Annotated in this window: 50 protein-coding genes, 4 tRNA genes and 1 other RNA gene; 25 read left to right on the top strand and 30 right to left on the bottom strand. The window is 70.5% G+C overall.

Annotated elements, in window-relative coordinates; genetic code table 11:
• Positions 1-143: 143 nt before the first annotated feature.
• Positions 144-1,391, bottom strand: a complete 1,248-nt coding sequence (locus tag IEY30_RS19145; protein ID WP_043417064.1) for an MFS transporter — start codon at positions 1,389-1,391, stop codon at positions 144-146.
• A gap of 156 nt (positions 1,392-1,547) precedes the next feature.
• Between IEY30_RS19145 and IEY30_RS19150 the strand changes: the two genes are divergently transcribed.
• A complete protein-coding gene (locus tag IEY30_RS19150; RefSeq protein ID WP_030201045.1) occupies positions 1,548-2,621 on the top strand; it encodes a LacI family DNA-binding transcriptional regulator in 1,074 nt (357 codons plus the stop codon).
• 81 nt (positions 2,622-2,702) lie between these two features.
• On the opposite strand, the gene ffs is transcribed toward IEY30_RS19150, so the two are convergent.
• Together ffs and IEY30_RS19160 are read right to left on the bottom strand one after the other, a co-directional pair.
• An RNA gene (ffs, locus tag IEY30_RS19155) (signal recognition particle sRNA small type) lies at positions 2,703-2,799 on the bottom strand.
• A gap of 24 nt (positions 2,800-2,823) precedes the next feature.
• A complete protein-coding gene (locus IEY30_RS19160; RefSeq protein ID WP_030201042.1) occupies positions 2,824-4,161 on the bottom strand; it encodes an MFS transporter in 1,338 nt (445 codons plus the stop codon).
• Positions 4,162-4,270: 109 nt separating this feature from the next.
• Between IEY30_RS19160 and IEY30_RS19165 the strand changes: the two genes are divergently transcribed.
• Positions 4,271-4,753: a hypothetical protein gene (locus IEY30_RS19165; protein WP_156035430.1), complete on the top strand. Its 483-nt coding sequence runs from the start codon at positions 4,271-4,273 to the stop codon at positions 4,751-4,753.
• 238 nt (positions 4,754-4,991) lie between these two features.
• Here the strand turns inward: IEY30_RS19165 and IEY30_RS19170 are convergent.
• Positions 4,992-5,079: transfer RNA gene (locus IEY30_RS19170), tRNA-Ser, on the bottom strand.
• 79 nt (positions 5,080-5,158) lie between these two features.
• Here IEY30_RS19170 and IEY30_RS19175 point away from each other — a divergent pair.
• Genes IEY30_RS19175 through IEY30_RS19185 form a run of 3 tightly spaced genes read left to right on the top strand, consistent with a single transcriptional unit; the run spans position 5,159 to position 8,240 of the window.
• Entirely contained in the window at positions 5,159-6,094 is a 936-nt protein-coding gene (locus IEY30_RS19175; protein WP_081920586.1) for an MBL fold metallo-hydrolase, read from the top strand.
• 43 nt (positions 6,095-6,137) lie between these two features.
• Positions 6,138-7,151, top strand: a complete 1,014-nt coding sequence (gene argF, locus IEY30_RS19180) for an ornithine carbamoyltransferase (RefSeq protein WP_030201034.1) — start codon at positions 6,138-6,140, stop codon at positions 7,149-7,151.
• Positions 7,152-7,205: 54 nt separating this feature from the next.
• The gene (locus IEY30_RS19185; RefSeq protein WP_030201031.1) at positions 7,206-8,240 is read left to right on the top strand and encodes a metallophosphoesterase; all 1,035 of its coding nucleotides are present in this window, start codon (positions 7,206-7,208) and stop codon (positions 8,238-8,240) included.
• A 104-nt stretch (positions 8,241-8,344) separates the two neighbouring features.
• Here IEY30_RS19185 and IEY30_RS19190 read toward each other — a convergent pair whose 3' ends face one another.
• On the bottom strand, positions 8,345-8,881 hold the full coding sequence (locus IEY30_RS19190) for a LytR C-terminal domain-containing protein (protein ID WP_030201029.1): 537 nt from the start codon (positions 8,879-8,881) through the stop codon (positions 8,345-8,347).
• A 45-nt stretch (positions 8,882-8,926) separates the two neighbouring features.
• Positions 8,927-9,223: a type II toxin-antitoxin system VapB family antitoxin gene (locus IEY30_RS19195; protein WP_020145941.1), complete on the bottom strand. Its 297-nt coding sequence runs from the start codon at positions 9,221-9,223 to the stop codon at positions 8,927-8,929.
• 51 nt (positions 9,224-9,274) lie between these two features.
• Here IEY30_RS19195 and IEY30_RS19200 point away from each other — a divergent pair, with 51 nt between their 5' ends.
• Positions 9,275-10,873, top strand: a complete 1,599-nt coding sequence (locus IEY30_RS19200) for a helicase HerA-like domain-containing protein (RefSeq protein WP_030201023.1) — start codon at positions 9,275-9,277, stop codon at positions 10,871-10,873.
• A gap of 132 nt (positions 10,874-11,005) precedes the next feature.
• Positions 11,006-12,598: an RNA polymerase sigma factor gene (locus IEY30_RS19210; protein WP_052358780.1), complete on the top strand. Its 1,593-nt coding sequence runs from the start codon at positions 11,006-11,008 to the stop codon at positions 12,596-12,598.
• Between the two features lie 73 nt (positions 12,599-12,671).
• Here the strand turns inward: IEY30_RS19210 and IEY30_RS19215 are convergent, their stop codons facing one another.
• Positions 12,672-13,508 (bottom strand): helix-turn-helix transcriptional regulator, encoded by an 837-nt coding sequence (locus IEY30_RS19215; RefSeq protein WP_052358778.1) that lies wholly within the window; start codon positions 13,506-13,508, stop codon positions 12,672-12,674.
• Between the two features lie 144 nt (positions 13,509-13,652).
• On the bottom strand, positions 13,653-14,696 hold the full coding sequence (locus IEY30_RS19220) for a hypothetical protein (protein WP_229675102.1): 1,044 nt from the start codon (positions 14,694-14,696) through the stop codon (positions 13,653-13,655).
• 116 nt (positions 14,697-14,812) lie between these two features.
• Between IEY30_RS19220 and IEY30_RS19225 the strand changes: the two genes are divergently transcribed.
• The 3 genes from IEY30_RS19225 (at position 14,813) to IEY30_RS19235 (ending at position 17,710) form a co-directional block, all read left to right on the top strand.
• Positions 14,813-16,012: a sensor histidine kinase gene (locus IEY30_RS19225; protein ID WP_030201008.1), complete on the top strand. Its 1,200-nt coding sequence runs from the start codon at positions 14,813-14,815 to the stop codon at positions 16,010-16,012.
• On the top strand, positions 16,009-16,656 hold the full coding sequence (locus IEY30_RS19230) for a response regulator transcription factor (protein WP_030201005.1): 648 nt from the start codon (positions 16,009-16,011) through the stop codon (positions 16,654-16,656). The genes IEY30_RS19225 and IEY30_RS19230 overlap by 4 nt, the downstream gene beginning before the upstream one ends.
• A 160-nt stretch (positions 16,657-16,816) precedes the next feature.
• Complete coding sequence (locus IEY30_RS19235) at positions 16,817-17,710, top strand: phosphotransferase (RefSeq protein WP_030201002.1); 894 nt, start codon at positions 16,817-16,819, stop codon at positions 17,708-17,710.
• A 68-nt stretch (positions 17,711-17,778) separates the two neighbouring features.
• On the opposite strand, the gene IEY30_RS19240 is transcribed toward IEY30_RS19235, so the two are convergent.
• From IEY30_RS19240 to IEY30_RS22285, 3 genes are all read right to left on the bottom strand, one after another.
• The gene (locus IEY30_RS19240; protein WP_156035428.1) at positions 17,779-18,273 is read right to left on the bottom strand and encodes a protein-tyrosine phosphatase family protein; all 495 of its coding nucleotides are present in this window, start codon (positions 18,271-18,273) and stop codon (positions 17,779-17,781) included.
• 113 nt (positions 18,274-18,386) lie between these two features.
• A complete protein-coding gene (locus tag IEY30_RS22280; RefSeq protein WP_373286741.1) occupies positions 18,387-18,755 on the bottom strand; it encodes an SDR family oxidoreductase in 369 nt (122 codons plus the stop codon).
• Complete coding sequence (locus IEY30_RS22285; protein ID WP_373286742.1) at positions 18,752-19,159, bottom strand: SDR family NAD(P)-dependent oxidoreductase; 408 nt, start codon at positions 19,157-19,159, stop codon at positions 18,752-18,754. The genes IEY30_RS22280 and IEY30_RS22285 overlap by 4 nt, the downstream gene beginning before the upstream one ends.
• Positions 19,160-19,329: 170 nt before the next feature.
• On the opposite strand from IEY30_RS22285, the gene IEY30_RS19250 reads away from it, so the two are divergent.
• Positions 19,330-19,497, top strand: coding sequence for a hypothetical protein (locus tag IEY30_RS19250; RefSeq protein ID WP_156035426.1), 168 nt, complete (start codon positions 19,330-19,332; stop codon positions 19,495-19,497).
• Between the two features lie 179 nt (positions 19,498-19,676).
• On the opposite strand, the gene IEY30_RS19255 is transcribed toward IEY30_RS19250, so the two are convergent.
• The 3 genes from IEY30_RS19255 to IEY30_RS19265 form a co-directional block, all read right to left on the bottom strand.
• A complete protein-coding gene (locus tag IEY30_RS19255) occupies positions 19,677-19,871 on the bottom strand; it encodes a hypothetical protein (RefSeq protein WP_030200997.1) in 195 nt (64 codons plus the stop codon).
• Positions 19,872-20,043: 172 nt separating this feature from the next.
• Positions 20,044-20,133, bottom strand: a tRNA-Ser gene (locus tag IEY30_RS19260).
• A 10-nt stretch (positions 20,134-20,143) separates the two neighbouring features.
• Entirely contained in the window at positions 20,144-20,647 is a 504-nt protein-coding gene (locus IEY30_RS19265; protein ID WP_030200994.1) for a nucleoside deaminase, read from the bottom strand.
• Positions 20,648-20,664: 17 nt separating this feature from the next.
• Between IEY30_RS19265 and upp the strand changes: the two genes are divergently transcribed.
• Positions 20,665-21,303, top strand: a complete 639-nt coding sequence (upp, locus tag IEY30_RS19270; RefSeq protein WP_030200991.1) for a uracil phosphoribosyltransferase — start codon at positions 20,665-20,667, stop codon at positions 21,301-21,303.
• 27 nt (positions 21,304-21,330) lie between these two features.
• Here the strand turns inward: upp and IEY30_RS19275 are convergent, their stop codons facing one another.
• Positions 21,331-22,320 carry a small ribosomal subunit Rsm22 family protein gene (locus IEY30_RS19275; RefSeq protein ID WP_030200987.1) on the bottom strand — a complete coding sequence of 330 codons (990 nt, stop codon included), beginning with the start codon at positions 22,318-22,320 and terminating at the stop codon, positions 21,331-21,333.
• Positions 22,321-22,483: 163 nt separating this feature from the next.
• Here IEY30_RS19275 and IEY30_RS19280 point away from each other — a divergent pair, with 163 nt between their 5' ends.
• The 4 genes from IEY30_RS19280 (at position 22,484) to IEY30_RS19295 (ending at position 26,243) form a co-directional block, all read left to right on the top strand.
• A complete protein-coding gene (locus tag IEY30_RS19280; protein WP_188960175.1) occupies positions 22,484-22,654 on the top strand; it encodes a hypothetical protein in 171 nt (56 codons plus the stop codon).
• An 18-nt stretch (positions 22,655-22,672) separates the two neighbouring features.
• Positions 22,673-23,470 carry a PH domain-containing protein gene (locus IEY30_RS19285; RefSeq protein ID WP_030200984.1) on the top strand — a complete coding sequence of 266 codons (798 nt, stop codon included), beginning with the start codon at positions 22,673-22,675 and terminating at the stop codon, positions 23,468-23,470.
• Positions 23,471-23,669: 199 nt separating this feature from the next.
• Positions 23,670-25,169, top strand: a complete 1,500-nt coding sequence (locus IEY30_RS19290) for an APC family permease (protein ID WP_030200982.1) — start codon at positions 23,670-23,672, stop codon at positions 25,167-25,169.
• A 153-nt stretch (positions 25,170-25,322) separates the two neighbouring features.
• A complete protein-coding gene (locus IEY30_RS19295; protein WP_156035424.1) occupies positions 25,323-26,243 on the top strand; it encodes a putative endonuclease domain-containing protein in 921 nt (306 codons plus the stop codon).
• Positions 26,244-26,356: 113 nt separating this feature from the next.
• Here the strand turns inward: IEY30_RS19295 and pntB are convergent, their stop codons facing one another.
• The 3 genes from pntB to IEY30_RS19310 form a co-directional block, all read right to left on the bottom strand.
• A complete protein-coding gene (gene pntB / locus IEY30_RS19300) occupies positions 26,357-27,733 on the bottom strand; it encodes a Re/Si-specific NAD(P)(+) transhydrogenase subunit beta (RefSeq protein ID WP_030200979.1) in 1,377 nt (458 codons plus the stop codon).
• A 6-nt stretch (positions 27,734-27,739) separates the two neighbouring features.
• On the bottom strand, positions 27,740-29,302 hold the full coding sequence (locus IEY30_RS19305) for a Re/Si-specific NAD(P)(+) transhydrogenase subunit alpha (RefSeq protein ID WP_030200975.1): 1,563 nt from the start codon (positions 29,300-29,302) through the stop codon (positions 27,740-27,742).
• Between the two features lie 211 nt (positions 29,303-29,513).
• Positions 29,514-30,422, bottom strand: coding sequence for a helix-turn-helix domain-containing protein (locus IEY30_RS19310; protein WP_052358770.1), 909 nt, complete (start codon positions 30,420-30,422; stop codon positions 29,514-29,516).
• A 388-nt stretch (positions 30,423-30,810) separates the two neighbouring features.
• Here IEY30_RS19310 and IEY30_RS19315 point away from each other — a divergent pair, with 388 nt between their 5' ends.
• The 6 genes from IEY30_RS19315 (at position 30,811) to xylB (ending at position 37,905) form a co-directional block, all read left to right on the top strand.
• Entirely contained in the window at positions 30,811-32,175 is a 1,365-nt protein-coding gene (locus tag IEY30_RS19315) for an ABC transporter substrate-binding protein (RefSeq protein ID WP_030200968.1), read from the top strand.
• Positions 32,176-32,314: 139 nt separating this feature from the next.
• On the top strand, positions 32,315-33,262 hold the full coding sequence (locus tag IEY30_RS19320) for a carbohydrate ABC transporter permease (protein WP_030200966.1): 948 nt from the start codon (positions 32,315-32,317) through the stop codon (positions 33,260-33,262).
• Positions 33,259-34,083 (top strand): carbohydrate ABC transporter permease, encoded by an 825-nt coding sequence (locus tag IEY30_RS19325; protein ID WP_030200963.1) that lies wholly within the window; start codon positions 33,259-33,261, stop codon positions 34,081-34,083. Before IEY30_RS19320 ends, IEY30_RS19325 begins: the two co-directional genes overlap by 4 nt.
• The gene (locus tag IEY30_RS19330) at positions 34,080-34,865 is read left to right on the top strand and encodes an SDR family oxidoreductase (protein ID WP_052358769.1); all 786 of its coding nucleotides are present in this window, start codon (positions 34,080-34,082) and stop codon (positions 34,863-34,865) included. The genes IEY30_RS19325 and IEY30_RS19330 overlap by 4 nt, the downstream gene beginning before the upstream one ends.
• Before the next feature lie 104 nt (positions 34,866-34,969).
• Complete coding sequence (locus IEY30_RS19335) at positions 34,970-36,487, top strand: mannitol dehydrogenase family protein (protein WP_052358801.1); 1,518 nt, start codon at positions 34,970-34,972, stop codon at positions 36,485-36,487.
• Positions 36,463-37,905, top strand: a complete 1,443-nt coding sequence (gene xylB / locus IEY30_RS19340) for a xylulokinase (RefSeq protein ID WP_030200952.1) — start codon at positions 36,463-36,465, stop codon at positions 37,903-37,905. Before IEY30_RS19335 ends, xylB begins: the two co-directional genes overlap by 25 nt.
• 39 nt (positions 37,906-37,944) lie before the next feature.
• On the opposite strand, the gene IEY30_RS19345 is transcribed toward xylB, so the two are convergent.
• The 10 genes from IEY30_RS19345 to IEY30_RS19390 form a co-directional block, all read right to left on the bottom strand.
• Positions 37,945-38,757, bottom strand: a complete 813-nt coding sequence (locus IEY30_RS19345; protein ID WP_030200949.1) for a DUF4328 domain-containing protein — start codon at positions 38,755-38,757, stop codon at positions 37,945-37,947.
• A gap of 63 nt (positions 38,758-38,820) precedes the next feature.
• Positions 38,821-40,338 (bottom strand): DUF2252 domain-containing protein, encoded by a 1,518-nt coding sequence (locus tag IEY30_RS19350; RefSeq protein WP_229675103.1) that lies wholly within the window; start codon positions 40,336-40,338, stop codon positions 38,821-38,823.
• Positions 40,339-40,357: 19 nt separating this feature from the next.
• Complete coding sequence (locus IEY30_RS19355; protein ID WP_030200941.1) at positions 40,358-40,738, bottom strand: SHOCT domain-containing protein; 381 nt, start codon at positions 40,736-40,738, stop codon at positions 40,358-40,360.
• Positions 40,739-40,853: 115 nt separating this feature from the next.
• Complete coding sequence (locus tag IEY30_RS19360; RefSeq protein WP_052358767.1) at positions 40,854-41,618, bottom strand: flavodoxin family protein; 765 nt, start codon at positions 41,616-41,618, stop codon at positions 40,854-40,856.
• A gap of 117 nt (positions 41,619-41,735) precedes the next feature.
• Positions 41,736-42,563: a DUF4328 domain-containing protein gene (locus tag IEY30_RS19365; RefSeq protein ID WP_030200933.1), complete on the bottom strand. Its 828-nt coding sequence runs from the start codon at positions 42,561-42,563 to the stop codon at positions 41,736-41,738.
• An 88-nt stretch (positions 42,564-42,651) separates the two neighbouring features.
• On the bottom strand, positions 42,652-44,412 hold the full coding sequence (gene argS, locus IEY30_RS19370) for an arginine--tRNA ligase (RefSeq protein WP_030200929.1): 1,761 nt from the start codon (positions 44,410-44,412) through the stop codon (positions 42,652-42,654).
• A 255-nt stretch (positions 44,413-44,667) separates the two neighbouring features.
• Positions 44,668-46,632 (bottom strand): sunset domain-containing protein, encoded by a 1,965-nt coding sequence (locus IEY30_RS19375; RefSeq protein ID WP_030200926.1) that lies wholly within the window; start codon positions 46,630-46,632, stop codon positions 44,668-44,670.
• 137 nt (positions 46,633-46,769) lie between these two features.
• Positions 46,770-48,413 carry an AMP-binding protein gene (locus IEY30_RS19380; protein WP_030200922.1) on the bottom strand — a complete coding sequence of 548 codons (1,644 nt, stop codon included), beginning with the start codon at positions 48,411-48,413 and terminating at the stop codon, positions 46,770-46,772.
• Positions 48,414-48,508: 95 nt separating this feature from the next.
• Positions 48,509-50,173 (bottom strand): MFS transporter, encoded by a 1,665-nt coding sequence (locus tag IEY30_RS19385; RefSeq protein ID WP_052358765.1) that lies wholly within the window; start codon positions 50,171-50,173, stop codon positions 48,509-48,511.
• 161 nt (positions 50,174-50,334) lie between these two features.
• A tRNA-Arg gene (locus tag IEY30_RS19390) sits at positions 50,335-50,407 on the bottom strand.
• A gap of 430 nt (positions 50,408-50,837) precedes the next feature.
• On the opposite strand from IEY30_RS19390, the gene IEY30_RS19395 reads away from it, so the two are divergent.
• Both IEY30_RS19395 and IEY30_RS19400 read left to right on the top strand, forming a co-directional pair.
• The gene (locus tag IEY30_RS19395) at positions 50,838-52,682 is read left to right on the top strand and encodes a phosphoenolpyruvate carboxykinase (GTP) (protein WP_052358763.1); all 1,845 of its coding nucleotides are present in this window, start codon (positions 50,838-50,840) and stop codon (positions 52,680-52,682) included.
• A 193-nt stretch (positions 52,683-52,875) separates the two neighbouring features.
• Positions 52,876-53,370, top strand: coding sequence for a DUF6328 family protein (locus IEY30_RS19400; protein ID WP_030200912.1), 495 nt, complete (start codon positions 52,876-52,878; stop codon positions 53,368-53,370).
• A gap of 270 nt (positions 53,371-53,640) precedes the next feature.
• Here the strand turns inward: IEY30_RS19400 and IEY30_RS19405 are convergent.
• Positions 53,641-53,730 (bottom strand) — tRNA-Ser (locus tag IEY30_RS19405).
• Positions 53,731-53,937: 207 nt separating this feature from the next.
• Between IEY30_RS19405 and IEY30_RS19410 the strand changes: the two genes are divergently transcribed.
• Positions 53,938-55,512, top strand: coding sequence for an LCP family protein (locus IEY30_RS19410; RefSeq protein WP_043417055.1), 1,575 nt, complete (start codon positions 53,938-53,940; stop codon positions 55,510-55,512).
• Positions 55,513-55,646: 134 nt separating this feature from the next.
• Here the strand turns inward: IEY30_RS19410 and IEY30_RS19415 are convergent, their stop codons facing one another.
• Entirely contained in the window at positions 55,647-55,850 is a 204-nt protein-coding gene (locus IEY30_RS19415) for a cold-shock protein (RefSeq protein WP_030200907.1), read from the bottom strand.
• Positions 55,851-55,978 lie beyond the last annotated feature (128 nt).

Genomic DNA, 55,978 nt, shown 5'->3' on the forward strand with positions numbered 1-55,978 from the left:
GCCACCCTCGGCTTCCACACCCCCGCCCATAAACTCAACGAACTACTCACCGTTGCGCACACGCCCTGAAACCGCCCGTGGCACGTGGGGCGGGGCGCTCACTCGACAGAGGTGAAGCGGGGCGGGGAGGCCACTCGACGGGGTCAGGTCGTGGGGTTGTGGACGGTGTCGTTGGGGGTGTCGGCGTCGGTGGGCTCGGGGTGGGCCGACTCGCGGACGGCGGGAAGGGCCACGAGAGCGACGACCGCCATGGCTCCGACGACGAGGAGCGAGTGCAGCACCCCGACGTGGTCGCCGAGGAAGCCGAGCAGGGGCGGGCCGGCGAGGAACGCCGTGTAGCCGATCGTCGAGACGACGCTCATCCGGGCCGCGGCGCGCTTCGGGTCGTCGGCGGCGGCGCTCATGCCGACCGGGAAGCCGAGGCTTGCCCCGATGCCCCAGATCGCCGCACCGACGAAGGCAAGCACGGGTCCGCCGAAGACGACGAGCAGGCAGCCGACGACGGCCGAGACGAACAGGACGCGCAGCACGGGGATGCGGCCACGCTGGTCGAGGACGCGCGTGCCGAGCAGGCGACCGGCGGTCATGGCCGTGAGGAAGACGGCGAAGCCGACGACGCCGACCCAGCGCTCGAGGCCGTAGCCGTCCGACAGCGCGACGGCGACCCAGTCGTTGGCCGTGCCCTCGGTGAAGGCGGCGGCCAGCACGACGACGCCGATGAGTAGGGTGCGCGGCTCGCGCCAGGCCGCTCCGATGCCGGCCTCGGAGCGCACCTCGGCGCCGCTCTCGTCGGTCTCGACCGACCGGGGCAGGAACGCACGCAGGAACCACGGGGTCACGAGCAGGAGCAGCACGACGACGCCGATGAGGTGCGCGACGACGGGCACGTGCAGGAACGACAGCCCCGCCCCGATGAGGGCGCTGACGACCGTGCCCCCGCTGAAGGCGGCATGGAAGTGCGGCATGATCGCGCGGCCGAGGAAGCGCTCGACCTCGGCGCCCTCGAGGTTCATCGCCACGTCGAAGACGCCCGTGCCGATGCCGACGAGCAGCAGACCGCCCATGACGACGGCCCGGTTGCCGGCGACGTCGACGCCAATGCCCACGCCGACGAGGCCGAGGCTCTGGATGACCGCAGCTCCGAGGAGGGTGCGGGCCGCGCCGAGGTGGTGGACGATCCAGCCCGAGAGCGGCAGGCCGATGACGGAGCCGAGCGAGGCCGCGAGCAGGGTGAGGCCGAGGGCCCCGGCCGACAGCCCGAGCGCGTGCTTGATGTCGGGGACGCGCGAGGCGAACGCCGCGAAGGCGGCCCCGTTGACCGCGAAAGCCACGAAGACGGCGGTGCGGGCCGCGCGGACGGTGGTGGCCGGCGGTGCGCTGGCGACGGACATGACTCAAGCCTCTCAGGGGCGACGGCCGGGAGGGCAGGGTCGGCGGCACGCGGGTGGTGCGGCCGAGGCTCCGCAACGACGGTCGGATGGATCGATGATGGTTCCCACGTCGCTTCGAATCGATTCGACTCGAAACGTTTCGATAGCATGCCTCCCATGGTTGCCCGAGGTCAAGCCCGTCCGACGCTCCGCGACGTCGCCGAGCGCGCCGGCGTCTCGGTGTCGACCGCCTCCCTCGTCTTCAGCGGCAAGGGGCCCGTCGCCGAGGCCACCGGCGAGCGGGTCAGGGCGGCCGCCGGCGAGCTCGGGTTCACCGGACCCAACCCCCTCGCCTCCTCGCTGCGTCAAGGACGCTCGGGAGCCATCGGCGTCCTCGTCGAGGGTCGCCTGCGCATGGCCTTCCGCGACCCCTTCGCCATCGCGGTGCTCGACGGCCTGGCCGAGGTGCTCGAGACGGTCCCGACCGGCATGCTTCTCATCGGGCAGCCCAGCGGCGCAGGCGATTCCGTCGTGCCCCAGCTCGCACCGCTCGCCCTCGACGCCGTCGTCTTCTCCCTCTGCGGACCGGGAGAGAACCCCGCCGTCGAGCACCTCGCAGCCCGCGGCATCCCGATGTTCAGCACCGGCGTGCCGAGCGACCGTCGCATCACCCAGGTCCGCGTCGACGAGCGAGCAGCAGGAGCCGCGATCGCCGAGCACGTGCGCTCGCTCGGGCACCGACACGTGGCACACGTCGCCATGCCGATGCTGCCGACGAGCGTGGCCGGCCCGGTGCCGGGCGACGAGGTGGACCCGCGCGAGGCGCACGCGCCCAGCGTCGGCCGGCTGCTCGGCTTCCGCGACGTGTTCGGACCGGACGCCCCGGCCGTCCAGACGGGCGACGGGTCCTCGTTCGAGGGCGGCACCATCGCCGGCCGCGCGCTGCTCGACGTGCCCGAGGACGAGCGCCCCACCGCGATCGTCGCCCAGTCCGATGTCATCGCCGCCGGCGTCATCACCGCCGCGGAGGAGCTCGGCCTGCGCGTGCCCGACGACCTCAGCGTCACCGGCTTCGACGGCGTCGACCTGCCGTGGCTCCCCCACCGGCTGACGACGATGGACCAGCACGGCCGCGAGAAGGGCCGCATCCTCGGCACGCTCGTGCGCAAGCGCCTCGACGGCACGAAGCCACGCAGCGTCACCCAGCCCGTGGAGCTCCGGATCGGCACGACCACGGCCCCGCCGTCCTGAAGCACCCGCCCTGACGCACCCGCCCTGACGCGACCACCCCGATACGCCAACCCAGGCACCGACGCACCGCGCCGGCCGGGGAAAGGGGACACCCCGCGTACCTGGAAGAGCTCTCCTACCCTTGCTGCATTCCTGCCCTGGGGGAGTTCGGAGAGGTACCACCACGCGGGGTGCCGACGGCAAGCATATGCCGCAGCCGACGTCAGCCGGAAATCGCCCCGTCCGTCGCCGCCGGAGCCGCCGGACCCGCCGCGACGGCCGCCTCGACCCCGCGGACCCCGTTGACGTGCGGCGGCAGCCGCCGCTCGACGACGAGCGCGATGACGGCGAGCACGGCGCACCCGACGACGAGGAAGCCGATGTAGACCAGGCCGAGGTCGCGGCCGACGAGGAAGCTCGCGACGACCGGCCCGACGACGAAGGCCACCGAGAACATCAGTGAGCTGAGTGCGTTGTAGCGGCCGCGCAGGTGGTCGGGCGCGAGGTCGTTGACCATGGCCGCGCTCGTCGGCTGGAGCATGGTCTCGCCGAGGCCGAAGACGCCGGCGCACGCGGCGAGCAGCACCGTCGCCGTCACGGTGGCGGGCACGAGCGAGGTCGCCCCGAGCAGGGACCAGGCGACCATCCAGGTCAGCGCCATGACGACGGCGACCCGGGTGCGGCGCCGGCCCTCGATGCGCTGGAGGACGAAGAGCTGCAGCACGACGATGACGACCGTGTTGGCCGCAAAGGCGTAGCCGAGCCCCTCGGTCGAGATCTGCCCCTCGGCCCGGGCGTAGGCCGGCATCCCGGCGTTGAGCTGCGGATAGCTGACGAGGGCGGCGACTGCGACGAGGAGCAGCAGCGCCCGCAGCCGCGGGTCGCGCAGCAGAGTCAGGTAGGACACCGATTCCGAGCCTGCGTCGACGGGCCGCTGCACCCGGTCGCGGGCATGACGCAGCGCGACGAGCAGGATGAACAGCCCCGGCACGTAGCTGAGGGCGTCGAGCAGGTAGACCGTCACGAAGGTGCCCGGCCGGCCGACGTCGACGAAGCGGCCACCGACGATGCCGCCGATGCCGATGCCGAGGTTGAGCAGCGTGAAGTTGAGGCCGAAGTAGCGTTGCCGCTGCTCGGTCGGGATGAGGTTGCCGATGAGGGCGCTCGATGCCGGCCAGACGATGCCGAAGCCGTAGCCCATGAGCACGAGCGCCGCCGCGGCCTGCCCCGTCGTCGTCGCGAGCGCCAGCAGCACGTCGGCCACGGCCAGCGCGACGAGGCTGCTCGCGTAGACCCGACGCGGACCGATCCGGTCGATGAGCGCCCCGGCCGGCGTGACGAGCACGATCCCCACGCCCGCCTGCAGCGCGAGCAGCAGGCCCACCGTCTCGAGCGGGATGCCGCGCACCTCGTGGAGGTAGACGACCATGAACGGCAGGACGAGGCCAGTGCCGATCGACTGGAAGACGACGGTCGAGATCAGCAGCTTGCCCTCGCGCGGCAGGTCGTGCCAGAACGAGGACAGCCGCGGCCGTTCGGGCGCAGGGCTGGTCGAGCTCACCGGGGCAGTCTGCCGCGACCCACCGACAGTCACCGCACCCCCAAGGACCTTCGCCTCTGGCGGCGCCTCCCTGCCCCGGACGAGCGTGGAGGGACTGAAGGAGGTCGCCATGTCGACCGTCGAACGACGCCACCACGCCCCAAGGCAGGCTCCCCGGCAACCCGGGCTTCGCACGGAGTCCAGAGCCGCCATCGGGCTCGGGATCGCCGGGTTCCTCGTGGCCGGCGCCACGTTCGTCACCCCGAAGGGAGAGGTGGCGGGCGCCTGCTGGACCGTCGGTTTCGCCCTCTTCTTCGGCGCGCTCGTCATGGCCGTCGTCGGCATCGTCCACGCGCGCGGCGACCGCCTCAGCGCGTTGCCGACGAGCGCCGCCGGCTGGGTGGCCCTGCTGTGCTTCATCGCCGGCGCCGCGCTCCTCTTCGGCCCCTTCGCCGAGTTCAGCCTCGCCCTCGCGCTCGTGTCGGCCGGCGCCGCGGTCCTCGGCGTCGGCGCCCTGCGCGAGCGCTCGCTGGCGGTGATCGCGCTGCCGCTGCTGGGCGGCACCTTCGTGCTGGCCTTCCTGCTCGGCGAGCTGCTCATCGGGCACGAGTGACGAGCTCGCGTATGCCGTGAGCCCGCCTCTCGAGGACCAGCGCCGCCTGTCCCTTCCGCAGTCCACGACCCGCGGGCTCAGGACACTCCGGCCCGCGGGGATGGGGGAACCGTCGGCGCGAGGCCGGTCGGGCCGCTCGTTCCTCGCGGCGGGCGGCCTCGCGCCTCCTCCCAAATCCGGAGACTCCGTCACATGACAGAGGCCCCGCCGCGCTGAGCGCGGCGGGGCCTCTGTCATGTGGCGGAGGATGGGGGATTTGAACCCCCGAGGGTTTTATCCCAACACGATTTCCAATCGTGCGCACTAGGCCACTATGCGAATCCTCCGTCGCGCAGGTTACCCGAGGCGGAGCCCGCACAAGAAATCGGCGGGCGCCAGGACCCGTCATGCAGCACACTCGGGCGCATGCCAGGCCCCGAGAAGGTCCCGCTCGACACCGACGTCGCCTGGATCCACGGCTCCCCGTCGCCGCGGCACCTCTCCGACCCGCCGCTCCAGGTCCACCACCTCGCGCCCGACACCGTCCTCGTCCGGCAGAGCAAGGACCTCACCTACGAGGCGCCGTTCATCCTGCTGCTCCTCGGCGAGGACCGCGCCCTGCTCCTCGACACCGGAGCCGTCGACGGCGCCGAGCTCCGGGCCACCGTCGACCGGCTCGTTGCAAACCACACGGCCACGCGGACGGGCGACACGGCATACGACCTCGTCGTCGCGCACACGCACGGTCACGGCGACCACGTCGCCGGTGACGCGGCCTTCGCCGACCGTCCGCACACGACGGTCGTCGGACGCGACCGCACCGACGTCGTCGCCCACTTCGGCTTCACGGACTGGCCGAGCGAGGTGGTGACGGTCGACCTCGGCGGCCGCTCGCTCGAGGTCTTCGGCATCCCCGGGCACCATGCCGCCTCGATCGCGGTGCACGACGAGCGGACGGGCCTGCTGCACACCGGCGACACCGTCTATCCCGGCCGCATCTACGTCGAGGACCCCACCGCGCTGCTCGACACCCTCGACCGGCTCGTCGCCTTCGCCGAGCAGCGCGGCGTCGAGCACGTGCTCGGCTGCCACGTCGAGATGACCCGACGGCCGGGCCGCGACTACCCCCTCGGCTCGCGCTACCAGCCCGACGAGCCGTCGCCCTTCATGACGGTGGACCGGCTGCGCGCGGCGCGCGACGCGTTCCGCACCGTCGCCGACCGCCCGGGCATCCACCGCTTCGACGACATCGTCTTCTGCGTCGGGACGGGGCCGCGGGTACTCGTTCCGCTCCAGGCGCGGGCCCTCGTCGAGCAGGTGCGGTGGAGGCTGGGACTGCTCGCCCGACGTCCGAGCACCTGAGACCGGATTGCCGCGCTCGACCTCGCCTGAAACCATCACGTGCATGTCGCTCGCCGCACTCCACCGCCGCAACCTCCTCAAGGAGATCGACCTGACGCCCGACGAGTTCCGGGCGCTGCTCGACCTCGCCGCCGAGCTCAAGGCCGCCAAGCGAGAGGGCCGCGAGGAGCGCCGCCTGGCCGGCAAGAACATCGCGCTGCTCTTCGCCAAGACCTCGACCCGCACGCGCTGCGCGTTCGAGGTGGCGGCGGCCGACCAGGGCGCGAGCACGACCTACCTCGACCCGGTCGGCTCGCAGATGGGCCACAAGGAGTCGGCGAAGGACACCGCGCGCGTGCTCGGCCGCTTCTACGACGGGATCGAGTACCGCGGCGCCGGCCACGACGTCATCGAGACGCTCGGCGCCTTCGCCGGCGTGCCCGTCTGGAACGGCCTGACCGACGACTGGCACCCGACGCAGTCGCTGTGCGACGCCCTGACGATGCGCGAGCACGCGGGCAAGCCCGACGAGCAGATCGCGTACGCCTACGTCGGCGACGCGCGCTTCAACATGGGCAACTCGCTGCTCGTCACCGGGGCCATCCTCGGCATGGACGTGCGCATCGTCGCCCCGCGGTCGCTCTGGCCGTCCGACGCCGTCATCGCCATCGCGCGGAGGTATGCCGCCGACACCGGTGCGCGCGTCACGCTCACCGAGGACGTGGCCGAGGGCGTGCGCGGTGTCGACTTCGTGCACACCGACGTCTGGGTGTCGATGGGTGAGGCCAAGGAGGTCTGGGCCGAGCGCATCGAGCTGCTGACGCCCTACCAGGTCAACGCGGATCTCCTTGCGCTGACGGGCAATCCGCAGGTCAAGTTCATGCACTGCCTGCCCGCCTTCCACGACTTGGAGACCGCCGTCGGCATGGAGGTGCACCAGCAGTTCGGGCTCAAGGAGCTCGAGGTCACCGACGACGTCTTCGAGTCCGAGGCCTCCGTCGTCTTCGACCAGGCCGAGAACCGGATGCACACCATCAAGGCCCTCATGGTCGCCACTCTGGTGCAGTTCGACGCCTGACGTTCACCCGTTGGTGGTGGCGGCGGCCGCCCACCATGGGGCATAACGGCAGTCATGCACCTTTCGCGCACCCCCGCCCTCGCGGCCGTCGCCGCCTCGCTCGTCGTCCTCTCCGCCGCAGCGGCCACGGCATCGGCCGCCGACGCCCCCGGCCAGCAGAAGGACGGGCACTACCAGTTCGCCGTCATCGGCGACGTGCCCTACGGCGACGCCCAGGTCGCGGCCTTCCCGAAGTGGGTCGACCAGATCAACGCGACGCCGAACCTGTCGTTCACCATCCACGTCGGCGACATCAAGAACGGCTCGTCGACATGCACCAACGAGTACTTCTCGATGATCCGCACCCAGTTCGACCGCTTCACCATGCCGCTCGTCTACACCCCCGGCGACAACGAGTGGACCGACTGCCACCGCACCAACAACGGCACCTACGACCCGCTCGAGCGCCTCGCCGCCATCCGGTCGACGTTCTTCCCCCAGCCCGGCCACACGCTCGGCGCCGACATGACAGTGGCGTCGCAGGCGGCGGCCGGCTTCCCCGAGAACGTCTCGTTCCGCCGGCAGGGCATCGACATCGCGACCCTCCATGTCGTCGGCAGCAACAGCGGGCTGCTCCCCTGGCCCGAGCTGGGCCACCCCACGCCGACTCCCGAGCAGCTCGCCGAGGAGAAGGTGCGCATGGACAGTGCTGTGGCACAGGTGCGCTCGGCGTTCGCCGACGCCCGGCAGCGTCATGACCGGGCCGTGGCCCTCTTCCTCCAGGCCGACATGTTCGACCCGACGTATGCCGTGACGTGGGCCGACAACTCGGCCTTCCAGCCGCTCGTGCGCGAGCTCGTCGCGCAGTCGAAGGCGTTCGACGGAGAGGTCTACCTCTTCAACGGTGACAGCCACGTCTACAACTCGGACCGGCCGCTCGCCGCCGGGTCGACGTGGCTCGACTTCTACGGCGTGCAGGGCTCGGCCGACAACCTGACCCGCGTCACGGTCGACGGATCGAGCAACAACAAGGACTTCCTCGAGGTCAGGGTCAACCGGCCCGGCGCCGAGCACGTGCTCTCGTGGGAGCGCGTCCCCTACGCCTCCTGACGTCCAGCCGCCGGTTCGAGGTGGACGCGCCGTGGATTCCGCGGCGCGTTCACCTCAACGGGGCGGGGCCGACCGAGGCCGAGACCGCCGACTCGGACGAGGTCTCAGCTGCCGACCGTGATCGTCGGGCACTGGCGCAGGGTCTGCGTCGGCGTCGGCACGGCCGGCACCTTGCCGAAGCTCTTCCAGCCGTTGCCCACGACGAGGTCGACGGTGTCGCCCTTGCGCTTGTCGTTGACGAGGACGGCCTGCGGCACGTGGCTCTTGACGAGCTGGGCCGAGTCGGCGCCCTCGGGTCCGAAGCGCACCTGGGCGACCTGCTTGATCGTCGCCTTCTTCGGGTCGTTGCCGATGGCCTTGACCTTGAAGCCGCGATCCGTCGCGGTCTTGGCGACCGCGGCGGCCAGCCCCTTGCGCGAGGTGGCGTTGTAGACGTTGAGGCTCACGTCCTCGGGGCTGAGCGGCGCGGCCGGGACCTCGGTCGTGCAGGGTCCCGGCGTCGGCGTCGTGTCACGGAAGTAGGTGGACGCGTAGTAGAACGCGCCGGCCAGGCTGAGCAGGACCACCGCGATGACGATCGTCGACCGGCGCTGGCGCCGCACCCGGTAGGTGCGGTCGTCCTCGTCCACGACCTCCGACATCCACGCTCCTTCGTCCGTCGCCCCCGATGGTCGGGCGGCCTCGTGTCAGGAGAGTACGAGGACTCGGGCGTGAAGGACAGGACGTTGCTGCAGCGCGGCGCGTAGTGCCCGGTGCAGCCCGTCCTCGAGGTAGAGCTCGCCCTCCCACTCCACGCAGTGCGGGAAGAGGTCCCCGTAGAACGTCGAGTCGTCCGCGAGCAGGCCACGCAGGTCGAGCGTGCTCTTGGTCGTGATGAGCTCGCCGAGCTGCACCACCCGAGGCGGGACGTTGGACCAGTCCTTGGTCGTCTCTAGTCCATGGTCGGGGTACGGGCGGGAGTCGCCGACGGCCTTGAAAATCACCGGGTCAGCATAGGCGGCGAACGTGGACGACCCACCACTAGAGTTCGAAGCGTGACCGAGACAGCAGCCTCAGGGGCCCCTCAGACGGGTGGCACCGGCGACACGAGCCAGATCGACGAGATCCGCGCCGGCTACGCCTTCGACGGGGGCGTGCTCAAGCTCGGCGCCGCGGTCGTCGACGGCCAGGCGCACGCCGACGCCCCGGTGCAGATCCCGCTCGGCGTGCTCAACCGCCACGGCCTCGTCGCCGGCGCGACGGGCACCGGCAAGACCAAGACCCTCCAGCTCATGGCCGAGCAGCTGTCCGACCAGGGCGTTCCGGTCTTCCTCGCCGACATGAAGGGCGACCTCTCCGGCCTCGCCACGCCGGGCGAGGGCGGCGACAAGATCACCAGCCGCGCGGCCGACGTCGGCATGCCGTGGACGGCGACGGCATACCCCACCGAGTTCTTCTCGCTCGGCGGCAAGGGCGACGGCATCGCGATCCGCGCCACGATCACGAGCTTCGGCCCGACCCTGCTCAGCAAGGTCCTCGGCCTCAACGACACGCAGGAGAGCAGCCTCGGGCTGATCTTCCACTACGCCGACAAGAACGGCCTGGCGCTGCTCGACCTCAAGGACCTGCGCGCCGTCATCAGCCACCTGACCTCCGACGAGGGCAAGGCCGACCTCAAGGAGCTCGGTGGTCTCTCGAGCGCGACGGCCGGCGTCATCCTGCGCAACCTCATCACCTTCGAGGACCAGGGCGCCGGCGACTTCTTCGGTGAGCCCGAGTTCGAGACGAGCGACCTGCTGCGCACGGCCGCCGACGGCAAGGGGATCATCTCCTGCCTCGAGCTGCCACAGGTCCAGGACCGGCCGCAGCTGTTCTCGACCTTCCTCATGTGGATGCTCGCCGATCTCTTCCACGACCTCCCCGAGGAGGGCGACCTCGACAAGCCAAAGCTCGTCTTCTTCTTCGACGAGGCGCACCTGCTCTTCAACGACGCCAGCAAGGCGTTCCTGCAGGCCATCGAGCAGACCGTCCGGCTCATCCGGTCCAAGGGCATCGGCGTCTTCTTCGTGACGCAGTCGCCCAAGGACGTCCCTGCCGGCGTGCTCGCGCAGCTCGGCAACCGCGTCCAGCACGCCCTGCGCGCCTTCACCCCCGACGACGCCAAGGCGCTCAAGCAGGCCATCGCGACCTACCCGCACACGGCATACGACATGGAGAAGCTCCTGACGAGCCTTGGCATCGGCGAGGCCGTCGTCACGGTGCTGTCCGACAGGGGCGTGCCGACCCCGGTCGCGTGGACCCGGATGAAGGCGCCCAACTCGCTCATGGACCCCTCGTCCCAGGCGACGATGGACGCCGTGATCGCCGCGTCGACGATCAAGACGAAGTATGCCGCCGTCGTCGACCGCGAGTCCGCCTACGAGATGCTCGCGGCTCGCCTTCAGGCAGCACCCGCCGCGCCCGCTCCAGCGGCCCCCGCCCCCGCCCCAGCGCCCGCAGCGCCCGCCCCAGCGCCCAAGCGGGCGGCCAAGGAGGAGCCGAGCATCATCGAGCAGGTTGCCGGCAGCTCGGCCTTCAAGTCGATGCTCCGCTCGGCCGGCACCGTGATCGGCCGCGAGATCACTCGCAGCATCTTCGGCACGCGCAAGCGCTGACCCCCACCGTCTCCCAGCCGGGGCGCCTCGACCGTTCGTGGGCCGGGGCGCCCTTTCGCGTGCCGATGCAACCAAAGCCGCTCCCGGGGTCTCGTCCCAGTGGAAGCATCGGGAGGGACGGCAGGTGGGCTCATGCACGAGAGCGACGACGGTGACCCGGTCCGGGCCGCGTACGACCTGTCGTACCGACGGCTCGTGACGCAGCTGGCCGCGCTCTGCGGAAACCTCCCCGAGGCGGAGGACATCGTGCAGGAGGCCTTCGTCACCGCGATGACGCACCGTCGCGACTTCGTCGAGGTCGCCAACCGGGAGGCCTGGCTGCGCACCGTGGCCGTCAACCTGCTGCGCAACCGCTGGCGGAGGGCCCGGGTGACCGCCCGGGTGCTGCCGAAGTTCCGTGCCGAGCTGAGCATCGACCTCGGCCCGGGCACGCCGGAGGACCACGTGGCCGTGGTGTACGCGCTCAGCCAGCTCAGCCTGCCGGTGCGCATCACCGTCGTGCTGTACTACATCGCCGACCTCAGCGTCGCGCAGGTCGCCGCCGAGCTGGGGTGCCCGAGGGGACGGTCAAGGCGCGGCTCGCCCGGGCCCGCGCCCAGATGGCCACCCACCTCACCGACCGCGAGGAGGCCGACCATGTCTGAGCTGACGAGCTTCGCCCGCGACACCGAGCGGCGCGTCGAGCAGCCGCCCTTCGAGACCCTCATGTGGCGCCAGCGCCGGGCCCGTCGTCGCCGCGCGGCGTGGCTCTCGGCGGCGGCCGTGGCTGCCGTCCTCGCGCTGGCGCTGGCCGTGTCGGGGCTCGGGCGGCTCGGCGCCCAGCGGCTGCCGTCGGCGCCGACCCCGCAGCTGACATCGGTGGCCGTCCCCGACTGGAGCGCCGACGAGGTCGTCGGCCACCCGGACGCGTTCGTCGCCGCCCAGCTCGAGTCCCGCGTCGACCGCCGGACCGTCCTGACGGTCTGGAAGCGGTGCGTCGCGCCCCGCGCCGACCACGACTGCCTCGGCCGAGAGGCCTTTGCCGTGGTGGACGGGACCGACCACCGCCTCCTCGCCCTCGGTGCGGTCACCGGGTCGAGCAACCAGCCCTCGCTGGGCGCTCCCGGGATGTACCGCGAGGTCGGCGACGGCCTCTGGTACTGGGCGCACACCGGCCCCGGTCCCTACCTGCTCTCCGCGACGATGCACCAGCCGGTGGCACTCACCGTCATGGACCGCCCCGTGGCCGTGCCCTACGGCACCCCCACCGTCGAGTGCGCCGAGGGCGAGGGCCTGTGCGCACTCGACGCCAACGCGCGCACGCTCCAGCGGGTCTCGCTCCCCGCCGTCGACGCCGTCCGCTGGGCGACGCCCAACGCCCGGGGGTGCGGCATCTGGGGCCTCGCCGGCGCCGGCGACGACCTGCGCCTCGTGGTCCAGCAGCGCAACGGCTCCTTCTCCACGGCACGGCTGCCCGGGACCGGGCACGGGACCACCATGGCCGAGGGCGGAGCCGGCTGCGAGACAGCCGTCTTCCAGAGCCGTTCCGACATGGTCGTGGAGCTGCTCGTCAGCCTCGACGAGGGAGCCACGTGGCAGGTGCGCGGCCCGATCGCGCCCCCTCAGCACCTCGAAGGACTCATCGAGGAGCAGCCCCGGCTCCGGGTGCTCCTCCCACCACGCTGGTCAGCCCTCCCCAGCACCCGGAGCATCTTCCCGATGCCCGACCCGTTGACCCCGCTCTGAGGGAGGGGGCGTGCCGGGTGGCCGCGCGCACGGGCGCGGCCACCCGGCATATGCCTGCGGTGACCCCGACGGGCTACGCGTCGAACTCGATGTCGTCGAGGTCCCCGTCGACGTCGGCGAAGTAGCTGATGACGCGGATGTCGGGCTCGTCGAGCACCTGCAGCACGAGCTGGCGCAGCTGGATCACCTGACCGGTGTCGAGGCGGATCCGCTTGGTGCGGCCGCGGGTCGGGTCGGTGTCGTGCCGCTCCCACCACTCGACGGTCGCCGGGTTGGCCTTGAAGATCTCGTCCAGGACGCGCTTGAACGACGGGTCGTCGGGGTGGCGCGCGTAGGCCTCGCGGAAGAGCGCGAGCTGGTCGGCGGCCTCCTGCTCCCAGTCGACGAAGAGGCTGCGGGCGGCCGGGTCGCAGCAGTAGAACCACAGCAGGTTGCGCTCACGCTTCGTGCGCTTGCTCTCCCAGTCCGTGAAGAGCTGGCAGGCCGTGTGGTTCGCGCCCAGGACGTCCCAGCGCGCGCCCACGACGTAGGCCGGGTTGGGGTCGAGCGAGTCGAGCAGCTCCTCGAGCTCCTCGGTGAGCTCCTCGTGGGGCTGCGGCCGCCGCGACGGCGCACCGCTCGCGAGCGCGTGCAGGTGCGACCGCCCGTCGGCGTCGAGCTTGAGGGCTCGAGCGAGCCCGTCGATGACGCTCTGGCTCGGGCGCAGGTCGCGGCCCCGCTCGATGAGGTCGTAGTACGCCACGGAGATGTTCGCCAGCTCGGCGACCTCGGTCCGGCTCAGGCCCACCCGACGGCGCCCCTTGACCCGCTTGATGCCGACCTCCTCGGGAGCGAGCTGCTTGCGGCGGGTGCGCAGGAACTCGCCCAGCGGTGAGGGGGTGCGCACGCTGAGCGGGACGTCCGTGGTCATGGCGCACATCCTGCCAGTGGCCCGGCGTCCCGATGGCGCCGACGTCGGGCGCGCGTCCACCGATCGCGTATGCCGTCAGCCTGGGTGCACGGCGGACGCACGGGCCCGTGGTCGTGCCGGTCGGGTCAGGTCGTGCCGGGCGGGTCAGGTCGTGCCGGTCGGGTCAGGTCGTGCCGGTGGGATCGGTGCCGTCGTGGCGTCCCGACCTCGCAGGGCGATGCGCCGGTCGTGCAGCACGAACAGCAGGACGGTCACCATGAGAGCTCCGAGCACGAGACCGGCGTCGGTGGTGAGGACGAGGGCAAGCGGATGCTCGGGCGCGGGCTGCGCGTCGGCGCGCGTGGCGGACAGCGCGCTGTAGAGGTTCTGGGCGAACATCACGCTCGACGACGTCCAGACCGCCGCCATGGGCACGACGAACCTCGAAGCGCCTCGGCAGGTGGTCGTCACCAGCAGACCCCAGGCCCCGAGGACCGCCCAGACCCCGGTGCTCAGGGACAGCAGGTGCCACCACTCGTCGCGCAGGTGCAGGCGGTCGGCGTCCAGACCGAGAACCCCACCGGATGCCCAGTAGATCTTGGTGAGGCCGAGCGCCAGGGCGCCGCCTGCCGCGAGCCGGGCGAGCGTGGTCCGGAGCTGCTTGGTGTGATTCCGTCCGGCCCCAACGGTGCCGCTGAACGCCCAGGGCCAGCGGGCCCGGGCGTACCCGACGAGCGCGAGCGGCAGTCCGATGCCGACACCGACGAGCGACACCATGACGAGGACCTGCTCATGGGACCACACCTCGGCGGCGCCGGCCTCCTGGTCGCGGGCGACCGCAGCCGGTCCGAGGACCGGGGCGAGCAGCACCACCGGCACGAGCAGGCCGGTGGCGACCCAGACCGGCAGCGCCACCAGCCAGGCGGGCACGCGTTCGCCCCAGGGCCGGCTGAACGCCATCGCCAGCACGATGGCCGCCGCGGCCAGGGCGGCGGTGGCGGCGTTGATCGCACGCCAGCCCGATTCTCCCATCTGAGCGGTGGGGAGGAAGAGTCCGGCGGTCCACGCGACCTTGATCAAGAGGTACGGCGTCACCGCGACGACGACCGCAGAGGCGGCGCGTCTTCGGAGCGTGAGCCACGATGAGGCGGTCGCGTTGACGGTCAGGGCTGGTTCCTTGCGGGCGCGGTCTCGCGTGTCGGCATCCATGTCTCCAACCTGCCCGCCCTGCGTCCCGAGCAGATCCCCCGTGAGAGCGGTTCGACTCCCTCGTGTGAGGGACTCGCCGACGCGCGGTGTCTGACAGGCTGGGGCGGGTGCGGACGATGTGGCGACGGTGGCTGTTCCTCGTGCTCGGGGGTGCCCTGTTCACGCCGTATGCCGTCTTCGGCTGGGTCGTGGTGCCGCTGGCAGTGCCTTCTCTGGCGTCGATGGCGGACGTCGTATTCGTCTGTGTCGCAATGGCGTCGGTCTTCGTCGCCATCGTCCTGTCGTCGTTGGCGCCCGTGGTGCGCACTGTCGAAGGTGCTCTCGCCGTCCTGCTCCTCGGCGGTCCCGCGGCCGACCTCGTCGTCGCGCGGGCGCAGACCTGGACCGAGCGCCGACGGGCCGCCGCCTGGTACCTGCTGCACACTGTCGTCGGCGCCCTCGTCTCGCTCCTTTCGGTGGTGACGCCGGTGGTCGTCATTCCCTTGATCGCCTCATGGGCAGGCGGTCGTGCCGTGACCCCGGTCGGCGCCTCGGAGGTCTCCGTCCCGCAAGCCTGGGCGCCTCTCGTGGCACTCGCACTGGTGGCGGTGCTGGCGTGCGCCGTGTGGGCTGCAGGCTCGGCGGCGGCGAGGACGGCTCCCTCGCTGCTGGGCCCCGGTCCTGCAGCACGGTTCGCCGCCCTCGAGCGACGAGCCGCAGAGCTCCACGAGCGCAACCGGCTCGCCACCGAGCTGCACGACTCCCTCGGGCACGCCCTGACCGTCATCACCCTGCAGGCGGGGGCCGCCCGCACCGTGCTCCACACCGACCCGGCCTTCGTCGAGGAGGCTCTCCACGCCGTCGAGCGGACCGGGCGGACGGCTGCTGCCGACCTCGACCACGTCCTCGGGATGCTGCGCGAGGACGCCGGGACCCGGGCGCCGCAGTCCACGTTGGCCGAGCTCGACGCCCTTCTCGCCTCGCACCGGGAGACGGGGCTGCCGGTCACGCTCGCCGTCGAGGGCGACCTCTCCCGGCTGCCTGCCGTGGTGTCGCGCGAGGTCTACCGCGTGATCCAGGAGGGTCTGACGAACGTGCAGCGACACGCCGGCACCGTGCCGACCTCCGTGCACCTCGTGCTCGCGGGCGCGCAGCTGAAGGCCGAGGTGCACAACGCGGCCCCACCGGACCGTGTGGTGCACCATCGGCGCGGCGGAGGTCACGGTCTCGAGGGAGTGCGCCAGCGGGTGCGCTTGCTCGGGGGTCAGGTCGAGAGCGGGGCGGACGGCCACGGCTGGCGCCTCCTGGTGACCGTTCCGACGGGAGCACGACGATGACGACCACGGTCCTGCTCGTCGACGACGAGCCCTTGGTGCGCAGTGGGCTCCGAGCGGTCCTCGCGAGCGCGGAGGGTATCGAGGTGGTGGGTGAGGCCGGCGACGGAGCCGAGGTGCCTGCTGCAGTGGCCCGGCTGAGCCCGACCGTGGTGCTCATGGACGTGCGCATGCCGCGCATCGACGGCATCTCGGCGACGCAGCGCCTCATGGCGTCACCGCAGCCGCCCAAGGTGCTGGTCGTCACGACGTTCGAGAACGACGAGTACGTCTACGCGGCGCTGCGGGCCGGCGCCAGCGGATTCGTGCTCAAGCGAGCCCAGCCCGAGCAGATCGTGGCAGCAGTGCGGACCGTCGCGTCCGGCGAGTCCCTGCTCTTCCCCACCGCGATCCGGTCGCTCGCCCGCGCTTATGGCCGGAGCTCCGAGTCGACACCCGCGCAGCGACTCAGCGGACGCGAGCAGGACGTGCTGCGCCTCATGGCACGCGGCCTGACCAACGCGGAGATCGCCACTGAGATGTTCGTCGGCATCGAGACCGTCAAGACCCACGTGAGCGCCGTCCTCGGCAAGCTCGGCGTCCGCGACCGGACGCAGGCGGTCATCCTGGCGTACGAGTCCGGTTTCCTCTCGCCTCGGCTTCCCTGAGCGCAGATCCTGCGACGGAGCACGAGTGCAGGCCGCGCCGCCACGAGGACGATCCGAAGGCACACGCACATGGTGGTCGGCCTCGTGCTAGCCTGCCGCGTCCCCACCGCGCGTCAGCAGCCCGCGACCGGCAGCGGACCACCGTCCCCGGAGCCCGCGTATGCCGTCGACCGCCTTCGAGCCCACGTCCACCCCGGTCGCGCGGGCAGCCGACCTGCCACTCCCTGCCCCCGGCTGGGGCATCGACCAGGCGCGGGCGGCCCTCGAGGCAGCTCGTTCCCGGCTTCCCCTGGACCCAGGCCCGGCCGGCGAGGTGCTCGGCCTGCTGACGACCGTCGCGCTCGCCGCCGGCGCGCACGTCGTCAAGGTCTATCCGCCCGGCACCGACACCGGTCACCTGGACCGCATCCATGCAGAGCTCGCGGGGTCCAGGACCGCAACCCCGGCCGTCGGGCGCTGCGTCGAGACGCCGCACGGCGTGGTGTCGGTGGCCCCTCGGCTGGTCGGGGACCTCCCGGTCAGCTGGCCCGAGCTCGGCGCCCTCCTCCGCACCTTCCACGACGAGCACGCCGGGGCCGACGTCGGCCAATGGTCGCCGCTGTCACGGCTCGACTCGCAGCTCGACGTGCTGCCCGAGCCGGACGCTGTCGTCCTCCGGTCTGCTCGGGACCGGCTGTTGGCGGAGCTGGCCCTCGTGCGGTCCGAGCTCGGGATCGAGGTGATCCACGGGGACGTGTCACCCTCGAACGTGCTCCACGACGGGCGACGCGCAGCTCTCATCGACCTCGACTGGGTTGCCCTGGCGCCGCGCGAGTACGACCTGGCAAGCGCCTCGCGCCGGTTCCGTGCCGGTGAGCTGGACCGCGCGACGTACCGGGACTTCTGCGCGGCCTACGGCCACGACGTGATGGGCTGGGACGGACTGCCGCTCGTGGACGAGGTCGCCGACCTCGCGGGGGTCGCCTTCCGCATCTGGGACTGCCGACACCACGGCCGTGACCTCGACTGGCTGGCCGCCGAGCTACCACGGTGGACGGCCTGCGCTGACGCGTGACGTGCTCGTCGGGTCGCAGTTCAGCGGGTCGCCCAGATGGTCGATCAGGTGGCCGCTCAGATGGTCGCTCAGGTCGGGACGGGCGCCGGCAGCGCGCGGAGCCACTCAGCGAAGCGCTCGTTGTTGACTGTGGCACGACGACGCTGCCGGACGTGCTCGAGCGCCTCGGCGCCGCTGACGCCGAGGAGGTCCCGCACGACGAGGCACATCACGAGACCCGACCTGTTGCGTCCGAACGTGCAATGGACCAGGACGTGGCGGCCCTCCCTGACCAGGTCGGCGACGAGATGGGCGAGCCGGGTGGTGAGGACGGGATCCGGGACGTCCTCGCCGTCGACGAGGGGACACTTGAGGTAGGCGAGACCCTCGATCTCGTCCGACGGAGGGAATGCGTCGGCGTCCGCGAGGTCGACGACGGTGTCGATGTGGGCATCTCGGACCCACTCGAAGTCGACCGGGCAACCGCCGTGCCAGAGACCGGGCACCATCTCGGTCGGTGGGTCCGCCGGGTCGACCCCCTCGAGATCGACGGGGTCGGTGGTCCAGTTGAGGGCGTCAGTCACGCGACGCACGTACCCCACGCCACGGCCGGTCCAACGCAGCGCCCGGGTGCCGACGCGGGACTGCGTGACTCATGTCAGCGGCTGGCCACCGGTGACGCCCAGCGCCTCCCCGGTCACATAGCTCGACTCCGGCGACGCCAGGAACACGAACGCCGAGGCGCCCTCGGCGGGCTGGCCCCCCGACCCAAGGGCGTCTGCTCGCCGAAGCCCTCGACCTGGTCCTCGCCCATGGTGGCCGGGATCAGTGGGGTCCAGATGGGGCCGGGTGCCACGGAGTTGACCCGTATGCCGCGCTCGGCGAGCTGCCCCGCAAGTCCCTGCGTGAACGCCACGATCCCTGCCTTCGTCGTCGCGTAGTCGAGCAGCTCTGGCGATGGCTGACGCGACTGGATCGATGAGGTGTTGACGATGGTGGCGCCCGCCTTCAGGTGGGGAAGGGCCTTCTTGCACAGCCAGAACATCGCGTAGAGGTTGGTCTTCATGACACGGTCGAACTGCTCGGTGGTGACGTCGGCGATGCCGCCCGCTGCGCCATCTGGTAGGCCGCGTTGTCGACGAGGATGTCGATGCCCCCGAGATCGGCGACCGCTCGGTCCACGACCGCCGCACACTGCTCCTCCTCGGTGAGATCACCAAGGCAGACCACTGCCGCGCGGCCGGCCTCGCGTCGCCCCTCCCGCCGCGCCCGGAGCCGCCGCTGTCCTACCTCAGCGACCTCATCGATGCCGTCCAGAGTCCGGAGGAGCTCAGTGGTGAGCAGCAGTTCCAGCTGCTCGACCGGCTGGATCCCGCCCTCAGCTCGGCAGACCCCGAGGAGATGCAGGGAGGCGTCCTCGTCCTGGGGAAGCTGGCGCGGAGGCCTGATCTGAGGGCCGGGGTGGAGCACCGGATCTCGCCCTGCAGGCGGCCTCCGCCCCGGTGGGCGCAGTAGCCTCCGCTCCTCCTCCCGGGTCGCGGCCGGGCGTTCCCGCCCGCGACGGTCCGGTTGCGAGAGACGGAGGTGGCGGAACCCCACCTGGGCAGGCTCTGTCCCCAGCACCGAAGAAGCGCCCGAAGGTGATGACGGGCCTGGCCGTCGTCGGCGCGATCTTCATCGCGCTCATCCTCATCGGCTTCTGCTCCGCCACCGGCGACGACACGTACTACTACGGTCTCGGCCTCGTCGTCCCGTCTCCCACCATCGTGTCGAGGATGTGTCATGAGAAGCGTCGAACGCTCACCTGAGCACGCCAACCCATCAGTCGTCGACCGCTACTTCCGAACGGCGCCGTCACCGAGCCTGGACGAGATCAGGGATGCCGTGTGGAACGATGCCGGTCCGGCCGGGGCCCCCGCAGCAGCAGCTGCGGCGACCGGCGCACTCGTGGAGCAGTACCGGCTCTACGTCGAGATGGCTGACCGGATCAGTGCCCGGCGAGGGCGGTCTCCTCGATGGTCTCGGGCCGGTTCATGACGGACCGACCTTCTCTCGTGCTCCGTCCCGTCCCATACACCGTAGCTCCGCGGGCACCGAGCTCGATGGCGATCGCGCGCCCGGCTCCTCGCGTCGCGCCGGCCACCACGGCGACGCGCCCTGTCAGGTCGTTGTGTCCCTCCATCCGCAAGACATAAACGAATGTGCGTTTATATTGCAACGAGGATGGCGGTGGGACGCCGTCGCCTGCGAGCCGCCTCGTTCCTCGGCGCCTCGCTGGCTCCTCCCAAATCCCTCGGCTCTCGATAGAACGACGAAGGACCCGACGGTGAAGCATGTCGGGTCCTTCGTCGTTTTGGCGGTGGCGGTGGGATTTGAACCCACGGTGGAGTTACCCCCACACACGCTTTCGAGGCGTGCTCCTTAGGCCGCTCGGACACGCCACCGGGAGAGACCTTACCGGAGCCTGCGGCCCTCGAAGAAATCGACCAGCAGGGCCGCCGACTCCTCGGCCCGGACGCCCCCGACGACGTCCACGGCGTGCGTGGCGAGCGGGTCCCGGGTCAGGTCCCAGACCGACCCGCACGCCCCCGCTTTGGGGTCCCAGGCCCCGAACACGATCCGCTCGACCCGCGCCGCCATCGCCGCGCCGGCGCACATGACGCACGGCTCGAGCGTCACGACGAGCGTGCAGCCGTCGAGCCTCCACGAGCCCACCGCCGCAGCCGCCTCGCGCAGCGCGACGACCTCGGCGTGGCCCGTCGGGTCGCCGAGCTCCTCCCGGACGTTGCGCCCCCGGCCGATCACCGCCCCGTCGGGGTCGACGACGAGCGCGCCGACGGGCACGTCCTGGGCTCCAGCGGTCGCGGCGGCCAGGTCGAGCGCCTGGCCCAGCCACGCGGCATACGTCTCGGGTGCAGGGACGGAGCCCTTGCCGGGGGTCTCGGATCTCTTCGCCACGCGATAAGTTTCCACCCATGGACGTCCATGTCGCAGACCACCCGCTCATCGCCCACAAGCTGACCTACCTGCGCGACAAGCGGACCGACAGCCCCACCTTCCGACGCCTCGCCGAGGAGCTGGTCACGCTCCTCGCCTACGAGGCCACGCGCGACGTCCGCGTCGAGCCGTTCGACATCGAGACGCCGGTCTCGCCGACCACGGGCATCAAGCTGTCCAACCCCAAGCCGATCATCGTGCCGATCCTGCGCGCCGGCCTCGGCATGCTCGACGGCATGGTCAAGCTCCTGCCGAGCGCCGAGGTGGGCTTCCTCGGCATGATCCGCAACGAGGAGACGCTCGAGGTCTCGACCTACGCCAACCGGCTGCCCGACGACCTCACCGGGCGCCAGGTCTTCATCCTCGACCCGATGCTCGCCACGGGCGGCACGCTGGTCATGGCAATCGACTACCTCACCGCCAAGGGCGCCCGCGACATCACCGCCGTGTGCCTGCTCGCCGCGCCCGAGGGCATCAAGCACCTCGAGGACGAGCTCTCCGACAGCGACATCCCGGTCAAGGTCGTGCTCGGCACCATCGACGAGAAGCTCAACGAGAAGGGCTACATCGTCCCGGGGCTGGGCGACGCGGGCGACCGCCTCTACGGCGTCGTCTGAGCCGCCCTCCTTGCGTATGCCGTGTGCTCAGGGCAGCGCGTCGCCCCACTCGGCGTCGCGCGCCCTCCGGTAGCGCTCCCCCGCCTTCTTCGAGACGACCTCGCGGCCTGCGGTGCCGTCGGGCCGGCACACCTGGAACTCGACGAAGCCCTTGCGCTTCAACGGGTGCCGCAGGATGCGCCCTGAATTCGCCTCTGCCGTCAGGGTTTCGGCAACTTCCGGAGCTGCGGCCGCGATCCACGAGAACTTCTCGTCCTCGTAGGACAACTCGGCGCCCTTGAGCCGGCGATGCTCGGCACTACGGTTGACGCGGGCGGCGAAGTGGCACCAGTCTCCCTGCGCGAGAGGGCATTCGGCGGCGTGAGGACACGGCCCGAGCAGAGTCCAGCCGGCGGCGAGGAGAGCCGAGCGCACGCGCAGCACCCGGGCGTAGCCGTCGGGCGTGCCGGGCTCCACGACGACGACGGAGCGCCCCCGCCTCATCGCGTCGACCAGGAGGGCGTCCTGCTGCCGCTCTTCGAGCTCGCTGAGGACGTACGACACGGTCACGAGGTCGGCCTCGAGCTCGGGCCACGCGCCGGCCCGAGCCTGCCGGAACGTCGCTGCCGCCAGGATCGGCGAGGGGGCGTCGGCGACGAGGTCGCGCCCCAGGGCCAAGGCGTCCTCGACCTGGTCGAGGACGGTCACCGACTCGAGCGTGTCGAAGGCCTCGGCTGCCGCCCATGCGGCGGCACCCGTGCCACCGCCGAGGTCGAGCAGCGAGCGGGGCCGCAGCCCACGGGCGGCGACCTCGCCGAGCACGCGCGACAGGGCGGCATGCGTCGCCGGCATCCGGTAGGTGGCGTAGGCCGCGACGTGCACCCGGGAGGCGAGGATCGGCGCCGAGGCGGGTGCGACCGAGCGGTAGCGGGCCACGAGCGCCTCGGTGGCACGGGTCAGCTCGCGCTCGTCGACCGCACCCACCGCGCGCCGCAGGGCGGTGCGCAGCGCGGCGGCATACTCTGGGGTTCGCGACACGCGAGGAGGATAGCGGCGCGCCGTCCGGTGGGCTCAGGACCCGACCGACACGCGGGGCACGGTGACACACCACACCAGCCCCGTACGGCACACTGTTCACACCCCTGTGCCGTGGGGCTGTCAGGGCAGCCTGCGCCACCTTCCCTCCAAGGAGCGACCCACCATGGGCCCCAAGGCCAAGAAGATCATCCTGATCATCGTGCTGGCGTTCTTCGTCTATGCCGTCTTCACCTCCCCTGACAAGGCGGCCGACATCGTCACCAACATCTGGGGCGTCCTCGTCGACGGCTTCAACGCGATCCTCAGGTTCTTCAGCTCCCTGCTCAACCGCTGATGCGAGCAGACTGAGGTCATGGCCTTCCTGCGGAGCTCCGACGTCCCGGCGGGACTCGCTCCGATCCTGCTGCCCGGCGAGCGGCTCGTGACCGCCGTGCGCGCGCACTGGGCCAAGCTGGCCGAGCCGGTCGCGACGACCACGCTCGGCCTCGCCCTCGCCGTCTGGGTCGACTCCAACGTCACGAAGTCCACCCAGGCCGTCGGCACGATCTTCTGGTGGGTCTTCATCGCGCTGCTCGTCCGGCTCCTGTGGTGCCTGCTCGACTGGAGCCACAACTGGTTCGTGGCCACCGACAAGCGGCTGCTGCTGCGCTACGGCCTCATCACCCACAAGGTCGCGATGATGCCTCTGCTCAAGGTCACCGACATGAGCTACGTCCGCTCCATCCCCGGACAGTTCCTCGGCTTCGGCAAGTTCGTCCTCGAGAGCGCCGGCCAGGACCAAGCCCTCCGCGAGGTCAAGTGGGTGCCCAACCCCGACCAGACCTACCGCGACATCTGCGCCGAGATCTTCCACATCGCCCCTCCCCCCGGCGACGAGGACTTCGAGGAGATCGCGGAGCTGCCCGACGAGCCGGGTCCGTTCGGTGGCCCGCCCACGCCCGGCAGCCCGGAGGCACCCGGGGGCAACACGGCATACCCCGACGTGCACCGCACCCACAACCCCATCCAGGACCGCCTCGACTCCTACTCGCGCGCCGTGCCGATCCACCGGCCGAGCGACCGGCCCGAGACCGTCTACGAGAGCGATGACCTCAAGCGCCGCAGGCGCGGCGCCGACACCGGGCCGATCTGGCCGCGCTCCGACGACTGACGACCCCTGCCGACTGCCCGAATTGCGCGACGTGTCCCGTGGCGACGCGGTGACCGCGAGACGGGCGTTCGGGGTACCAACCGGTAGCCGCGACATCCGTCGACGGCACGTGGCCGACGGCGGCCGGCAGGACTCGCCGCCGGGCGCGCTCACCGATAGTTTGTGATGATTCCCGTCACCGACCTGCTCGGAGGTCAGCATGAGTGTCTTTCGCACCAAGTCGATCGAGGCGTCGATGGCCTCGGCCGAGGACGCCGACCATCAGCTGAAGAGGACCCTCAGCGCGCTCGACCTCACGGTCTTCGGCATCGGCGTCATCATCGGCGCCGGTATCTTCACGTTGACCGGACGAGCGGCGAAGGACTACGCCGGGCCCTCGATCGCGCTGTCGTTCGTCGTCGGCGCCATCGTCTGCGGTCTCGCGGCGGTCTGCTACGCGGAGTTCGCCTCGACGGTGCCCATCTCGGGCTCGGCCTACACCTTCTCCTACGCGACGCTCGGCGAGCTCGTCGCGTGGATCATCGGCTGGGACCTGCTGCTCGAGCTCATGCTCGGTGCGAGCGTGGTCGCCCAGGGGTGGTCGCAGTACTTCGTGACGTTGCTGGGCCAAGTCGGCATCACCTGGCCCGACTCACTCGGGCCGGGGTCACACTTCGACCTGCCGGCCTTCCTGCTCATCGCCGCGCTGACGCTGCTCATCGCCAAGGGCATCAAGGAGTCGATGCGCGTCAACCTCGTGCTCGTCGGCGTCAAGCTCTTCATCGTCCTCTTCGTCATCTTCGCGGGCATCCAGTTCATCAACCGCGACAACTGGTCCCCGTTCATCCCGCCGAGCCAGCCCGGCAAGGCGGCCGAGGGCCTGACGACCCCGCTGCTCCAGGTGCTCACCGGCATGACCCCCGCGACGTACGGCGTCATGGGCATCATGGCCGGCGCAGCCATCGTCTTCTTCGCCTACATCGGGTTCGACGTCGTCGCGACGACGGCCGAGGAGGCCAAGAACCCGCAGCGTGACCTACCCCGCGGCATCATCGGCTCGCTCGTCGTCTGCACCGTCCTCTACGTCGCGGTCACGCTCGTCATCACGGGCATGCAGAACTACAAGGAGATCGACCCCAAGGCGGCCCTCGCGACCGCCTTCACCAACGTCGGCAGGGACGGCTTCGCGACCCTCATCTCCGCGGGTGCGGTCGCCGGTCTCACGACGGTCGTCATGACGCTCATCATCGGCGCCACGCGCGTCACGTTCGCCATGAGCCGCGACCACCTCATCCCCGCGAGCCTCGGCCGCACGAACCCCAAGACGGGCACGCCGGTCAAGCTGACGCTCATCATCGGCGCCGTCGTCGCCCTCATCGCCTCGCTCACGCCCATCGGCAAGCTCGAGGAGATGGTCAACATCGGCACCCTGACGGCGTTCATGCTCGTCTCACTCGCCGTGCCGATCCTGCGCAAGCGCCGCCCCGACCTCAAGCGCTCCTTCCGCGTCCCGGGCAACCCGGTCGTGCCGTGGCTGTCCGCGCTCGCCTGCTTCTACCTCGTGCTCAACCTCTCGATCGAGACGTGGATCCGTTTCGTCGTCTGGATGGCGCTCGGCTTCCTCATCTACTTCACCTACTCGCGCCACCACAGCAAGCTGGCGACGGGCGAGGAGGAGGAAGGCAGCCGCAAGGCCCCCGAGGTCGTCAGCGAGCACTGACCCCACCCCGCTTGACCACCGAACGCGGCGTTCGGTCTCGAACTCAGTGTTCTAACAGAGCTTTCGAGACCGAACGCCGCGTTCGGTTCGTCGTTCTGGGGCTTATCCACAGGCTGTCCCCGGCCCGCTGACGTATGCCGTCACGATGGCCCCATGGATCTGCACCGTCTCGCGCCTTCCGGCGTCTTCTCTGCATCCGCTGCCCGTGCCAGTGGCATCAGTGGCGCACTGCTGAGGAGCCTGGTGGCACGCGGTCAGTGCCATCCGCTGCACCGCGGCTGGTACTCCGTGCAGCGTCCGACGAGCGACAAGCACCGGCATCGCCTGCGGGTCGTCGCGCTGCTCGAGGAGTACGAAGGCCGGGTCATGGCCTCGCACTGCTCGGCCCTGGCACTTCTCGACCTGCCGGACGAGGACATCGACTGGGGCACGGTGCACCTCATGTGGCGGGACGCCGAGCTGCCGTTCAGGGCTTTCAGCAGGGTGCACATCCACGAGCGCGTCGAGCACCCTGCCCTCCGGCACGGGGCCGAGACCGTCGATCTGGGGTTGGCCGCCGTTCAGGTGGGGCTTCGCAGCCAGACCGGCATGCTGGTCGTCGCCGACCACTGTCTGCGCGTCGGACTGACCACACCGGAGTCCCTCGCCGCCGCGGCACGGAGCCTGGGCGGTCAACGCGGTGTCACTCGGGCGAAGGCCGCGATCCCGTGGTGCGACGGTCGCCACGAGACTCCCGGCGAGACCCTCACGGCCCACGTGCTCCGCGGCCTCGGCTACGCCTTCACGCCCCAGTTCGAGGTGGTCCGCAGTGAGCGCCCCGGACGGGTCTTCCACGCCGACTTCCGCATCGAGGACAGCCTCGTCCTCGTCGAGTTCGACGGCAAGGTGAAGTACGACCCGTTGTCGAACCCCGATGCCGCCCGGGCGAACTTCGAAGAGAAGCTGCGCGAGGACGAGCTCCGTCGGCTCGGCTTCGTCGTGGTGCGCCTCACTCGCGCAGACCTGGCCCGCCCCGCCCTCGTGCGCGCGCGTGTCGAGGCCGCCCTCGCGGACTCCCGCCGCTTCACCGGCTGACAACCCCCACCTCCCGACCGAACGCAGCGTTCGGTCTCGAACTCAGTGCTCTAACAGTGAGTTCGAGATCGAACGCTGCGTTCGGTGGGGCAAGCGGGTGGGGCCGGGGTGGGTCAGAGGGCCTTGATGATGTCCTCGACGCGCTCCTTGGCATCGCCGAAGAGCATGGCGCTGTTGTCGCGGAAGAAGAGCGGGTTCTGCACCCCGGCGTAGCCGGCGTTCATCGACCGCTTGAAGACGACGACGTCCTTGGCGTTCCACACCTGCAGGACCGGCATGCCCGCGATCGGCGAGGTCGGGTCCTCCGCGGCGGCGGGGTTGACCGTGTCGTTGGCGCCGATGACGAGCACGACGTCCGTGTCGGGGAAGTCGTCGTTGATCTCGTCCATCTCGAGCACGATGTCGTACGGCACCCGCGCCTCGGCGAGCAGCACGTTCATGTGGCCCGGGAGGCGGCCGGCCACCGGGTGGATGCCGAACCGGACGTCGACGCCGCGCTCGCGCAGCTTGGACGTCAGCTCGGCGACGGGGTACTGCGCCTGCGCCACGGCCATGCCGTAGCCGGGGGTGATGACGACGGACGAGGAGTTCCTGAGCAGGTCTGCGACCTCGGCCGCGTTGGTCTCGCGGTGGTCCCCGTAGTCGACGTCGGAGTCGGACACCGCTCCGTCAGAGCCGAACCCACCGGCGATGACCGAGACGAACGAGCGGTTCATCGCCTGGCACATGATGTAGGAGAGGTAGGCACCGGACGAGCCGACGAGCGCGCCGGTGACGATGAGCAGGTCGTTGCCGAGCATGAATCCCGCCGCCGCTGCCGCCCATCCGGAGTAGCTGTTGAGCATCGACACGACGACCGGCATGTCGCCGCCGCCGATCGAGGCCACGAGGTGCCAGCCGAAGGCGAGCGCGATCGCCGTCATGACCAGGAGCGGGACGATCGAGTGCGCCGCGACGAACCACACGAGCAGCCCCGCAGAGACGACGAGCGCCGCGAGGTTGAGCCAGTGCCGGGCGGGCAGCATGAGCGGCTTGCTCGAGATGCGCGCCGACAGCTTGAGGAAGGCGACGATCGAGCCGGTGAACGTCACGGCGCCGATGAACACGCCGAGGAAGATCTCGACGAGGTGGACCGAGTCCCCGGCGCCGTCGGAGGCGAGGAAGGTGTTGAGCCCGACGAGCACCGCCGCCGCACCGACGAAGGAGTGCAGCATCGCGATGAGCTCGGGCATGCCCGTCATCTCGACCCGCCGCGCGCGCCAGATGCCGATCGCCGCACCGATCGCCATCGCCACCGCGACGGCGATCACGTTGCCCCACGGGGCATCCCGCAGCGCGAGCCACAGGGTCGCGACGAGGGCGATGCCCATGCCGATCATGCCGAGCACGTTGCCGTCGCGCGCGGTCTCGTGCTTCGAGAGCCCGGCGAGCGACATGATGAAGAGCAGCGCAGCGATGATGTATGCCGCCTGGATGAGTGCGATGTCCATGTGCGGTCAGCCCTTCCGGAACATCGTCAGCATGCGGCGGGTCACGGTGAAGCCACCGAAGATGTTGATGCTCGCGATGAGCGTGGCGACGAACGCGAGGACGATGATGACGAGCTGCGAGCTCGGCGACGTCTGCGCAGAGCCGAGCTGGAGCAGCGCGCCGACGACGATGATGCCGCTGATCGCGTTGGTCACCGACATGAGCGGCGTGTGCAGGGCGTGGTGCACGTTGCCGATGACGTAGTAGCCGATGACGACGGCGAGCGCGAAGACGGTGAAGTGACCGAGGAAGCTCGCGGGTGAGACGGCCGCGATCACGGCGAACACGACCGCACCGACTGCCATGCCGGCATACCTCCGGCGTGGATCCTTCGGTGGCTCAGGCTCTTTGACGACCTTCTTGCCGGCCGGGGACTGCGCGACGGGCGCCGCGCTGACCTGGATCGCGGGCGGCGGCCAGAGCAGCTCGCCGTCCCGCGCGACCGTCATGTTGCGCTGCACGACGTCGTCGAAGTCGAGGACGAGCTGCCCGTCCTTGCCAGGCGTCAGCAGCTTCATCAGGTTGACGAGGTTGGTGCCGTAGAGCTGTGACGCCTGCGTGGGCAGGCGTGCCGCGAGGTCGGTGTAGCCGATGATCCGGACGCCGTTGTCGGTGACGACCATCTGGTCGGCGACGGAGCCCTCGACGTTGCCGCCGTTGGCCGCGGCCATGTCGACGATGACCGAGCCCGGCCGCATCGAGGCGACCATCTCGCCGGTGATGAGGCGGGGCGCGGGACGTCCCGGGATGAGCGCGGTCGTGATGATGATGTCGACGTCGGGAGCCTGCTGCGCATAGAGCTCGGCCGCGCGCCGGTTGTACTCCTCCCCCATCTCCTTGGCGTAACCGTCGCTCGACGCCGCGGCCTCGTCGACCTCGGGCAGCTGCACGGCGAGGAAGTCGGCGCCCATGGACTCGACCTGCTCGGCCACCTCGACGCGGGCGTCGGTCGCGCGGACGATGGCACCGAGCGAGCGCGCCGTGCCGATGGCGGCGAGGCCGGCCACGCCGGCCCCGGCGACGAGCACCTTCGCCGGCGGGACCTTGCCCGCCGCGGTCACCTGCCCGGTGAAGAACGAGCCGAACTCGTGGGCCGCCTCGACGACGGCGCGGTAGCCGGCGATGTTGGCCATCGACGACAGGACGTCGAGCGACTGCGCGCGGCTGATGCGCGGCACGGCGTCCATGGCCATCGCGGTGACCCGGGCCGCCCGGAGCTTTTCGACGAGGTCGGGACTGATCGCCGGCGCCATGAGCGAGACGAGGACGGTGCCCGGTCGCAGCCGGGCTATCTCGTCGTCGGACGGCGCATTGACCTTGTGCACGATCGGCGAGCCCCACGCCTCGTCAGCGGTGACCACGCGAGCGCCGGCTGCGGCATACGCCTCGTCGGAGAAGCTGGCTGCGGCACCCGCCCCGCCCTCGACGGCGACGTCGTAGCCGAGGGCGACGAGCTGCTCGACGGTCTTGGGCGTCGCGGCGACGCGTGTCTCTCGGGCGCGGGTCTCTCGGGGGACACCGATCTGCACGCTGGGCTCCTTCGCGCGGAGGGCTGTGGGCACTGGTTCACGAACCTAGGGCACGACCCGCGGGTAGCGGCAGGTCTGCCGGGCACGTCACACAAATGACATGCGTCCGGGCCCGACCGTCTCTGATGGTGGGCACCCCGACGGTGCAGGGGCGCCCGGTCCGGTCAAGGCCGGGTCAGTGCCGGGTCACGGCGACGGCGCCCGGGCCGGGTCAGGGCGACGGCGCCCGGAGGCCGAGGCTGAACAGCTCGGGCGGCGGCTTCTGGTCGGACTCCAGGCGGCGGTAGGCGCTCGGCGTGCTGCCCACCTCGGCGAGGAACTGCCGGTTGAAGTTGGCCATGTTGTGGTAGCCGCTGCGCTCGGCGATCTGGGCCACCGAGTCGTCGGAGGTGTCGAGGAGGCGGCGGGCGTAGGCGATCCGCAGCTTCTTGACCATGTTGGAGAACGTCATCCCGGTCGCGGTCTTGAAGTACTTCGAGAAGGTCGGCTCGGACATGTAGGCCAGGCGCGCGGCCGTCGACAGTCGGATGTCGCCCGTCAGGTTGTCGAGGATGTAGCTGAGCCCGGCCTCGCCGGCGTCGCGCGACGCCGCGTCGTTGGGACGGCCCACCCACTCGCTCGCGACGAGCTCGTACTCGTCCGTCGGGGCGTGCGCGAAGAGCGCCAGCAGCTTGAAGAGGTGGCCGAGCTGCTCGACGCCGTGACTGTGCACGCAGGCCAGGATGGTCTCGGCGGCCCGCCACGCGGTGGCGCCGGAGAACACGAGCCCGCGCGTCGACCGGTGGAGCAGCTCGGAGACCTCGGCGAGCTCGGGCAGGTGCTCGGTGGCCTGGCGGATCCACTCGTCGCTGAACTGGATGACGGCGTCGCGGTCGACGGCCACCTGTCCCTCGGCGAGATCGCTCACCCAGTCGTGCGGCAGGTTGGGGCCGACCATGCTGACGTGACCCGGCGCGAAGGTCCCGATGTGGTCGCCGGCGATGAAGCTGCCGCGCGTCTTGGTGATGAGGTGGATCTCGTACTCGGGGTGGTAGCCCCAGCCGCAGATCTCGCTCGGGAAGTCGTGGGTCAGCACGCGGATGGAGGCCTGCGGGTGCGGCGGGATGACCTCCCGGCGCATCGGCCCCCCGAGTCGCAGGGCCGATGAGGCCGGCGAGGCCGACGAATCAGGCGCAGCGGTACTCCCCCCGCCCGCGGGTGCCGTTCCACGGTCGTGGGTCTGGCTGGATCGATACGAATCCATTTCGTCCTTCGTCGGCCTGGGACCTCGTCGTCTCCGCCTCGTGCGGGGAGCGCCACCGAAGTACGCATCCCGGACGAGCCGCCGCGAAAAATCGTATCAACGACAGAGGGCTCATGGTGCTTGTTGGGGCTGCCGTCGCGTCATTACCGTTCCGGCAAGTTCCAGTCAAGAACTGTTGCGGATGCCACAACCGACGGTGTCCTGCCTCACCCGTGATCGTCGAGCTCGGGCCGGAACGAGAGATTGCCTACCAAAGGAGTTGGGAATGCTTGCGAACAAGCGCATGCTCGCGCTGGGGACGGGCGTGGTGGCGGTGGCCATGACGGTGACTGCCTGTTCGTCCGGCGCCGTGCAGTCCGGGAACGGGTCTACCGGCGCGGCCGGCGGAGCCGTCACCCTCAAGGTGGCCACGGTGAACAACGGCCAGATGAAGGACATGGAGAAGCTCAAGGCCGAGTACGAGAAGGCGAATCCCGGCGTCACGGTCAACTTCCAGGTCATGGAGGAGGGCGACCTCCGCGCCGCCGTGACGGCGGACGTCGCGAGCGGCGCCGGCCAGTACGACATCGTCACCATCGGCGCGTACGAGACGCCGCAGTGGGGCGCCAACGGGTGGCTCGTCGACCTCACCCCGGAGCTGCAGGCCGACTCGTCCTACGACGTCAACGACCTGCTCCCGCCGGTGCGCGACGTGAACAGCTACAACGGCAAGCTGTTCGCCGTCCCGTTCTACGGCGAGTCCTCGATCCTCATGTACAACAAGGAGGTCCTGGACAAGGCCGGCGTCACGATCCCGCAGAACCCGACCTGGCAGCAGGTCGCGGACGCCGCCAAGAAGGTCAAGACCAACGACATGGCCGGCATCTGCATGCGCGGCAAGCCCGGCTGGGGCGACCTCTTCGCGCCGCTCACGACCGTCGTGCAGACGTTCGGCGGCAACTGGTACGACAGCAACTGGAAGGCGACGGTCGACACCCCGGAGTGGAAGGAAGCCGTCGGCTTCTACAAGCAGATGCTCGACGACTCCGGTGAGAAGGACCCGGTCTCGTACAGCTTCAACGAGTGCCTGACGGCGCTCAAGGAGGGCAAGGCCGCGATGTGGGCCGACGCCTCCGTCGCCGCCTCGATGCTCGAGGCCGCGGACTCGCCGGTCAAGGGCAAGATGGGCTACGCCCACATGCCGGTGAACAAGACCAAGGAGTCCGGCTGGCTGTGGAGCTGGAACCTGGCCATCCCCGCATCGACGAAGCAGAAGGACGCGGCGGTCAAGTTCGTCAAGTGGGCCACGAGCAAGGACTACATCAAGCTCGTCGGCACCAAGATCGGCTGGTCCAACGTCCCGCCCGGCTCGCGCACCTCGACGTACTCGATCCCCGAGTACAAGGAGGCTGCCAAGGCGTACGCCCCCATCACCCTCGATGTCATGAGCTCGGTCAACCCGAAGCAGCCGGGCGTCAACCCGCAGGGCTGGGTCGGCATCCAGTACGTCTCGATCCCCGAGTTCCAGGACGTCGGGAACCAGTGCGCGCAGCTCGTCGCGGACTACCTCGCCAACCGCGGCACCATCGACGACGCCCTCGGCAAGTGCCAGAGCATCGCCCAGGCCGCCGGCGACAAGCACAAGAAGTGACCTGCGGCTGACCAGCAGCTGACAGGTGGTGCCGGGTCCGGCACGCCCCGGACCCGGCACCACCCCACCTCACCCCGCTTCACCGCCTCCCAGTCGCGCGCGCCGCACCAGCCGCACAACCGCACGAGGAAGTGCCGACATGACCACGACCACCACGAAACCGACCGAGCTCGAGGACGTCCCGGCCGCCACGGCCACGGACAAGCGGCGGGTGCAGCGCAAGGAGCTCTGGCGCAACCGGGGCCTGCTGCTGCCGGCCGTCATCTTCCTGATCCTGCTGACCCAGATCCCGTTCCTGACGACCATCGGGTTCTCGCTGACGAAGTGGAACCTGCTCTACCCCAACGACCGCGCCTTCGCCGGCTTCGACAACTACACCAGCGCCCTGACCTCCGGGGACCTGTGGCCCTCGATCGTGGCCACGGTGCTCATCACGGCCTTCTCCGTCGTCCTCGCGCTGCTCTTCGGGCTGCTCTTCGCGATGCTGCTCGACCGCAAGTTCCGCGGCCGCGCCCTGGCCCGGACCCTGATGATCACCCCGTTCCTCATCATGCCCGCCGCGGCCGCGCTCATCTGGAAGTACTCGATGTTCGACACGAACATCGGGATGCTCAACTGGCTCTTCCGGACCCTGCACCTGCCCGTCGTCTCCTGGAGCACCGAGCACCCGATGATGACCGTCGTCATCGTGCTCACCTGGCAGTTCACCCCGTTCATGATGCTGATCCTGCTCGCCGGCCTTCAGGGCCAGGACAAGGGCATCCTCGAGGCCGCCCAGGTCGACGGCGCCGGCGCCTGGCGCACCTTCACCTGGATCACCCTGCCCCACCTGCGGATGTACATCGAGATCGGGGTCCTGCTCGGCTCGGTCATCATCCTGCAGGTCTTCGACCCCATCGCGATCCTCACCAAGGGGACCGGCGGGACCAAGACCCTCGCCTACCTGCTCTACGAGCGGGCCTTCATCGGGCTCGACGTCGGGCAGGCAGCGGCCTACGGCGTCGTGACCGTCATCCTCACGATCATCGTCGCGACCATCGCGCTCAAGAGCGTCTTCAAGGTCTTCATGGCAGGAGGAAGCCGATGAACAGCTCCAACAGGTCGGCCCGCGGGGCCCTCGTGACCCTCGCGACCTGGATCCTCGTCCTCGTCTTCTTCTTCCCCGTGCTGTGGATGTTCCTCAACGGGTTCAAGCCCGAGTCCCTCGCGTCCTCGGTCAACCCGACGTTCTTCTTCAAGCCCGTCACCGAGGGCTACCAGCTCGCGATGGACCGCGGGATGGCCGGCTACCTCCAGAACTCGCTCACGGCGGCGGTGACGTCGACGATCATCTCGGTGCTCCTCGCGATCCCGGCCGCCTACGCCCTGTCGATCCGCCGGGTGAAGAACGTCGAGAACTCCCTGTCGTTCTTCATCTCCACCCGCTTCATGCCCCTCGCCGCGATCGTGCTGCCGCTCTTCATGATCTTCAAGACGGTCGGCTTGCTCGACAACATCTACGTCCTCGCCGTCGTCTACGGCGCGATGAACCTGCCCGTCACGGTGTGGATGATGCGCTCGTTCCTGCTCGAAGTCCCCTTCGAGATCATCGAAGCCGCCCGCGTCGACGGCGCCGGCATGTTCCGCGAGATCGTCCGCATCGTCCTGCCCCTCGTGCTACCCGGCGTCGCAGCCGCAGCACTCATCAGCTTCATCTTCGCCTGGAACGAGTACTTCCTCGCGCTGCTGCTGACGAGCTCCGCCGCCCGCACCACACCCCCCTTCCTCGGCAGCTTCGTCGACGGCCGCGGCCAGTTCCTCGCCGTGCTGTCCGCCGCCGCGACCATCGCCGCCCTCCCCGTCATCATCGCCGGCTGGGTCGCCCAGAAACAGCTCGTCCGCGGCCTGTCGATGGGTGCCATCAAGTGAGCGACACTGCAGCACAGAACCGTTCGGCAGTCGGGCACGTCGTCGACCGCACCCGCAGCCTCGAGGACACGGTCGTCGTCGTGACCGGCGCCGGCGGCGCCATCGGCGGTGCGATCGCGCGGCTCGTCCTCGAGGCGGGTGGGCGCGTCGTCGCCGGGGACCTCCGGCCCGACGCGCTGGCCCCGCTCCGGGACGCCTGGGGCGAGGACCGGCTGGCCGTCGCGGTCGGCGACGTCCGGGACGAGGCCACCGCCGACGCGCTCGTCGCGGCGGGTGTCACGGCCTTCGGCCGGGTCGACTCCGTCGTCGCCAACGCGGCCGTCGGCTTCTACGGCGGGGTGCTCGACTACTCCGCGGACGAGGTCTCGCTCATGGTCGACGTCAACGTCAAGGGCACCGTGTGGCTCTCCCGGGCCGCCGTGCGCCAGTTCCGTGCCCAGGGCGACGGCGGCGACATCGTCATCCTCGGCTCCGTCGCCGGGCTGCTTATCGGGGGCGGCAAGGAGGCGGTCTACGCCGCCACCAAGGCCGCCCAGATCAACCTCGGCTACGCCCTCGACCGCGAGCTGCGCTCCGAGGGGATCCGCACCACGACCATCGCCCCGGCCGGCGTCAACACCCCTTTCGCCGCGGCCGACGGGCGCTTCGGCGACCGGGACCCGTCCGAGGCCGACTTCCTCGAACCCGAGGACATCGCCCAGGCCGTCGCCTACACCCTGCGACAGCCCCGCCGGATGCGCACCGAGCTCTGGACGATGTGGAGCCTCTCCGAGTCGCACTGACCACCGTCGCCCGACGACCCGGTGACCGCCGCACGACCCGAGGCCCCCAGCCGTTCAGTGCCTCCCAGACCTTCGAGAACCTCCGAGAGAGGACCCAGACGATCATGACCACCTCCGACGCCGCGGCGTCATCGACGCCGATCCCCCTGTCGCAGAGCACGTATGCCGCCCTCCCGCCCGAGGTGGGCCGGCCGGGCTACGACCGGGCGAAGGTCACGGCGAGCATCGTGCACTTCGGTGTCGGTGGCTTCCACCGGGCCCACCAGGCGATGTACGTCGACCGCCTCCTCGAGGACGGGCTCGCGCTCGACTGGGGCATCTGCGGGGTCGGCGCGCTGCCCCAGGACCGCCGGATCGTCGACACCCTCAGCGCGCAGGACGGGCTCTACACGCTCGTGGTCAAGCACCCCGACGGCCACCGGGAGGCACGCGTCGTCGGCAGCATCGTCGAGATGATGTTCGCGCCGGACGACCCCCAGGCCGTCGTCGACCGGCTCGCCGACCCGCGCACGCGCATCGTGTCGCTGACCATCACCGAGGGCGGCTACGTCGTCAACCAGGTGACGGGCGAGTTCGATGCCGACGACCCGGCGATCCGCGCCGACCTCGAGGAGGGCGCCGTCCCGCGCACCGTCTTCGGCTACGTCGTCGCAGGGCTCGCGGCGCGGCGGGCTGCCGGCGAGGCACCCTTCACCGTCATGTCCTGCGACAACCTGCCGGGCAACGGCGACGTGGCCCGCCGGATGATGACGGCCTTCGCGCGACTGAAGGACCCGTCGCTCGCCGACTGGATGGACGAGCACGTGTCGTTCCCCAACTGCATGGTCGACCGGATCACCCCCGTGACGGCGCAGGAGGACATCCACCGTTTGGCCGACGAGTTCGGTGTCGCCGACGGCTGGCCCGTCGTCTGCGAGCCCTTCACGCAGTGGGTCCTCGAGGACCACTTCACCGACGGTCGCCCGCCGTTCGAGCAGGCCGGGGTGCAGCTCGTCGACGACGTCGTGCCCTACGAGCTGATGAAGCTCCGGCTGCTCAACGCGAGCCATCAGGCCCTCTGCTACCTCGGCTACCTCGCCGGCTACCGCTACGCCCACGAGGTGTGCCAGGACCCGCTCTTCGTCGACTTCCTCCTCGGCTACATGGAGCACGAGGGGAGCCCCACGCTGCCGGAGGTGCCGGGCGTCGACCTCGACGCGTACCGGCACGAGCTCATCGAGCGTTTCGCGAACCCGGAGGTGCGCGACACCCTGGCGCGCCTGTGCGCCGAGAGCTCGGACCGCATCCCCAAGTGGCTCGTGCCGGTCATCAACCGCAACCTCGAGACCGATGGCGAGATCGACCGGTCGGCGCTCGTCGTCGCGGCGTGGGCGCGGTACGCCGAGGGCACCGACGAGCAGGGCGAGCCCATCGAGGTCGTCGACCGCATCAAGGACCGGGTGATGGCTGCCGCCGCCCGGCAGGGAGAGGACCCGCTCGCCTTCCTCCGCGATCGCGACCTCTTCGGAGGCCTCGTCGACGACGAGCGTTTCACCACGGTGTTCACGGACGCCCTGTCGGCCTTGCACCAGAAGGGCGCCCGGGAGACGCTGCAGTCATGGAGCACCAGGGTGACCACGTGACCGACGGCCGAACGCTCGTCGCCGGGGTCGACAGCTCGACCCAGTCGACCAAGATCGTCGTCTGCGACGCCGAGACGGGGCAGGTCGTCCGGTCCGCCCGCGCCCCGCACCCGGACGGCACCGAGGTGCACCCCGACCGCTGGTGGGAGGCCTACGAGCAGGCCGCTGCCGGTGGGATCCTCGAGGGTGTGGCGGCCATCGCGGTGGGTGGCCAGCAGCACGGGATGGTGACGCTCGACGACGAGGACACCGTCGTGCGCGATGCCCTCCTCTGGAACGACACTCGGAGTGCGGGCGCCGCCCGTGACCTCACTGCCGAGCTCGGCGGCGCTGCTGCATGGGTGGAGGCCGTCGGCTCGGCACTGGTCCCGAGCTTCACGGTGACGAAGCTGCGCTGGCTCGCCGAGCACGAGCCCGAGCGCGCTGCCCGGGTGGCTCGGGTCGTGCTGCCGCACGACTGGATGACGGGTCGGATCCTCCAGCAGGGCAACGGCTTCGAGCGCTGGAGCACCGACCGCGGCGACGCGTCGGGCACCGGCTACTGGTCGGCAGCCGACGGCGACTACCGCCTCGACCTGCTCGAGCGCGCCTTCGGTCGCGTCGTCGAGGTGCCCGAGGTGCTCTCCCCCGCCCAGCGGGCGGGGCGCACCACCGGAGGCCTGCTCGTCGCTGCCGGTACCGGCGACAACATGGGCGCCGCGCTCGGCCTGACCCTGCAGCCGGGCGACGTCGTCGTGTCGCTCGGCACGAGCGGCACCGTCTTCACCCCCCACCGTTCCGCGATCCGCGACGAGTCGGGCGCCATCGCGGGCTTCGCCGACGCCACGGGCCACCACCTGCCGCTCATGTGCACCCTCAACGCCGCCCGCGTGCTGACTGCCACCGCCAGGATGATCGGGGTGGATCTCGCAGAGCTCGACCGCCTTGCGCTGCAGGCGAGTCCGGGCGCCGGTGGCCTGAGCCTGCTGCCCTACCTCGACGGCGAGCGCACGCCCGACCTTCCTGACGCGACGGGCACGCTCGCCGGGTTGACGCGCTCGAACGCCACCCCCGAGAACCTCGCACGGGCCGCCGTCGAGGGGATGCTCTGCAACCTCGTCGCCGGTGTCGACGCCCTGCGCGACAAGGACGTCGAGGTCCGGCGCATCCTGCTCATCGGCGGCGCGGCCGCCTCGCGCGCCGTGCGAGAGGTCGCTCCCGGGCTCTTCCGAGCACCGGTCGTGGTGCCCGCGCCCGCCGAGTACGTCGGCGTCGGCGCCGCCCGACAGGCCGCGTGGGCCCTCTCGGCTGAGCCTGCCCCGCCGACGTGGGACCTCGAGATCGACTCGGAGTATGCCGTCCGGCCGGGTGACGAGCAGGCGCACGCCGACGTCGTGGCGCGCTACCAGGCGCTCGTCACCCGGACGCACGGGATCTGACCGGGCCCGGCTGCGCCGCACCTACCGGCTGCGCCGCACCTATCGACGCGTGAACGCGGTGATCCGGCCGACGACGAGCGCGAGGAGCACCGCCGCCCCGGCGATCAGGGCGTTGCCCACGCCCTTGACGCCGAGGTAGAGCTCCAGCGTCGGCAGGAGCGACTCGACCGAGGCCGGCGCGCTGAGCCCGACCCGGAGGACGCGTTCGACGACGGCACACAGGACGGCCGGCAGGGCGACGAGCCACCAGGCGGTCACGAGCCTCGGGGTGCTCCGGTCGACGGGACCGTCGTGGACGCCGCGACGGGCGTTGTGCGTGCCGTGCCACAGGTCGCGCAGGGCATAGGCGCCGAGCACGACGTTGGCCACGGGGACGAACCATCCCCCGACGGCGATTCCGGTGCTGCGGGTGTAGACGTTGTGCGCCGACCGGTCCGAGGTCCAGAGACGGTGCAGCCAGACGAGGAACACCACGAACGCACCGGGAAGGACGTAGGTGATGGGCCACAGGAACTGATCGACCAGCGCACGCAGCACGACGAACTCCTCGACGTCCCGCGTGGCGACGAGACGCCTGAGCGTGAGGTCGACAGCCGCGGCCACGAGCTCGGCGACCGCCGTGAGGCCGAGCAGGGGCTGGGTGGCGCGCGCCAGGACGTCGTTGGCCCGGCTCCACGGGCGAACCTTCACCCGGTTGCCGTCCGACGTCAGTCCCATGAGGCCGGTGCGATCCGGTGTGGCCGGCGCGACGGGGGCCAGCGTGAAGGTAGCGGCCGCGGGGGCCGGCGGGGCAGCCGGCGCCGCAGCGACCCGGCTCGGTCCGGTCGGCGTGCTCGGTGGTTCGTAGGTCATGACGTTCCTCCCCTGTGAGTGGACGTCTGGAACCTACGGGAGGTCGAGGGTCGGCCTCGCCGCTCATCCACAGGCCCCCGCGAGGCCCGACCGCCGGGTCAGAGCTCGCTCGACGCCTGCAGGCGACCGGAGGCCACGGCCTCGGCGAGGGCGGCATGGTCGCCCTCGTTCTTGTCGGCATAGGCCACGGCGAAGTCCGCGACGGCCTCGTCGAACTCCACTCCTTCGCCCCCGCCCGTGACGTCCCCGCCCTTGCCCGCAGCACCGTCCGGCCCCCCGGCCACGTCCTGCCCCCGCTCCCCCCGACCCGAGGTAGGCAGCGATGTCGCGGCGGTCCCCCGACCGGGCGTGCGCGCGGGCAAGCGTCCAGGCGCACATCTGCCCCAGCATGTCCAGGGTCGCGTCGTCGATGGTCTCGATCTCGAATCCGCCCTTCCAGTCACGGAACTGGCGGACGTAGAAGTCGCGCTCGACCCCGTCGATCCCGGCGGTGCGCTGCCACCCGAGCAGGATGTCGCTGCTCGCCTGCATCAGCCGCTGCCCCTCGACGACCCGTCGCCCCTGGTTGTCGAAGGTGGGGCCGGACAGGTGCGCGGCAAGCACCGAGTCGACGGCCTCCTTGGCCTGCAGCATCAACGGGTCCCCCGACTCGTCGAGCAGCAGCATCAGCCAGGCGCGGGTGCCGACCGAGCCGACGCCGACGGCCTTGCGGGCGAGGTCGACCACGCGGAACCGGTCGAGCAGGACGCGCCGGTCGGCCTGCAGGGTGCCGCGGTACTGCACGAGGATCCGGCCGGCCCAGTCGTCGAGGTCATCGGCGAGGTCCGGGGCGAGGTCGCGCACCGGCACGAGCAGTGGCGGGTCGCTGGCGAAGCGTGGCTGACCGTCCTCGACGGTGGTCAGCTTGCCCAGCGCATGGGCGGAGTCCCGGCTCCGGGACTTCTCCACGACCCGCCGCGTCGTGGCGCGGGACGCCTTGGGCAGCGCCTCCTTGAGCCGGGGCAGGCCCGGCTGGAGCTCGCCCCGGGTGTACCAGACCTCCAGCATCGACTGCGCGGCGAACCGCGCCATCGACAGCCGGTAGGACCGCACGGCCGCCGTCGTGATCGCGCGACGGCGCTTGCGGCGCAGGCCGTTTCCGCGGCCGGCGATCTCGAGGCTGGCGGCCAGCCGCTTGACGTCCCACTCGAACGGACCGGGCCACGTCTCGTCGAAGTCGTTGAGGTCGAAGACCTGTCGCCGCTCCGGCGACGCGTAGAGCCCGAAGTTGGACACGTGCGCGTCACCGCACAGCTGGACCGTCAGCCCGGTGCCCGGTGCGGTCGAGAGGTCGGCCGCCATGACGGCCGCTGCGCCGCGGTAGAACGCGAAGGGCGAGGCGAGCATGCGGCCGTGACGGACGGGCAGCAGCTCCGCGATGCGGGCGCGCCCCTGCTCCTCGAGGAGGGCGACGACGTCCTGGGCACCCGGGGGTGCGAGCTGCGCGTGGGCAGCGAGCGGCATACGCGATCGGGCCTCCCGGACGCGCTCGGCACGTGTGGCCGAGGCCTCCGGGAGGGCCCCGTCGGGCGCCCCGCTCACGGGACCACTGCTCCCGCGGTCAGGCCAGCGCCTTGGCCTTGAGGGAGGCGAACTCGTCGGCCGTGATCGCGCCGGTGTCGAGCAGCTCCTTGGCCTTGGCGATCTGCTCCGGCGCCGACGTGCCCGTGCCGGCCACCGAGCGCACGTAGTCCTCCTGCGCCTGGCGAGCCTGCTCGTACGACTTCGCCGTGCGCTCGTTCATGCCACGGCCGCGGACGATGAGGTAGACGATCGCGGTGATGAAGGTGAAGAAGACGAGGCACACGACCCAGAGCGCCTTCATCCCGCCGGAGACCTCGGGGTCGCGGAAGAGGTCAGCGACGATCGAGAACAGCACCATGAGGTACGACGCGAACGCGAAGAAGATGATGATGAACCAGATGATGTCCCAGAACGACATGTCGGGGCGACCTTTCTCGTAGGGCAGCGACCCAGTCGGGTGTGCTCCCTGCCATCGTCACCACCACCCCCGCCCCGCGGCATCATCCTCACGGGGTGACTGTGGGCCCGTGGGATCAGCGGTACTCGGGGTTGTGCCAGCCGAAGTGCTCGCCCTCGTTCCACGCCGACCGCACGTTGCCGTATGCCGGCACGCCACCTGCGTCGTGCAGCATCCTCGCGAGGTGCATGAGGTTCCACGTCATGAAGGTCGTGTTGCGGTTGGTGAAGTCGTTCTCGGGTCCCCCGCTGCCGGGGTCGAGGTAGCTCGGGCCCGGGCCGGCCTCGCCGATCCAGCCGGCGTCGGCGTTGGGCGGGATGGTGTAGCCGACGTGCTGGAGGCTGTAGAGCACGTTCTGCGCGCAGTGCTTGATGCCGTCCTCGTTGCCGGTGATGAGGCACCCGGCGACCCTGCCGTAGAAGAGGTACTGCCCCTGGTCGTTGAGCATGCCGCTGAGAGAGTAGATGCGCTCGATGAGGCGCTTCGCGACGCTGGAGTTGTCACCGAGCCAGATCGGTCCGGCGACGACGAGGATCTGGCTGTCGAGGATGCCGGGGTAGATCTCGGGCCAGGCGTCTGTCTCCCAGCCGTGCTCGCGCATGTCGGGGTAGACGCCGGTCGCGACGTCGTGGTCGACGAGACGGATCTCCTCGACGGTGACGCCGTGCTCGCGCATGATGGCCGCGCTCGCGTCGACGAGCCCCTGCGTGTGGCTGAGCTCGGGGCTCTTCTTGAGGGTGCAGTTGACGTAGGTGGCCCTGAGGCCGCTGAAGTCCCAGCCGCTCGGGCCGGCTGTGGTGCTCGTCCCGCTCGTGTCACTCGTGCTGCTCGTGTCGCTCATGAGCCGACTGTCCTCTGCCGCAACGGACCGCCGCAACGGCCTGGATGTGACGAGGTGCTGACGTCCCGTGGACGTCAGCACCTCGTCGACCGCGTGGCCGCGCCCCTCCCGGCGGTGTCAGCGACGCGTGAGCGCCATGACCTTGCGGATGTAGAGGATGGCGATCACGGCGCCGGCCGCGCCGGCCACCCCGCCGAGGGCTTCGTACGTGAGGCTCGCCTGGACCGAGGTCATGAGCGCGTCGATCGAGTCGGGGCGCTGCAGACCGCTCTCCGCACCGCGACCCAGCATGACGAGCACGAGGTTGACGGCGATGACGACCCAGAAGGCGATGACGAGTCGCGGGGTCGCGGCCGGGCGGCCCGGCTTGGCCTCGGGGCTGGCGTGCTCGACGCCCCACAGCAGGTCTCGCAGGGCGAGCGGGCCGAGGACGAAGTTGGCGAACGGGATGAACCAGCCACCGATCGCCATGCCCGTGCCGCGCGTGTAGAGGCTGTGGTCGGAGCGGTCCGAGGTCCACACGCGGTGGAACCAGACCAGCAGCAGGATGGCGGAGAGCGCCCCGACACCGAGGATGAGCAGGTAGAGGCCGTCGGCGCTCTGGGCCTCGCGCTCCATGGCGGCGAAGTCACGGTCCTCGAGCTGGCCCTTGACCTTGACGTCCAACGAGGTGAGGTAGAGGTTCGCGAGCGCCCCGACGACGAACGCCGCCTGGGTCATGACGGCGACGACGGCCGTGGACTGGCGCCACGGCCGCACCGCGACGTTCTTGACGTTGGCCGTGACACCCGTCTGGGCGGCGGCGGGCGCGGGCGGCGGTGGTGGTGCCGTGGCCGTCGCGGCCGGCTGGGCGCCGGTCGGGACGGTCGGGACGGTCGGGACCGTCGAGGCCGTTGGGACCGCGGGCGATGCCGGTGGTTCGTACGGTGCGGCGGGCTGGGTCATGTGCGTTCTCCCCTGTCGATGTGACGTGCGGCCGCAACGTAGCGCAGCGCCGACACCGACAGGGGCAGAACGGGACGAACCGCCCCGGTCACATCCGCTCTGGAGACTCCAGCCCGAGCAGGTCGAGACCCGTCGTCATGACACGGAAGACGAGGGCGCACAGGGTCAGGCGCGACTCCTTGACCTCGTCGTGCTCGGCCTTGAGCACGGGACAGTTCTCGTAGAACGCCGAGAACGCCTGTGCCAGCTCGAAGAGGTAGCCGGCGAGCCGGTGCGGCTCGTAGGTGTCGCCGACCTCGGCCACGACATCGCCGAACCCGAGCAGGTGCGTGGCGAGGGCACGCTCGTGCAGCTCACCGAGCAGGATCGGCGCGTGCTGGGCGGCCGGGTCGAGCCCCACCTGGCGGAAGATCGACCGGACGCGGGCCACGACGTACTGCAGGTAGGGGCCCGTGTTGCCGGTGAGCGCGACCATGCGGTCGAGGTCGAAGACGTACTCGCTGTCGTGCGCGACGGACAGGTCGGCGTACTTCACGGCCCCGATGCCGATCTGCCGCGCGATGGTCGCCCGCAGCGTGTCGTCGAGGTCGGGGCGCGTCTCGTCGATGACGGCGCGCGCCTTGTCGACGGCCTCCTCGAGCAGCGCCATGAGCCGCAGCGGCGCACCGGAGCGCGTCTTGAGGATCTTGCGGTCCTCGCCGAGCACGTTGCCGATCTGCACGTGGACGGGCACGACGTCGTCGGGCAGCCAGCCGGCCTTGCGCGCCGTGTCCCAGACCATGTTGAGGTGCAGCGACTGCGGCGCCCCGATGACGTAGAGCACCCGATGGGCACCGAGGTCGTGCACGCGGTACTTGATCGTCGCCAGATCCGTTGTGGCATAGCCGTATCCGCCGTCGGACTTGCGGATGATGAGCGGCACCGGCTTGCCCTCGCGGCCGGTGTAACCGTCGAGGAAGACGCACAGGGCGCCGTCGGAGACCTCGGCGATGCCGCGTGACTCGAGCTCCTCGCAGATGCCGGGGAGGGCGTCGTTGTACATCGACTCGCCCGCGAGGTGCAGGTCGGTCAGCGTGACGCCGAGGGTCGAGTAGAGCTTGTTGAAGTAGACCTTGGACAGGTCGACGAGCTCGTTCCAGAGCCGCAGCGTCTCGGCGTCGCCGGCCTGCAGGAGCACGACCCGGGAGCGGGCCCTGACGTTGAAGTCGCCTGCGCTGCCGGCGGGTTCGGCCTTCTCGGCGGCGTCGAACTTGACCCGGGCTGCCTGGTAGAACGCGTTCGGGTCGGTGACGAGCAGACCCGCCTCGTCCGAGCCCTCGCCGACGTCGAGCAGGTGCTCGATGAGCATGCCGAAGGGCGTGCCCCAGTCACCGATGTGGTTCTGACGGATGACGTTGTGGCCCAGGTGCTCGAGCGTGCGGGCGATGGAGTCGCCGACGACGGTCGTGCGCAGGTGCCCGACGTGCATCTCCTTGGCGACGTTGGGCGCGGAGTAGTCGATGGGGATGTTCTGCGTCGGCTGGAGCGGGACGCCGGCGCGCTCGTCGGCCTCGACCTCCTGGAGCAGGCCGGCGATCCACGCGCTCGAGAAGGTGAGGTTGATGAACCCCGGCCCGCTCACCTCGACGGAGTCGCAGACGCCGTCGAGGTCGAGTGCGGCGACGATCTTGGCCGCCACGTCGCGCGGCGGCATCCCGACCTTCTTGGCCAGGGCGAGCGCGGCGTTGACCTGCACGTCGGCGAACTGCGACGGACGCAGCACCGGGTCCGCCTCGCGGTAGTCGTCACCGAGAGCGGCGGCGATCGCGGACTGGACCTTGGGCGTGAGCGCGACGAGCGGGGAAACCATGCCGGTCAGTCTATTTGTGCGCGCCGGGTGCCCGCGCCACCGTTTCCGCCGGGCCCGGGCGATGGCGTATGCCGCGTGCTCGGGTCTGCGTGCTTGCCCGGGTGAGCTCGGGCGCGGTGCGGCGCAGTGGCAGGCCGACCCGGACGGGCTCGAGGAGGCGCGGACCGACGCTGACCGGCCGGACAGGGGTGTGGCCACGTGCACCGGGTGCACGTGGCCACGTCGACCTGTGGTGACTCGACCGTCAGGACGTGGTCACTCCCCCTCGCGGCGGAAGCCCGCGCGGCGGGCCGCCTCCTCGTTGTAGAACCACACGTCCGGCTCGACGTCGTCGTAGCCGGCGTCGTCGGGGCCGAGGAAGGTCGTGCCGTCGCGGCGTCCCTTGATCGCGTGGCCGAGCGGCTGCGCGCCGTCGGCGATCGGTGCGGCAGAGCCGAGTCCGAAGCCGCCGTCGACGACCTCGTCGAAGCCGGACATCCGTCGACCGGACGCGGGCTGCTCCTGGGTGGACTCGGGCTGGGCGGATTCCGGCTGGGCCGACTCGTCCTGGACCGGCTGCTGGGCCGACTCGTCCTGGGCCGGCTGCTCGGCGGACTGGGAGGCCGGCTCGTCGGACGCCCCCTCCGTCGCGTCGGACCTCGGGTCGTCCACCGACCACGCGGTGTCCGTGGGCGCGGCGGAGTCGTGCTGCTGCTCGTCGCTCTCCTCCACGACGGGCTCGTCGCCCGCGTCAGCGGTCGGGGCCGCACTCTCGGGGGCGTCGGGGGCGTCGGTCCAGGCCGTGTCGGTGACACCGTCGTCGCCGGTGTCCGACGCGCGGTCATCCGTCGTGTCGGACGCGCTGTCAACCGTCGGGGCGGACGCGGTCGCCGGTGCGCGGTCAGCGTCGTCGCTCGCCGGCTCGGCCAGCTCGTCGTCCTCGTCGCTCTCGTGGGAGTGCGGCGCCATGTCGACGTCGAGCCCCTGGTCGGCAGCGTCCTCGTCGCCCGCGTCCTCGTCGAGGCCGCGCTCGCCGGGGGTGGTCGCCCAGGCCTGGCCGCGGTGGTCGCCCGGGTCGCTCGCCGGGGTGCCACCGTCCGAGAGGACGTCGTCGCGCTCGTCCAGAGCGGGGACCTCGACCCGCTCCGGCTCGTCGGCGTCGGCCACGGGCGGGGCGAAGGAGTGGTCCGTCGCATCGGCAGCCGCGTCCGTGGAGGCGTCGGCGCTCATGTCGGTGCGGGTGCTCGCGTCGGTGTCGCTGTGGTCGCTCATGGTCGTGGACCTTTCGTCGGGAAGCCCTTCCGGTGCACTCCCAGTACCCACTGAGCCCTGCGACGCCGCGTCGTCCTCGTGACCGGCCTCGGCTGCCGCCTCAGGCGCCACCTGGTCCGTCGCCAGGTCCGTCGCCGTGTCCGTCTCTTCGTCCGTCTCTTCGTCCGTGTCCTCGCGCCTCGTGCCGAGGACCTCGGGCTCCTCCGACGCGTAGGAGGACTCGTCAGCCGTCTGCTCGTCGACCTCACGGTCGGCGTCGCTCGCGAGGTCGGTGCCCTCACCCGCGGCCACAGCCGGCTCGACGGGCTCTTCGGTCGCAGCCGGCTCTTCGGCTCTGGCGGCGGGCGCGAAGGGGTTCTCGGCGTCGGCGAGGTCGTCCTCGTCGTCGTCGTCACGCGTGAAGGCCGCGGCGCCCACGGCGGACGCGCCGGCCACGGCTGCGGCACCTGCCGCGCCGCCCCGGTGCGCGGGCTCCTGCCCCGGGAGGCGGTTGCCGTCGTCGTCCACGCGGTAGCCCTCGTCGTCGGTGGCGACGTCGGGGTCGACACGGTCGGCCTCGCGCTCCAGTCCCGCGTGCTCGGCGCGGGCCGCCTCGGCGGTGGCGCGGTGCTGCTCGGCCTGCTCCTCGAGGCGTCGGGCCTCGGCAGCCTGCTGCTGCGCCTCAGCCGCCTGTCGTTCGGCCTGCGCCCTCTGGCGCTCGGCCTCGGCCCTCTGCCGCTCTGCCTCGGCGGCCTGCCGCTCGGCGTCGGCCCGCGCGTCGGCGGCCATGGCGGCGGTGACCGACGCCCGGTCCTGGGTGTCCTGCACCTCGGGACGACGGTCGTCGACGCGGGCGCGGAGCTCGCCGGCCTCGAAGCGACGCGCCTCGACCTCGCGACGGCGCCCTGCCGAGACGAACAACCAGATGATCACTGCAATGACGACGATCGCCACCACGATCCACAGAACCGTCTTGCCTGCGTCGGACATGCCATTCCCCTCACGGATTACGGGTCCTCGCGACCACGTCACCCGAAACCTACTGCGCCGGAGCGCTCCCGCGGCACCCAGCACACCGCTGGACTCGTCTCGTCGGCCGCCGAGCAGGTGAGCGCACGGCAGGCGGGTCAGCCCAGTCCGAGCTTCTTCGCGGTGGTCTCGCGCATCTCGACCTTGCGGATCTTGCCCGTGACCGTCATCGGGAACTCCTCGACGATCTCGACGTAGCGCGGGATCTTGTAGTGCGCGAGCTGCCCGGTGCAGAACTCACGCAGCGACTCGGCCGTCAGGGGCGTCGCGCCGTCCTTCATCCGGATCCAGGCGCACAGCTCCTCACCGTACTTCTCGTCGGGGACGCCGATGACCTGGGCGTCGAGGATGTCGGGGTGGGTGTAGAGGAACTCCTCGATCTCACGCGGGTAGACGTTCTCACCGCCGCGGATGACCATGTCCTTGATGCGGCCGGTGATCTCGACGTAGCCGTCGTCGTGCATGACGCCGATGTCGCCGGTGTGCATCCAGCCGTCCTCGATGGCCTCCGCGGTCTTGTCGGGCTGCTCCCAGTAGCCGAGCATCACCGAGTAGCCCTTGGTCATGAACTCTCCCGCGGTGCCGCGCGGAACGGTCTCTCCCGTCAGGGGATCCGCGATCTTGATCTCGAGGTGCGGACCGACGCGCCCCACGGTGCCGACCTTCTGGTCGAAGGTGTCGTCGGTGCGGTTCTGCGTCGACACCGGCGACGTCTCGGTCATGCCGTAGCAGATCGTCATCTCCTCGATGCCGGCCGCGATGAGCTGCTTCATCAGCTCTGCGGGACAAGGGGATCCGGCCATGATGCCGGTGCGCACGCTGGACAGGTCGTAGTCGGCGAAGTCGGGCAGGTTCCACTCGGCGATGAACATCGTGGGCACGCCGTAGAGCGAGGTGACCTTCTCGTCCTGCGTGGCCCGCAGGGTCGCCGCCGGGTCGAAGCCGGGTGCCGGGATGACCATGCAGGCGCCGTGCGTCGTGCACGCGAGGTTGCCCATGACCATGCCGAAGCAGTGGTAGAAGGGCACCGGGATGCAGACGCGGTCGGCCTCGGTGTAGTCGCAGAGCTCACCGACGAAGTAGCCGTTGTTGAGGATGTTGCGGTGGCTCAGGGTCGCGCCCTTGGGGAAGCCCGTGGTGCCCGAGGTGTACTGGATGTTGATGGGGTCGGTGTTCTTCAGGCCTGCTTGTATGCCGGCCAGCTCGCTCTCGGGCACCTCGTCGGCACGGGCGACCAGGTCGTCCCAGTCGGACGTGCCGATGTAGACGACGCGCTCGAGCCCGTCGACCTCGTCCCGCACCTCGTCGACCATCTGGCGGTAGTTGCTCGTCTTGAACGACTCGGCCGCGACCAGCGTCGAGATGCCGGCCTGGCCAAGGACGTACTGCAGCTCGTGGGAGCGGTAGCTCGGGTTGATGTTGACGAGGATGGCGCCGATCTTGGCCGTCGCGTACTGCACGAGCGTCCACTCGGAGCAGTTCGGCGCCCAGATGCCGACCCGGTCACCGGTCTGCACCCCGATCGCCAGCAGCGCGCGGGCCAGCCGGTCGACGTCGGCCCGCAGCTCGGCATACGTCCACCGCTTGCCCTGCGCGACGTCGACGAGCGCCTCACGCCCGCCGAAGAGCGCGACGGTGGCGTCGAAGTTGTCGCCGATCGTCGTCTCGAGCAGCGGCGTGTCGGTCTCACCCCGGGTGTGCGAGAGCGAGGGGTCGAGGGTGGCGGGCGGAGCAGCGGTCATCGGTGGCCTCCCGGCGTGCGGCGGTGGACGGTCTCACCACACCCAACCCCGCGCGGCGACCGCGCACAAGGCACCGCTCCCGATGTGGAGCGAACTCACACGTCGGCGTCGTCCCGGCGGTCCTCCTCACCGTCGTCCCCGCGGTCATCCTCGTCGTCGTCATCGCCCTCATCACCGGGCGCCCGGTCGGTGAGTCGCCCGGTGAACATCAGGGCGCCCGCGGCCAGCAGCGCCGTGACACCGAACGCCTCACGCAGCGCGTCGAGGCGCGCGGTGGCGTTGACCTTCGTGATCGCCGACGCGGTGGCGGCGTCGAGCTGGGTGGCGGCCAGGGCCTCGGTGAGCTGCTTGTCGGAGATGAAGGGCACGCCGCCGACGAGCTGGGTCGAGGCCTGGGCCTTGACCGACGCTGGCACGGCCGGGTTCTCCTGGATGCCCGAGGCGACCGAGGCGGTCAGCGTCGCGAGCAGCACCGAGCCGACGAGGGCGGTGCCCAGCGAGGCCCCGAGGTTGGTGCCGGTGTTCTCCAGGCCCCCGACCTCCGCGCTCTCGGAGTCCGGCACCGACGAGACGGTGACGCTGCCGAGCTGCGACGACAGCGCGCCGAGGCCGAAGCCGATGAGCAGCATCGGGATCGCGACGACGCCGGCGTTGGCGCCCGGGTCCATGCCGGCGACGAGCACGAGGATGCCGGCGAGCACCGAGAAGAGCCCGATGCGCACGACCCGACGCGGATTGGCCCGTGGCCACACCTTGGGGATGCCGGCGGCGGCCGCGAGCAGGGCGAACGACAGCGGCAGGATCCGCAGGCCCGTCTGGAGCGCGTCGAGCTCGAGCACGACGGAGAGGAAGAGGGGCACGGCGAAGAAGACGCCCGCCTGGACGATGTACTGCGAGAAGAACATCGTCAGGCCCGCGACGAGCCCTCGGTTGCGCAGCAGCGCCGGACGCAGGAGCGGCTCGCCGCCGGTGCGCACGAGGCGCTCCTCCCAGCACATGAACGCGAAGACGACGAGCACGCCGAGCAGGATGAGCCAGATCGACGGCGACGCGCCGAGCACCTTGGGAGCGCCCGTCTTGGCGACGACCCAGCCCCACTCGCTGGTGCGCAGCACGCCGTAGACGACCGAGCCGAGACCGACCACCGAGAGCACCGAGCCGACGAGGTCGATGCGGGCGGGACTCGGCGGCACGTCGGCCACCTTGCGGAGGAAGGCGATGATCGCGAGGACGATGACGACCTCGCCGGCGAAGACGTAGCGCCACGAGGCGAAGGTCGTGACGGCGCCGCCGATGAGCGGCCCGGCAGCAACCGCCATGGCGCCCGCTGCGGCGACGAGGCCGTAGGCGGCGGCGCGCCGCTCGGCCGGGAAGTTCGCGGCGACGAGCGCGACGATCGCCGGCATGATCAGCGAGGCGCCGAGCCCCTCGAGCAGCGACCAGCCGAGGAGCAGCACCGGGAGGTTCGGGGCGAGCGCCGTGACGAGCGAGCCGGCGCCGTAGACGAGCAGCCCGATCGCGAAGGCGCGACGTCGTCCCAGGATCGTGCCGAGCTTGCCGCCCGTGATCATCATCGTGGCCATGACGAGCGTGTAGAGCGTGATCGCGGTCTGGATCCCGCTGATCGTCGTGCCGAGGTCCGAGGCGACGACGGCCATCGAGACGTTCATGACCGAGCTGTCGAGGGTCATGAGGAACTGGCTCGCCGCGAGGACGGCGAGCACCAGTCCGGCGTTGCCCCGCACAGGTGTGCTCGACATGGGCCCAGCGTCGCGCCAGGGCCGGCGGCCGCTCATCACCCCCAGAGGATGAAAGTCCCCGTCGGCAGGGCCGCCCGCATCGCCGCCGGTGAAGCCACCCGGAAAGCACGAGACCCCGACCGGCAACCGGTCGGGGTCTCGCATTCTGTCTCAACACAGAGTGCACCCGTAGGGATTCGAACCCCAAACCTTCTGATCCGTAGTCAGATGCTCTATCCGTTGAGCTACGGGTGCGTCGTTCCTCACCGGGAGGAACGAAAAGTTACCTTAGCGCCTCGGGTCCGCATCCACGAAATCGGCCCCGGAGAGCGCCACCCGGAGACGGTCCGGGCGGCCCCGCGAGAGGGACCACGCGGCATACGCAGGCGGTGTCGGGACCACCGGCCGAGCGCGCCCCGACCCTACGGATGAGTACTGAAAATCCTGCAAGAATCCGACAACGATCCGTCGTAATTCTTGCTGGCTCGACGTGGTGTGAGGCGTCTCACCGGTATCGACCCGGCTTGCGGCCTGAGGCACTCCCGTCGGCGCGTACCTTGAAGACATCACGTCATCTGTTCAGCATGTGGACACCTGCAGCCCGATCCGGGTCTGCCCAGGATCCACGTGGGGGACAGCTTCACACCGGCACGACGTGGTGCCGGGCGGCACCGCGCGCGAAGGGATGGGCCCCGAGTTGACCACGACCCACGAGAAACAGACACACACGACGCACGCGGGACTGTCCGCATGGGTCGAGCAGGTCGCCGAGCTGACGCAGCCGCGCGACATCCGCTGGATCACCGGCTCCCCCGAGGAGTGGACGGAGCTGACCGACCAGCTCGTCGAGGCCGGCACGTTCGTGCGCCTCAACGAGAGCAAGAAGCCGAACTCCTTCTACTGCGCGAGCGACCCGACCGACGTCGCGCGCGTCGAGGACCGGACCTACATCTGCTCCGTCGACGAGAAGGACGCAGGGCCCACCAACAACTGGATGGCGCCCGACGAGATGAAGGCTCGGATGACCGAGCTCTACCGCGGCAGCATGCAGGGCCGCACGATGTACGTCATCCCCTTCGTCATGGGCCACCTCGACGCCAAGGTCCCGATGTTCGGCGTCGAGATCACCGACTCGGCCTACGTCGTCGTCTCGATGCTCGTCATGGCCCGCTGCGGCGACGCCGTCCTGCGCAAGATCGAGGACACGAACGCCGACTACGTCCCGGCCCTGCACTCCGTGGGCGCCCCGCTCGCCGAGGGCGAGGCCGACGTCCAGTGGCCGTGCTCCGACACGAAGTACATCGTCCACTTCCCCGAGGAGCGCACGATCTGGAGCTACGGCTCCGGCTACGGCGGCAACGCCCTGCTCGGCAAGAAGTGCTACTCGCTGCGCATCGCCTCGGCGATCGCCCGCGACGAGGGCTGGATGGCCGAGCACATGCTCATCCTCAAGCTCACGTCTCCCAAGGGCTCGGTCCACTACATCGCGGCCGCGTTCCCCTCGGCCTGCGGCAAGACCAACCTCGCGATGATCACGCCCACCGTGCCCGGCTGGAAGGCCGAGATGGTCGGCGACGACATCGCCTGGATGCGTTTCGGTGAGGACGGCCGGCTGTACGCCGTGAACCCGGAGTTCGGGCTCTTCGGCGTCGCCCCCGGCACGGGGGAGTCGACCAACCCCAACGCGATGGCCACCATCGAGAAGGGCAACTCGGTCTTCACCAACGTCGCCCTGACCGACGACGGCGACGTGTGGTGGGAGGGCATGACCGACGAGCCGCCGGCCCACCTCAACGACTGGCACGGCAACAGCTGGACGCCGGCGGACGGCGAGGCCGGCACGAAGGCCGCGCACCCGAACAGCCGCTTCTGCACGCCGATCGCCCAGTGCCCGATCGCGGCTCCCGAGTACGACAACCCCGACGGCGTGCCGATCGACGCGATCCTCTTCGGCGGCCGCCGCAAGACGACCGTGCCGCTCGTCTACGAGTCGCGCGACTGGCAGCACGGCACCTTCATCGGCGCCACGCTCTCCTCGGAGACCACCGCTGCCGCGACCGGCGCCGTCGGCGTCGTGCGCCGCGACCCGATGGCCATGCTCCCCTTCATCGGCTACCACGCCGGCGACTACATGAACCACTGGCTCGAGATCGGCAAGAGCGCGGACGCCTCCAAGCTGCCCCGCATCTTCGGCGTCAACTGGTTCCGTCGCGACGAGGAGGACGGCTCCTTCCTGTGGCCCGGCTTCGGCGAGAACAGCCGCGTCCTCAAGTGGGTCGTCGAGCGCCTCGAGGGCGACGTCGACGCCGTGGAGACGGCGATCGGGTTCGTGCCGACCGCGGACTCCCTCGACGTCGACGGGCTCGACATGACCCCCGAGCAGGTCGCCAAGGCCCTCAAGGTCGACGCGGCCGACTGGGAGAAGGAGCTGCCCCTCATCCAGGAGTGGTTCGACAAGTTCGGCGACCAGCTCCCCGCAGAGCTGTGGGCCGAGTTCGACGGTCTCAAGGCCCGCGTCAGCGGTCACTGAGGTCGGTCCTCCGCCTGCTGGCCGGCGGGCGGCGGACGACGTGATGCAGGGCCCGGCACCTCTGGGTGCCGGGCCCTCCGTCATGCACGGACGGGACACCCGAGGGTGCGTATGCCGCGTCGCCCGGCACCCGGCATACGCGACCCTCGCGCCCTCCCGTCCTCCACGGCACACGGCGGGGTACATGAGAGACATGAGCGACCCCGACGGCTACAGCCGCGACGAGAGCGAGGCCGAGCGGCTCGACCGCAACTTCAACGAGCAGCTCCAGGAGCTGCGCATCGCCCAGGCCGGCGTCCAGATCCTCTTCGCGTTCCTGCTGACGATCCCCTTCCAGCAGCGCTTCACGACGCTGACCGACCTGCAGCGCGACATCTACGTCGTGACGCTCGTGTCCATCGCGATCAGCACGCTCGTGTTCATGACACCCGTCGCGATGCACCGGATGCTCTTCCGCGAGGGCCTCAAGGACTTCGTCGTCCGGCACACCGACACGTTGATCGGCGCCGGGATGTTCTTCCTCGTCGTCGGCATCATCGGCGGCGTCGTGCTCGTGCTCGACGTCCTGCTCTCGCACACGACCGCCATCTGGATCGGCGGCGGCCTGACGCTGCTCGCAGTTGCGCTCTGGCTCGTGCTGCCCCTCTCCCAGCGCCGGCGCCGCCGCCGCGAGGACCCCGACACCTGAACCGTCGAGAGGCCAACGTTTGCGGGTCCTCGCAAGTCGAGAGGCCAACGTTGCGGGTCCTCCACCGTCGAGAGGCCAACGTTTGCGGGTCCTCCACCGTCGAGAGGCCAACGTTGCGGGTCAACGCTCGCCCCGGCGGCGGGACACCGTCGCTGGGCAGGCCCCTCGTTCCTCGGGGCCTGCCCAGCTCCTCCCAAATCCCACGCGTTCGTTCAGCACAAGACAGAAGGACCCCGACGAAAAGCGTGTCGGGGTCCTTCTGTCTTGTGCTGGCGGAGGCGGCGGGATTTGAACCCGCGAGAGGTTTTATCCTCAACCCGCTTAGCAGGCGGGCGCACTAGGCCACTATGCGACGCCTCCGTGCCCGTGATCGAGGCCGCCGAGGCGACGCCGGATGCACGGGCGGACACAGGCTACCGGGCCACGCACCGCAACCCAAACCCGGGTCCTCCGCCACGCTCATGTGACTGTCGACGCGCAATGAGGCGGTTCAAAGGATGACCGTGCACAATGGCAGGGTTGCCCACCCAGGACGACAGGTGACACTGCCCTGGCCGAGAGGATCCGATGACTGACGCCACCGCGCCGCGGCCGCGGCGTGACAACGCACCCAGTGGTCGTGAAGCCATCCGTCGCCAGGTCAGGGCCGGCTTCCGTCGGGCGCTCGGACTCACCACCCTCGGCACTCTCCTACCCGGTGCGGGCCTGACCCAGACACGGAGCAAGCGACTCGGCTGGGCCGTCCTCGCCCTCTTCCTGCTGACCGGAGTCGTCGTCGGCTACGTCGTCCTGCGCGACGGCATCACCAACGCAGCCCTCTCGCTCGTCGCGCGCCCCTCGCTACTCCAAGGTGTCGCCGTCGGTTTCGTCGCCATCGGCATCCTCTGGTGCGGCTCGATCATCCTCACCGCCGTCCAGTCCCGCCCGACCCGGCTGGACCGCACCCGGACGAGGACCCTCGCCGCACTGACCACGGTCCTCGTCTTCCTCGTCGCCGGCTCGACCTTCAAGGTCGCCGAGTACACCTTCATCACGACCGACACCGTCAACCAGGTCTTCGGCACCACCTCGCTCGGCAACAAGCAGGCCGGCTCCGGCGTCAACGTCACGACCGAGGGCGACGACCCCTGGGCCAACCAGCCCCGGGTCAACATCCTGCTGCTCGGCTCGGACGCCGGGGCGGACCGCACGGGCATCCGCACCGACTCGATGATCGTGGCCAGCATCGACACCAAGACGGGCCGGACCGCCCTCATCTCGATGCCGCGCAACCTGCTCTACGCGCCGCTCGCACCCAACAGCCCCCTGCGCGCTCGCTACCCGTCGGGCCACTTCGGTGCACCCGAGTCCACCTGCGCCCAGAACAGCCCCGGCGTCACAGGCCAGTGCATGCTGACCAACCTCTACGTCGAGGCGGAGAACTACGCCAAGGACCACCCCGGCGCCTACCCCGCCGGCTCGGTGCCGGGCCGCCAGGAGATCCGCGGTGCCGTCCAGGAGATCCTCGGCCTGCAGATGAACCAGATGGTCATCGTCGACCTCTACGGCTTCCAGCAGCTCATCGACGCGATGGGTGGGCTCGACGTCAACGTCAAGCTGAGCGCCAACGGGACCCGGCTGACGATCGGCGGTCAGCACGACGCGTCGGGACGCGTCTTCGGCGTCAAGGGCTACTTCGAGCCGGGGCGTCAGCACCTCGACGGCTACCACGCCCTCTGGTACGCGCGGACGCGCGCCGCCGACGACGACACCCACCGCCAGATGCGCCAGCGCTGCGTCGTCCAGGCCATCGTCCAGCAGGTCAACCCGGCGTCGATGGTGAGCCGCTACCCCGAGATCGCCAAGATCCTCAAGCAGCGGATCTTCACCGACATCGAGGCCCAGTCCCTCCCGGCGTTCGTGCAGCTCGTCGAGCGGGTGCAGAAGGCCAAGATCACGAGCGTCGCCCTCACGTCGAGCCAGGGCGTCTACTCGAGCGACCCCGACTACGCCCTCGTCCGCGAGCTCGTCCAGAAGGCCATCGCCCCGCCCAAGCCGGCCGCCACGCCGTCGACGACCCCGAGCACGTCGAAGCCCTCGTCGACCAGGACGAGGACGCCGTCGACCCCGAGCCCCACGACGACGCCGTACGAGCAGTGCTGACCGCGCCGGACGGCATACGCCCTCGGCGCTGAGCCCGGACAAACGAAGGCCCCCCGGTCGAGACCGGGGGGCCTTCGCACAAACGACTGTGCGGTGAAGCGGTGTCGCTCGTTAAGGGTGAACGATCCCTCAGATCAGAGCGGACGAACCGCGTCAGCCTGGGGGCCCTTGGGACCCTGGGTGACCTCGAACTCGACGCGCTGCGCCTCCTCCAGCGAACGGTAGCCGTTCGACTGGATCGCCGAGTAGTGGACGAAAACGTCGGGGCCGCCGCCGTCCTGGGCGATGAAACCAAAGCCCTTTTCAGCGTTGAACCACTTGACGGTGCCCTGTGCCATACGGGTAACTCTTCCTTCTTTAGCGTGTGGAACGACGCACTTCGCGCATCCCAAGCTGCCGCTTCGACTCCACTCGACGGGCGAACCCGTCTATGTCGAAAGAAATCCCGTCACCATTGCGGATGACG

It is taken from the genome of Terrabacter tumescens, from assembly GCF_014646815.1.
In the GTDB taxonomy this organism is placed as follows: domain Bacteria; phylum Actinomycetota; class Actinomycetes; order Actinomycetales; family Dermatophilaceae; genus Terrabacter; species Terrabacter tumescens.

What these genes read in the sequence shown, in the direction of transcription:
- IEY30_RS19145 (WP_043417064.1), bottom strand. Translation starts at nt 1,391, where the DNA reads ATGTCCGTCGCCAGCGCACCGCCGGCCACCACCGTCCGCGCGGCCCGC.
- IEY30_RS19150 (WP_030201045.1), top strand. Translation starts at nt 1,548, where the DNA reads ATGGTTGCCCGAGGTCAAGCCCGTCCGACGCTCCGCGACGTCGCCGAG.
- IEY30_RS19165 (WP_156035430.1), top strand. Translation starts at nt 4,271, where the DNA reads ATGTCGACCGTCGAACGACGCCACCACGCCCCAAGGCAGGCTCCCCGG.
- IEY30_RS19175 (WP_081920586.1), top strand. Translation starts at nt 5,159, where the DNA reads ATGCCAGGCCCCGAGAAGGTCCCGCTCGACACCGACGTCGCCTGGATC.
- argF (WP_030201034.1), top strand. Translation starts at nt 6,138, where the DNA reads ATGTCGCTCGCCGCACTCCACCGCCGCAACCTCCTCAAGGAGATCGAC.
- IEY30_RS19185 (WP_030201031.1), top strand. Translation starts at nt 7,206, where the DNA reads ATGCACCTTTCGCGCACCCCCGCCCTCGCGGCCGTCGCCGCCTCGCTC.
- IEY30_RS19190 (WP_030201029.1), bottom strand. Translation starts at nt 8,881, where the DNA reads ATGTCGGAGGTCGTGGACGAGGACGACCGCACCTACCGGGTGCGGCGC.
- IEY30_RS19210 (WP_052358780.1), top strand. Translation starts at nt 11,006, where the DNA reads ATGCACGAGAGCGACGACGGTGACCCGGTCCGGGCCGCGTACGACCTG.
- IEY30_RS19215 (WP_052358778.1), bottom strand. Translation starts at nt 13,508, where the DNA reads ATGACCACGGACGTCCCGCTCAGCGTGCGCACCCCCTCACCGCTGGGC.
- IEY30_RS19220 (WP_229675102.1), bottom strand. Translation starts at nt 14,696, where the DNA reads ATGGATGCCGACACGCGAGACCGCGCCCGCAAGGAACCAGCCCTGACC.
- IEY30_RS19225 (WP_030201008.1), top strand. Translation starts at nt 14,813, where the DNA reads ATGTGGCGACGGTGGCTGTTCCTCGTGCTCGGGGGTGCCCTGTTCACG.
- IEY30_RS19230 (WP_030201005.1), top strand. Translation starts at nt 16,009, where the DNA reads ATGACGACCACGGTCCTGCTCGTCGACGACGAGCCCTTGGTGCGCAGT.
- IEY30_RS19235 (WP_030201002.1), top strand. Translation starts at nt 16,817, where the DNA reads ATGCCGTCGACCGCCTTCGAGCCCACGTCCACCCCGGTCGCGCGGGCA.
- IEY30_RS22280 (WP_373286741.1), bottom strand. Translation starts at nt 18,755, where the DNA reads ATGAAGACCAACCTCTACGCGATGTTCTGGCTGTGCAAGAAGGCCCTT.
- IEY30_RS19255 (WP_030200997.1), bottom strand. Translation starts at nt 19,871, where the DNA reads ATGGAGGGACACAACGACCTGACAGGGCGCGTCGCCGTGGTGGCCGGC.
- upp (WP_030200991.1), top strand. Translation starts at nt 20,665, where the DNA reads ATGGACGTCCATGTCGCAGACCACCCGCTCATCGCCCACAAGCTGACC.
- IEY30_RS19280 (WP_188960175.1), top strand. Translation starts at nt 22,484, where the DNA reads ATGGGCCCCAAGGCCAAGAAGATCATCCTGATCATCGTGCTGGCGTTC.
- IEY30_RS19285 (WP_030200984.1), top strand. Translation starts at nt 22,673, where the DNA reads ATGGCCTTCCTGCGGAGCTCCGACGTCCCGGCGGGACTCGCTCCGATC.
- IEY30_RS19290 (WP_030200982.1), top strand. Translation starts at nt 23,670, where the DNA reads ATGAGTGTCTTTCGCACCAAGTCGATCGAGGCGTCGATGGCCTCGGCC.
- IEY30_RS19295 (WP_156035424.1), top strand. Translation starts at nt 25,323, where the DNA reads ATGGATCTGCACCGTCTCGCGCCTTCCGGCGTCTTCTCTGCATCCGCT.
- pntB (WP_030200979.1), bottom strand. Translation starts at nt 27,733, where the DNA reads ATGGACATCGCACTCATCCAGGCGGCATACATCATCGCTGCGCTGCTC.
- IEY30_RS19310 (WP_052358770.1), bottom strand. Translation starts at nt 30,422, where the DNA reads ATGCGCCGGGAGGTCATCCCGCCGCACCCGCAGGCCTCCATCCGCGTG.
- IEY30_RS19315 (WP_030200968.1), top strand. Translation starts at nt 30,811, where the DNA reads ATGCTTGCGAACAAGCGCATGCTCGCGCTGGGGACGGGCGTGGTGGCG.
- IEY30_RS19320 (WP_030200966.1), top strand. Translation starts at nt 32,315, where the DNA reads ATGACCACGACCACCACGAAACCGACCGAGCTCGAGGACGTCCCGGCC.
- IEY30_RS19325 (WP_030200963.1), top strand. Translation starts at nt 33,259, where the DNA reads ATGAACAGCTCCAACAGGTCGGCCCGCGGGGCCCTCGTGACCCTCGCG.
- IEY30_RS19335 (WP_052358801.1), top strand. Translation starts at nt 34,970, where the DNA reads ATGACCACCTCCGACGCCGCGGCGTCATCGACGCCGATCCCCCTGTCG.
- xylB (WP_030200952.1), top strand. Translation starts at nt 36,463, where the DNA reads ATGGAGCACCAGGGTGACCACGTGACCGACGGCCGAACGCTCGTCGCC.
- IEY30_RS19345 (WP_030200949.1), bottom strand. Translation starts at nt 38,757, where the DNA reads ATGACCTACGAACCACCGAGCACGCCGACCGGACCGAGCCGGGTCGCT.
- IEY30_RS19355 (WP_030200941.1), bottom strand. Translation starts at nt 40,738, where the DNA reads ATGTCGTTCTGGGACATCATCTGGTTCATCATCATCTTCTTCGCGTTC.
- IEY30_RS19360 (WP_052358767.1), bottom strand. Translation starts at nt 41,618, where the DNA reads ATGAGCGACACGAGCAGCACGAGTGACACGAGCGGGACGAGCACCACA.
- IEY30_RS19365 (WP_030200933.1), bottom strand. Translation starts at nt 42,563, where the DNA reads ATGACCCAGCCCGCCGCACCGTACGAACCACCGGCATCGCCCGCGGTC.
- argS (WP_030200929.1), bottom strand. Translation starts at nt 44,412, where the DNA reads ATGGTTTCCCCGCTCGTCGCGCTCACGCCCAAGGTCCAGTCCGCGATC.
- IEY30_RS19375 (WP_030200926.1), bottom strand. Translation starts at nt 46,632, where the DNA reads ATGTCCGACGCAGGCAAGACGGTTCTGTGGATCGTGGTGGCGATCGTC.
- IEY30_RS19380 (WP_030200922.1), bottom strand. Translation starts at nt 48,413, where the DNA reads ATGACCGCTGCTCCGCCCGCCACCCTCGACCCCTCGCTCTCGCACACC.
- IEY30_RS19385 (WP_052358765.1), bottom strand. Translation starts at nt 50,173, where the DNA reads ATGTCGAGCACACCTGTGCGGGGCAACGCCGGACTGGTGCTCGCCGTC.
- IEY30_RS19395 (WP_052358763.1), top strand. Translation starts at nt 50,838, where the DNA reads ATGGGCCCCGAGTTGACCACGACCCACGAGAAACAGACACACACGACG.
- IEY30_RS19400 (WP_030200912.1), top strand. Translation starts at nt 52,876, where the DNA reads ATGAGCGACCCCGACGGCTACAGCCGCGACGAGAGCGAGGCCGAGCGG.
- IEY30_RS19410 (WP_043417055.1), top strand. Translation starts at nt 53,938, where the DNA reads ATGACTGACGCCACCGCGCCGCGGCCGCGGCGTGACAACGCACCCAGT.
- IEY30_RS19415 (WP_030200907.1), bottom strand. Translation starts at nt 55,850, where the DNA reads ATGGCACAGGGCACCGTCAAGTGGTTCAACGCTGAAAAGGGCTTTGGT.